Source organism: Streptomyces sp. NPDC033180, from assembly GCF_055577645.1.
Map to the genome: position 1 here is coordinate 112718 of NZ_JBVIPU010000006.1, position 55290 is coordinate 168007.

The 55290-nt window shown below is 70.0% G+C and carries 50 protein-coding genes and 3 pseudogenes (1 of these 53 running past the window's edge); 32 read left to right on the plus strand and 21 right to left on the minus strand.

Features of this window, described 5'->3' with window-relative positions; all coding sequences use genetic code 11:
* Nucleotides 1–109 precede the first annotated feature (109 nt).
* On the minus strand, nucleotides 110–1186 hold the full coding sequence (locus tag ACZ5WE_RS19020) for a methyltransferase (protein WP_467694651.1): 1077 nt from the start codon (nucleotides 1184–1186) through the stop codon (nucleotides 110–112).
* Between the two features lie 190 nt (nucleotides 1187–1376).
* On the opposite strand from ACZ5WE_RS19020, the gene ACZ5WE_RS19025 reads away from it, so the two are divergent.
* From ACZ5WE_RS19025 to ACZ5WE_RS19045, 5 genes are all read left to right on the plus strand, one after another.
* Nucleotides 1377–2369 (plus strand): GlxA family transcriptional regulator, encoded by a 993-nt coding sequence (locus ACZ5WE_RS19025; RefSeq protein ID WP_467694649.1) that lies wholly within the window; start codon nucleotides 1377–1379, stop codon nucleotides 2367–2369.
* A 148-nt stretch (nucleotides 2370–2517) separates the two neighbouring features.
* Nucleotides 2518–3147 carry an isochorismatase family protein gene (locus ACZ5WE_RS19030; protein WP_467694647.1) on the plus strand — a complete coding sequence of 210 codons (630 nt, stop codon included), beginning with the start codon at nucleotides 2518–2520 and terminating at the stop codon, nucleotides 3145–3147.
* A 116-nt stretch (nucleotides 3148–3263) separates the two neighbouring features.
* Entirely contained in the window at nucleotides 3264–3341 is a 78-nt protein-coding gene (locus ACZ5WE_RS19035; RefSeq protein WP_370443954.1) for a 50S ribosomal protein bL37, read from the plus strand.
* 156 nt (nucleotides 3342–3497) lie between these two features.
* Complete coding sequence (locus tag ACZ5WE_RS19040) at nucleotides 3498–3908, plus strand: VOC family protein (RefSeq protein WP_467694645.1); 411 nt, start codon at nucleotides 3498–3500, stop codon at nucleotides 3906–3908.
* A gap of 180 nt (nucleotides 3909–4088) precedes the next feature.
* Complete coding sequence (locus ACZ5WE_RS19045) at nucleotides 4089–6482, plus strand: ATP-binding cassette domain-containing protein (protein WP_467694644.1); 2394 nt, start codon at nucleotides 4089–4091, stop codon at nucleotides 6480–6482.
* Between the two features lie 445 nt (nucleotides 6483–6927).
* On the opposite strand, the gene ACZ5WE_RS19050 is transcribed toward ACZ5WE_RS19045, so the two are convergent.
* The gene (locus tag ACZ5WE_RS19050) at nucleotides 6928–7218 is read right to left on the minus strand and encodes a hypothetical protein (protein WP_467694642.1); all 291 of its coding nucleotides are present in this window, start codon (nucleotides 7216–7218) and stop codon (nucleotides 6928–6930) included.
* Nucleotides 7219–7659: 441 nt separating this feature from the next.
* Here ACZ5WE_RS19050 and ACZ5WE_RS19055 point away from each other — a divergent pair, with 441 nt between their 5' ends.
* On the plus strand, nucleotides 7660–9138 hold the full coding sequence (locus tag ACZ5WE_RS19055; RefSeq protein ID WP_467694641.1) for an esterase: 1479 nt from the start codon (nucleotides 7660–7662) through the stop codon (nucleotides 9136–9138).
* A gap of 204 nt (nucleotides 9139–9342) precedes the next feature.
* Here the strand turns inward: ACZ5WE_RS19055 and ACZ5WE_RS19060 are convergent, their stop codons facing one another.
* Together ACZ5WE_RS19060 and ACZ5WE_RS19065 are read right to left on the minus strand one after the other, a co-directional pair.
* Nucleotides 9343–9903 carry a GNAT family N-acetyltransferase gene (locus tag ACZ5WE_RS19060; protein WP_467694639.1) on the minus strand — a complete coding sequence of 187 codons (561 nt, stop codon included), beginning with the start codon at nucleotides 9901–9903 and terminating at the stop codon, nucleotides 9343–9345.
* Between the two features lie 93 nt (nucleotides 9904–9996).
* Nucleotides 9997–11316, minus strand: coding sequence for an aminotransferase class I/II-fold pyridoxal phosphate-dependent enzyme (locus ACZ5WE_RS19065; protein ID WP_467694638.1), 1320 nt, complete (start codon nucleotides 11314–11316; stop codon nucleotides 9997–9999).
* Nucleotides 11317–11440: 124 nt separating this feature from the next.
* Between ACZ5WE_RS19065 and ACZ5WE_RS19070 the strand changes: the two genes are divergently transcribed.
* Complete coding sequence (locus ACZ5WE_RS19070; RefSeq protein WP_467694636.1) at nucleotides 11441–12670, plus strand: MFS transporter; 1230 nt, start codon at nucleotides 11441–11443, stop codon at nucleotides 12668–12670.
* A 148-nt stretch (nucleotides 12671–12818) separates the two neighbouring features.
* Here ACZ5WE_RS19070 and ACZ5WE_RS19075 read toward each other — a convergent pair whose 3' ends face one another.
* The gene (locus ACZ5WE_RS19075) at nucleotides 12819–13886 is read right to left on the minus strand and encodes a YncE family protein (protein WP_467694635.1); all 1068 of its coding nucleotides are present in this window, start codon (nucleotides 13884–13886) and stop codon (nucleotides 12819–12821) included.
* 210 nt (nucleotides 13887–14096) lie between these two features.
* Here ACZ5WE_RS19075 and ACZ5WE_RS19080 point away from each other — a divergent pair, with 210 nt between their 5' ends.
* Nucleotides 14097–15599, plus strand: coding sequence for an alpha/beta hydrolase (locus ACZ5WE_RS19080; protein ID WP_467694633.1), 1503 nt, complete (start codon nucleotides 14097–14099; stop codon nucleotides 15597–15599).
* Between the two features lie 52 nt (nucleotides 15600–15651).
* Here ACZ5WE_RS19080 and ACZ5WE_RS19085 read toward each other — a convergent pair whose 3' ends face one another.
* The 4 genes from ACZ5WE_RS19085 to ACZ5WE_RS19100 form a co-directional block, all read right to left on the minus strand.
* Nucleotides 15652–16209: a DUF3291 domain-containing protein gene (locus tag ACZ5WE_RS19085; protein ID WP_467694632.1), complete on the minus strand. Its 558-nt coding sequence runs from the start codon at nucleotides 16207–16209 to the stop codon at nucleotides 15652–15654.
* Nucleotides 16210–16562: 353 nt separating this feature from the next.
* On the minus strand, nucleotides 16563–17510 hold the full coding sequence (locus tag ACZ5WE_RS19090; RefSeq protein ID WP_467694631.1) for an aminoglycoside phosphotransferase family protein: 948 nt from the start codon (nucleotides 17508–17510) through the stop codon (nucleotides 16563–16565).
* Nucleotides 17511–17536: 26 nt separating this feature from the next.
* On the minus strand, nucleotides 17537–18481 hold the full coding sequence (locus ACZ5WE_RS19095) for an aldo/keto reductase (RefSeq protein ID WP_467694629.1): 945 nt from the start codon (nucleotides 18479–18481) through the stop codon (nucleotides 17537–17539).
* A 51-nt stretch (nucleotides 18482–18532) separates the two neighbouring features.
* Entirely contained in the window at nucleotides 18533–19567 is a 1035-nt protein-coding gene (locus ACZ5WE_RS19100; RefSeq protein WP_467694628.1) for a LacI family DNA-binding transcriptional regulator, read from the minus strand.
* A 336-nt stretch (nucleotides 19568–19903) separates the two neighbouring features.
* Between ACZ5WE_RS19100 and ACZ5WE_RS19105 the strand changes: the two genes are divergently transcribed.
* The 9 genes and pseudogenes from ACZ5WE_RS19105 to ACZ5WE_RS19145 all read left to right on the plus strand — a co-directional run bounded on the left by ACZ5WE_RS19105 (nucleotide 19904) and on the right by ACZ5WE_RS19145 (nucleotide 31555).
* Complete coding sequence (locus ACZ5WE_RS19105) at nucleotides 19904–21175, plus strand: extracellular solute-binding protein (protein ID WP_467694626.1); 1272 nt, start codon at nucleotides 19904–19906, stop codon at nucleotides 21173–21175.
* Nucleotides 21176–22186, plus strand: a complete 1011-nt coding sequence (locus tag ACZ5WE_RS19110; protein WP_467694624.1) for a carbohydrate ABC transporter permease — start codon at nucleotides 21176–21178, stop codon at nucleotides 22184–22186. It abuts the gene before it with no gap.
* Nucleotides 22187–22191: 5 nt separating this feature from the next.
* The gene (locus tag ACZ5WE_RS19115) at nucleotides 22192–23094 is read left to right on the plus strand and encodes a sugar ABC transporter permease (RefSeq protein ID WP_467694821.1); all 903 of its coding nucleotides are present in this window, start codon (nucleotides 22192–22194) and stop codon (nucleotides 23092–23094) included.
* A gap of 128 nt (nucleotides 23095–23222) precedes the next feature.
* Nucleotides 23223–24872, plus strand: a complete 1650-nt coding sequence (locus ACZ5WE_RS19120) for a glycoside hydrolase family 13 protein (RefSeq protein ID WP_467694622.1) — start codon at nucleotides 23223–23225, stop codon at nucleotides 24870–24872.
* The gene (locus tag ACZ5WE_RS19125; RefSeq protein ID WP_467694620.1) at nucleotides 24860–25927 is read left to right on the plus strand and encodes a LacI family DNA-binding transcriptional regulator; all 1068 of its coding nucleotides are present in this window, start codon (nucleotides 24860–24862) and stop codon (nucleotides 25925–25927) included. Before ACZ5WE_RS19120 ends, ACZ5WE_RS19125 begins: the two co-directional genes overlap by 13 nt.
* Before the next feature lie 168 nt (nucleotides 25928–26095).
* A pseudogene (locus ACZ5WE_RS19130) lies at nucleotides 26096–27493 on the plus strand (alpha-amylase); the annotation flags it as partial.
* A gap of 94 nt (nucleotides 27494–27587) precedes the next feature.
* Nucleotides 27588–30293, plus strand: a complete 2706-nt coding sequence (gene pulA / locus ACZ5WE_RS19135) for a pullulanase-type alpha-1,6-glucosidase (protein ID WP_467694618.1) — start codon at nucleotides 27588–27590, stop codon at nucleotides 30291–30293.
* Nucleotides 30294–30530: 237 nt separating this feature from the next.
* Nucleotides 30531–30920 (plus strand): VOC family protein, encoded by a 390-nt coding sequence (locus ACZ5WE_RS19140; protein WP_467694617.1) that lies wholly within the window; start codon nucleotides 30531–30533, stop codon nucleotides 30918–30920.
* 77 nt (nucleotides 30921–30997) lie between these two features.
* Nucleotides 30998–31555, plus strand: coding sequence for a dihydrofolate reductase family protein (locus ACZ5WE_RS19145; protein ID WP_467694615.1), 558 nt, complete (start codon nucleotides 30998–31000; stop codon nucleotides 31553–31555).
* Here ACZ5WE_RS19145 and ACZ5WE_RS19150 read toward each other — a convergent pair.
* A complete protein-coding gene (locus ACZ5WE_RS19150) occupies nucleotides 31540–32472 on the minus strand; it encodes an MBL fold metallo-hydrolase (protein ID WP_467694613.1) in 933 nt (310 codons plus the stop codon). The genes ACZ5WE_RS19145 and ACZ5WE_RS19150 overlap by 16 nt on opposite strands.
* 267 nt (nucleotides 32473–32739) lie before the next feature.
* Here ACZ5WE_RS19150 and ACZ5WE_RS19155 point away from each other — a divergent pair, with 267 nt between their 5' ends.
* The 5 genes from ACZ5WE_RS19155 to ACZ5WE_RS19175 all read left to right on the plus strand — a co-directional run bounded on the left by ACZ5WE_RS19155 (nucleotide 32740) and on the right by ACZ5WE_RS19175 (nucleotide 36401).
* Nucleotides 32740–32949: a hypothetical protein gene (locus tag ACZ5WE_RS19155; protein WP_467694611.1), complete on the plus strand. Its 210-nt coding sequence runs from the start codon at nucleotides 32740–32742 to the stop codon at nucleotides 32947–32949.
* Nucleotides 32936–34306 carry an amidase gene (locus ACZ5WE_RS19160; protein ID WP_467694610.1) on the plus strand — a complete coding sequence of 457 codons (1371 nt, stop codon included), beginning with the start codon at nucleotides 32936–32938 and terminating at the stop codon, nucleotides 34304–34306. Before ACZ5WE_RS19155 ends, ACZ5WE_RS19160 begins: the two co-directional genes overlap by 14 nt.
* 17 nt (nucleotides 34307–34323) lie before the next feature.
* A complete protein-coding gene (locus tag ACZ5WE_RS19165; protein ID WP_467694608.1) occupies nucleotides 34324–34884 on the plus strand; it encodes a TetR/AcrR family transcriptional regulator in 561 nt (186 codons plus the stop codon).
* Nucleotides 34885–35091: 207 nt separating this feature from the next.
* Entirely contained in the window at nucleotides 35092–35973 is an 882-nt protein-coding gene (locus ACZ5WE_RS19170) for an MEDS domain-containing protein (RefSeq protein WP_467694607.1), read from the plus strand.
* On the plus strand, nucleotides 35973–36401 hold the full coding sequence (locus ACZ5WE_RS19175; RefSeq protein ID WP_467694605.1) for an ATP-binding protein: 429 nt from the start codon (nucleotides 35973–35975) through the stop codon (nucleotides 36399–36401). Before ACZ5WE_RS19170 ends, ACZ5WE_RS19175 begins: the two co-directional genes overlap by 1 nt.
* Before the next feature lie 7 nt (nucleotides 36402–36408).
* Here ACZ5WE_RS19175 and ACZ5WE_RS19180 read toward each other — a convergent pair whose 3' ends face one another.
* Entirely contained in the window at nucleotides 36409–37125 is a 717-nt protein-coding gene (locus tag ACZ5WE_RS19180; RefSeq protein WP_467694604.1) for a class I SAM-dependent methyltransferase, read from the minus strand.
* Nucleotides 37126–37210: 85 nt separating this feature from the next.
* On the opposite strand from ACZ5WE_RS19180, the gene ACZ5WE_RS19185 reads away from it, so the two are divergent.
* On the plus strand, nucleotides 37211–37831 hold the full coding sequence (locus ACZ5WE_RS19185; protein WP_467694602.1) for a helix-turn-helix domain-containing protein: 621 nt from the start codon (nucleotides 37211–37213) through the stop codon (nucleotides 37829–37831).
* An 18-nt stretch (nucleotides 37832–37849) separates the two neighbouring features.
* Here the strand turns inward: ACZ5WE_RS19185 and ACZ5WE_RS19190 are convergent, their stop codons facing one another.
* Nucleotides 37850–39907, minus strand: coding sequence for a phosphocholine-specific phospholipase C (locus ACZ5WE_RS19190; protein ID WP_467694600.1), 2058 nt, complete (start codon nucleotides 39905–39907; stop codon nucleotides 37850–37852).
* A 94-nt stretch (nucleotides 39908–40001) separates the two neighbouring features.
* Between ACZ5WE_RS19190 and ACZ5WE_RS19195 the strand changes: the two genes are divergently transcribed.
* The 3 genes from ACZ5WE_RS19195 (at nucleotide 40002) to ACZ5WE_RS19205 (ending at nucleotide 44440) form a co-directional block, all read left to right on the plus strand.
* Nucleotides 40002–41171, plus strand: coding sequence for a damage-control phosphatase ARMT1 family protein (locus ACZ5WE_RS19195; RefSeq protein ID WP_467694598.1), 1170 nt, complete (start codon nucleotides 40002–40004; stop codon nucleotides 41169–41171).
* Between the two features lie 313 nt (nucleotides 41172–41484).
* On the plus strand, nucleotides 41485–43167 hold the full coding sequence (locus ACZ5WE_RS19200) for an ABC-F family ATP-binding cassette domain-containing protein (RefSeq protein ID WP_467694596.1): 1683 nt from the start codon (nucleotides 41485–41487) through the stop codon (nucleotides 43165–43167).
* Between the two features lie 31 nt (nucleotides 43168–43198).
* A complete protein-coding gene (locus ACZ5WE_RS19205; RefSeq protein WP_467694594.1) occupies nucleotides 43199–44440 on the plus strand; it encodes a glycosyltransferase in 1242 nt (413 codons plus the stop codon).
* A 56-nt stretch (nucleotides 44441–44496) separates the two neighbouring features.
* Here the strand turns inward: ACZ5WE_RS19205 and ACZ5WE_RS19210 are convergent, their stop codons facing one another.
* The 5 genes from ACZ5WE_RS19210 to ACZ5WE_RS19230 all read right to left on the minus strand — a co-directional run bounded on the left by ACZ5WE_RS19210 (nucleotide 44497) and on the right by ACZ5WE_RS19230 (nucleotide 48850).
* Entirely contained in the window at nucleotides 44497–44952 is a 456-nt protein-coding gene (locus tag ACZ5WE_RS19210) for an RDD family protein (RefSeq protein ID WP_467694593.1), read from the minus strand.
* Between the two features lie 231 nt (nucleotides 44953–45183).
* The gene (locus ACZ5WE_RS19215) at nucleotides 45184–45744 is read right to left on the minus strand and encodes a DoxX family protein (protein ID WP_467694591.1); all 561 of its coding nucleotides are present in this window, start codon (nucleotides 45742–45744) and stop codon (nucleotides 45184–45186) included.
* A gap of 83 nt (nucleotides 45745–45827) precedes the next feature.
* On the minus strand, nucleotides 45828–46244 hold the full coding sequence (locus ACZ5WE_RS19220) for a hypothetical protein (protein ID WP_467694589.1): 417 nt from the start codon (nucleotides 46242–46244) through the stop codon (nucleotides 45828–45830).
* Between the two features lie 150 nt (nucleotides 46245–46394).
* Nucleotides 46395–47945 carry an alpha/beta hydrolase gene (locus tag ACZ5WE_RS19225; protein WP_467694588.1) on the minus strand — a complete coding sequence of 517 codons (1551 nt, stop codon included), beginning with the start codon at nucleotides 47943–47945 and terminating at the stop codon, nucleotides 46395–46397.
* Between the two features lie 71 nt (nucleotides 47946–48016).
* Nucleotides 48017–48850 (minus strand): AraC family transcriptional regulator, encoded by an 834-nt coding sequence (locus ACZ5WE_RS19230; RefSeq protein ID WP_467694586.1) that lies wholly within the window; start codon nucleotides 48848–48850, stop codon nucleotides 48017–48019.
* Between the two features lie 50 nt (nucleotides 48851–48900).
* Between ACZ5WE_RS19230 and ACZ5WE_RS19235 the strand changes: the two genes are divergently transcribed.
* The 4 genes from ACZ5WE_RS19235 to ACZ5WE_RS19250 all read left to right on the plus strand — a co-directional run bounded on the left by ACZ5WE_RS19235 (nucleotide 48901) and on the right by ACZ5WE_RS19250 (nucleotide 52741).
* The gene (locus ACZ5WE_RS19235) at nucleotides 48901–49290 is read left to right on the plus strand and encodes a cupin domain-containing protein (protein WP_467694584.1); all 390 of its coding nucleotides are present in this window, start codon (nucleotides 48901–48903) and stop codon (nucleotides 49288–49290) included.
* Nucleotides 49291–49504: 214 nt separating this feature from the next.
* Nucleotides 49505–50773, plus strand: a complete 1269-nt coding sequence (locus ACZ5WE_RS19240; protein WP_467694582.1) for an aspartate aminotransferase type Ic — start codon at nucleotides 49505–49507, stop codon at nucleotides 50771–50773.
* 154 nt (nucleotides 50774–50927) lie between these two features.
* Nucleotides 50928–51872 carry a hypothetical protein gene (locus ACZ5WE_RS19245; protein WP_467694580.1) on the plus strand — a complete coding sequence of 315 codons (945 nt, stop codon included), beginning with the start codon at nucleotides 50928–50930 and terminating at the stop codon, nucleotides 51870–51872.
* 116 nt (nucleotides 51873–51988) lie between these two features.
* On the plus strand, nucleotides 51989–52741 hold the full coding sequence (locus ACZ5WE_RS19250) for a type 1 glutamine amidotransferase (protein ID WP_467694578.1): 753 nt from the start codon (nucleotides 51989–51991) through the stop codon (nucleotides 52739–52741).
* Nucleotides 52742–52744: 3 nt separating this feature from the next.
* On the opposite strand, the gene ACZ5WE_RS19255 is transcribed toward ACZ5WE_RS19250, so the two are convergent.
* Nucleotides 52745–53302 carry a GNAT family N-acetyltransferase gene (locus tag ACZ5WE_RS19255; RefSeq protein WP_467694576.1) on the minus strand — a complete coding sequence of 186 codons (558 nt, stop codon included), beginning with the start codon at nucleotides 53300–53302 and terminating at the stop codon, nucleotides 52745–52747.
* Nucleotides 53303–53429: 127 nt separating this feature from the next.
* A complete protein-coding gene (locus tag ACZ5WE_RS19260) occupies nucleotides 53430–53747 on the minus strand; it encodes an ArsR/SmtB family transcription factor (RefSeq protein ID WP_467694575.1) in 318 nt (105 codons plus the stop codon).
* 124 nt (nucleotides 53748–53871) lie between these two features.
* Here ACZ5WE_RS19260 and ACZ5WE_RS19265 point away from each other — a divergent pair, with 124 nt between their 5' ends.
* Entirely contained in the window at nucleotides 53872–54192 is a 321-nt protein-coding gene (locus tag ACZ5WE_RS19265) for a putative quinol monooxygenase (RefSeq protein ID WP_467694573.1), read from the plus strand.
* Nucleotides 54193–54279: 87 nt separating this feature from the next.
* Here ACZ5WE_RS19265 and ACZ5WE_RS19270 read toward each other — a convergent pair.
* Nucleotides 54280–54444, minus strand: a pseudogene (locus ACZ5WE_RS19270) (IS5/IS1182 family transposase); the annotation flags it as partial.
* A 175-nt stretch (nucleotides 54445–54619) separates the two neighbouring features.
* On the minus strand, nucleotides 54620–54874 hold the full coding sequence (locus ACZ5WE_RS19275; protein WP_467694571.1) for a DUF6332 family protein: 255 nt from the start codon (nucleotides 54872–54874) through the stop codon (nucleotides 54620–54622).
* Between the two features lie 103 nt (nucleotides 54875–54977).
* Between ACZ5WE_RS19275 and ACZ5WE_RS19280 the strand changes: the two are divergent.
* A pseudogene (locus ACZ5WE_RS19280) lies at nucleotides 54978–55290 on the plus strand (GNAT family N-acetyltransferase) (it continues 34 nt past the right edge of the window).

Sequence of the window (55290 nt, forward strand, 5' to 3'; positions counted from 1 at the left end):
TCGGCGCAGTCGACCTTCTTCGACGCGGAGCCCTTCGAGCCGTCCCCACCGTCCGCACCGTCCCCACCGTTCGGTCCGTCCGCACCGTTCGGTCCGTTGTTGGCCGCTCTTATGCCGCTGTTGCCGCTGCTGCCTCGATGAGGCAGAACGGATCCGCCGGCGTCAGCGGGGCCACCGCGGTGAGGGACAGGCCCGCCTTGCGGCACAGGTCCTCGAAGTCGGGCCGGGTCCGTTCCCTGCCACCCACGTTCACCATCATGTTGAGGTCGGTGAGGTACGTGAGTCCGGCCGTTTCGGCGTCCACGACCTCGGGCAGGACCGGCTCCACGATCAGCACGCGTCCTGCGGGCGGCAGCACCTCGCGGCAATGGCTGAGGATCGCCACCGCCTGTTCGTCCGACCAGTCGTGCAGGATGCTCTTCATGAGGTAGACGTCGGAACCTTCGGGAACCGAGCGGAAGAAGTCTCCGGCAACCAAGGAGCATCGCGTCGTGAGCCCCTGGTGCTCCAGCTTCGCCGGTGCCTGGGCCAAGCCCTCCTCCGTGTCGTAGATGACGCCTGTCAGGGCCGGATACTCGCGGAGCACCGCGCTCAGCAAGGTGCCGTCTCCGCCTCCGACGTCGGTCACCGTGGTGAAGCGGCCGAAGTCGAAGGCGTGCGGCAGGACGGCGGCGGTTGCCCTGACGGCCTGGCTCATGGCCGCGTTGAACTCCGCCGACAGATCGGGGAATTCCCTGAGGTGGCTGAAGAAGTCCTTCCCGAAGACCGCGTCGAAAGCCACCTCCCCGGTGCGGACACTCTCGTCGAGGTGTTCCCACGCACGCAGCATCGTCGGCTCGGTGAACATCCGTACAAGTGAGGTGATCGAGTCGGGCCGCCCGGGGTTCAGGGTGGCGCCCGCGGCGGTCACCGAGAAGGAGCCCGCGGTGTGTTCGCGCAGCAGGCCAAGGCTCGCCAGGGCGCGCAGAAGCCTGGTCATGGGCTGCGGAAGCGCTCCGGCGTCGGCCGCGACTTCGGCTGCCGACCGCTCCTTGTCGCCGATCAGCTCCATCACCCGCAGCCGGAGGGCAGCGCGGACGGTCTGCGCGGCCAGGCTTCCGAACGCGAGCTGGGCGACCAGTTCGCGTACGTTCTCGGTGTCGTTCGTGGTGGCGTCGTCCGTTGTGGTGTCGTCGCTGGTGGTCATCGTTGCTTCTCCTCGGTATGAGGCGGCGGTTGTGCCGGTCCGTGCCCCTGACTATGACGACGCCGACAGCGGCCGTATTGGACGAATGTTCCGCCCTGCGCCGTCGCTCGCCCGAGCCGCCCACGGGCATGTCCGGATGTGACAGAGAACCGTCATTGCGGCCATCGGTGGGGGCGGTGAGGATGGGGTCATGCCCACTCCGCACCGTGTCGTCATCGCGGTCTTCCCCGATGTCGACCTCCTCGACGTCACCGGCCCGGCCGAGGTCTTCGCGCTGGCCAACCGGGAGACAGCGGGCCGCGCCGGCTACCAGGTCCGCCTCGCCGGGCCCGCCGCGGGCCAGGTCCGTACGTCGGCGGGTGTGCGGTTGGTGGCCGACCTGGGTTTCGACGAGGTGCGGGGGCAGGTGGACACCCTGCTCGTGCCCGGCGCTGTCGACATGACCGATGACGGCCCGCTCGCCCGCATCGACGCGGACGTCGTGGAGTGGGTGAAGGCCACAGCCCCGCACGCCCGCCGAGTGGCTTCGGTGTGTGTGGGCGCGCATGTGCTTGCCGCGGCCGGACTCCTCGACGGGAAGACGGCGACCACCCACTGGTCGACCGCCGCCCAGCTCGCCGCCGAGCACCCCGCCGTCACCGTCGACCCGGACCCCATCTTCGTACGCACCGACCGGGGCCGGTTGTGGACCGGGGCCGGGATCAGTGCCTGCCTGGATCTCGCCCTCGCGCTCGTGGCCGAGGACCAGGGCGAGGACGTGGCCCTGTCGGTGGCCCGGCAACTGGTGATGTACCTCAAGCGCCAGGGCGGTCAGAGCCAGTTCTCCGTGCCGCTCAGCCGCCCCGCGTCCGCCCGGCGCGACATCGACGAACTGCGTCTGTGGATCGCCGAGCACCTCGACGAGGACCTGTCGGCGGCGACGCTGGCGGCCCGGATGTGCCTGAGCGAGCGGCACTTCGCCCGGGTGTTCAAACAAGAGACGGGCACCAGCCCGGCGGACTACGTGGAAGCCGCCCGCGTAGAGGTAGCGCGCCGCCTGCTCGAGACGACCGACAGCCCGCTCGGCCAGGTCGCGACCGCCGCAGGGCTCGGCTCGGTGGAGACGTTGCACCGTGCGTTCAACCGGCAGCTCGCCACCACCCCGGCGGCCTACCGCCGCCGCTTCCGCATCCAGACCACCTGACGCAGGCGGCGTAGAGGCGAGCCCTGCGGCTTCGCCATGCCTCATGCCGCACCCGCCGCGCAGATCCACCGCGTAAGTCGACCGAGCAAACCCACCACGTAAATCCACCACGTAAATCCACAGCGCGACACGAAAGGCACCCCACCCCATGAGCACGTACACGCCTCAGCCCTCCACCACCCTGCGCGACGTGATCGGCCTGGACAACCAGCCGCCCCGGCTGAGCGAATCCGCACTGATCATGATCGACTTCCAGAACACCTACCGCACCGGCGTCATGGCCCTGGACGGCGCAGAGGAAGCCCTCGCGGCAGGCGCCCGCCTCCTGGAGCGGGCCCGTACGGCGGGCACCCCGGTCGTCCACATCCTCAACGACGGCGGCGAAGGCACCCCCTACGACATCCGCGCACAGATCGGGGCCATCAGCGAGGAGGTCGCCCCGGTGAGCGGCGAAGCGGTCGTGGTCAAGCAGTTCCCCAACTCCTTCCACGCCACCGAGCTGGAGAAGACGCTGACCGGACTGGGCTTCGCCCCGGGCAGCGGCACCCCCCTGGTCCTTGCCGGCTTCATGACCCACATGTGCGTCAACTACACCGCCCAGGGCGCCTTCAACCTCGGCTACCGGCCCACCGTCGTCGCCGAAGCCACCGCCACCCGCGCCCTCACCGCCCCGGACGGCACCGTCCTGCCCGCCGCCGCGCTCCTGAGCGCCGCCCTGACCACGGTCACCGATCTGTTCGGAACAGTTGTGCCCACCGTCGACGGGATCCCTGCCTGAGCGTGAGCCCCTTTCGTGTCATAGGACACGTCATTACCCGGTGTCGTCCTGGGTAGGGGGTGCATGATCGCCTGGGCTGACGCCCAGGAAGCAACACCGGAACCACGGAGGTATCCATGTCCTCGAAGCGACGTCGCAAGAAGAAGGCCCGCCGCAAGAACGGCGCGAACCACGGCAGCCGCCCCCAGTCCTGACGACGGGCGCGGTGATCGGGGGCGGCACCACCTGGTGCCGCCCCCGAAGCATGTCGTGACCTGACCTGACCTGACCTGACCTGACCACACCAGACAAGACCAGACCGGTCAGGAATCGAGAAGCACCCGCCCCGAGCCGCTCCTAGCGTGAACTCCATGGACGTCACCATTCACGCGAGCTTCCTCCCGCACAACGACCCGGACGCCTCCCTGGCCTTCTACCGGGACTCCCTCGGCTTCGAGGTCCGCCACGACATCGGGTACGACGGACTGCGCTGGATCACCGTCGGCCCCGCCGACCGGCCCGGCACATCCATCGTCCTGCAGCCACCGGCCACCGACCCCGGCATCACCGACACCGAGCGCCGGACCATCGACGAGATGATGGCCAAGGGGACCTACGCCTGCGTTCTCCTGGCCACCGCCGACCTGGACGGCACCTTCGCGAGGCTCCGGGCCACGGACGCCGAGATCGTCCGGGAGCCGACCGAGCAGCCCTACGGCATACGCGACTGCGCCGTCCGCGATCCCGCGGGCAATCTGCTCCGCATCCAGGAACTGCGCTGAGGGCGACGGCCCCGCAAACGCGCGCACCGTGCCAACGCCGTCAAGCGGAAGGACAGCGACCCGTTGCCTCAATCATGCCGACGAAGTAGAACCTGACGTATCGCTCGACGATCATCAGATCGAGCCAGGCGGCACCGACGGAGGCCGCGCAGGCGGCTCCGCCCGACAGATGGAGACACCATGAGCCCGGCCAAGAGAAAGACCGCGCAGTCGCCTGCGCTCCACGCTGCCGACAGCCACGACCTGATCCGTGTGCACGGCGCGCGCGTGAACAACCTCAAGGACGTCAGCATAGAGCTCCCCAAGCGACGCCTGACGGTGTTCACCGGCGTCTCCGGCTCGGGCAAGAGCTCGCTGGTGTTCAGCACGATCGCCGCGGAGTCACAGCGGATGATCAACGAGACGTACAGCGCCTTCGTGCAGGGCTTCATGCCGACGCCGGCCCGCCCCGAAGTCGACGTACTCGACGGTCTCACGACCGCGATCATCGTCGACCAGCAGCGGATGGGCGCCGACCCGCGCTCCACCGTGGGCACCGCCACCGACGCCAACGCGATGCTGCGCATCCTGTTCAGCCGGCTCGGCAAGCCGCAGATCGGCCCGCCGAGCGCGTACTCCTTCAACACCGCGTCGGTCCGGGCGAGCGGCGGGATCACCGTCGAGCGCGGCGCCGCCAAGACCAAGACCGTGAAGGCGACCTTCAACCGCACCGGCGGCATGTGCACGCGCTGCGAGGGCCGGGGCTCGGTCTCCGACATCGATCTCACCCAGCTCTACGACGACTCCAAGTCGCTCTCCGAGGGTGCGTTCACCATCCCCGGCTGGAAGTCGGACAGCCGGTGGACCGTGCAGGTCTACGCCCAGTCCGGCCTCGTCGACCCGGACAAGCCGATCCGCAAGTACACCAAGAAGGAACTGCGGGACTTCCTCTACGGGGAGCCCATGAAGGTCAAGGTCAACGGCGTCAACCTCACCTACGAAGGGCTGATCCCCAAGATCCAGAAGTCGTTCCTCGCCAAGGACAAGGAGGGGATGCAGCCGCACATCCGGGCCTTCGTGGAGCGGGCGGTCACCTTCACCACCTGCCCCGAGTGCGACGGCACCCGGCTGAGCGAGGGGGCCCGGTCCTCGAAGATCAAGAGGATCAGCATCGCCGACGCCTGCACGATGGAGATCCGCGACCTGGCCGAGTGGGTCCGCGGCCTCAAGGAGCCCTCGGTGGCGCCGCTGCTCACCGCGCTGCAGCAGACCCTCGACTCGTTCGTGGAGATCGGCCTCGGCTACCTCTCGCTCGACCGCCCCGCGGGCACGCTGTCGGGCGGCGAGGCGCAGCGCGTCAAGATGATCCGGCACCTCGGCTCCTCGCTCACCGACGTCACGTACGTCTTCGACGAGCCGACGATCGGTCTGCACCCCCATGACATCGAGCGGATGAACAAGCTCCTTCTGCGGCTGCGGGACAAGGGCAACACGGTGCTCGTCGTCGAGCACAAGCCGGAGGCCATCGCGATCGCCGACCACGTCGTCGACCTCGGCCCCGGCGCCGGTACGGCGGGCGGAGCGGTGTGCTTCGAGGGCACCGTCGACGGGCTGAGGCGCAGCGACACCGTCACCGGTCGCCACCTCGACGACCGTGCCGCGCTCAAGAAGACGGTGCGGGAGCCCTCCGGCACGCTGGAGATCCGCGACGCCACCCGTCACAACCTCCAAGGCGTCGACGTCGACGTCCCGCTCGGCGTGCTGTGCGTCGTCACCGGCGTCGCGGGCTCCGGCAAGAGCTCACTGATCCACGGCTCCGTCCCCGCGTCCGAGGGTGTGATCTCGGTCGACCAGGCGCCGATCAAGGGCTCGCGGCGCAGCAACCCGGCGACGTACACCGGACTGCTCGAACCGATCCGCAAGGCGTTCGCCAAGGCCAACGACGTGAAGCCGGCGTTGTTCAGCGCCAACTCCGAGGGTGCCTGTCCCACGTGCAACGGCGCGGGCGTCATCTACACCGACCTCGGGATCATGGCCAGTGTCGAGACCCTCTGTGAGGACTGCGAGGGGAAGCGGTTCCAGCCCGCGGTCCTCGAATACACCTTCGGTGGCCGCGACATCAGCGAGGTGCTCGCGATGTCGGTGACCGAGGCGGAGGCGTTCTTCGGTGAGGGCGAGGCGCGTACGCCTGCCGCGCACAAGATCCTTGAACGGCTCGCCGACGTGGGGCTCGGCTACCTCAGCCTCGGCCAGCCACTCACCACGCTGTCCGGCGGCGAGCGGCAGCGGCTCAAGCTGGCCACCCACATGGCAGAGAAGAGCGGCGTCTACATCCTCGACGAACCGACCACAGGGCTGCACCTCGCGGACGTCGAGCAACTGCTGGGCCTGCTGGACCGCCTCGTCGACTCCGGCAAGTCGGTCATCGTCATCGAGCACCACCAGGCGGTCATGGCGCACGCCGACTGGATCATCGACCTCGGCCCCGGTGCCGGTCACGACGGCGGCAAGATCGTCTTTGAGGGCACGCCGGCGGATCTCGTGGCCGAACGCTCCACGCTCACGGGCGAACACCTCGCGGCGTACGTCGGCTGATCAGCAGGATCGTCCCGGCGGAGAGCAGGGGCCGACACCGCCGCCCTTCTTCTCTCGTTTGGGTACGAATCCGCAGATTGCACGCAGACGTTCCATGGAGTCAGTAATCTGCGTCTGACGTTCCATTGAGCCCGTGGCATGCGTATGCCGCGGGCTCACTGCGGGACGCGGGTGAATTCCTGAAGGTGCGGGAGTGGAAAGGATCGTTGGACTGCGCATGAGCGATGCGGGGAACGGGATTCCTTCACCCCGGCCGCCTCGTGCCGGGACAAGAACCGGCGGCGGCGGGGAGGTTGCCTCGCCATCCCCGATCTACGACGCGCTGGTACGCGAATGGCAGGCCCGGAACCGGGAAGTGCCGCGTACGCCGGACCCGCACTCACGCTGGGAGCGCGTCGACCCGCAGGACTTGTTCCACCGGGGCTGATCGGCTGCCGTCGGCGCGTCACGTGAGCGGCGTCGCCGGATGGGTGTGAGTGCTGAGCCAACGACAGACCGCGAGGGCGACCGTGTCGTCGAGCGTGCTCAGCGCGTCGATGGCCTTGGCGTCGTCGGGGTGGGGAGGGATCGCGGCCGTGGTGAGCGTCGCGTGCAGGCTCAGACGGTGCCGGTCGCGGGGCGTGAGCAGGGCCGGGGCCGCCATGTCCAGACGCTGCGCCGGGTCGGGCGGGGGCAGCGGGAAGTCGGCCTCCGCATCCCAGTTGATGGTCGGCAGGATGGTGGCAGGTGAAGTCATGGCGGCTTCCTCACGACGTGCGGGCGATGCCTGTGTCGGACAGGAAGCGGTCGGGCGGCCCTCTGGTTGCACCGGCCCGGCCAAGACACCCGAACGCGCTAATCGACGGGGTCTCGGCGGAGAGGGCCGAACGCGCCGCCCGCGTCGGGCCGTTCCCCTCCGCCCCGGCTGACGACGACGGGCGGATTCGACGCGTACATCACCCGGTAGGTCACCCGGTTCTGGGGCACGCGCTGTCTCCCGTTCCGCGGCGGCGGCCCGACGGCGACCATGATCACAACGGCCGTGATCTCAGGGGAGGCTGCGCGTGCCGCATCCGATCAGGAGACCGCGTACAACCCTTGTGCCTCATCCGGTGTCGAACAGGGCGCCGGACAAGGAACGGGCCCTTTCCGGACACCCTCGCGCCTGCCCGGCCACCTTCCTTCATAGGAGCCGCTCGTGCGCAAGAACCGTTCGGCCGCCGTCGCCGCGGCCTCATTCCTCCTGCTCACCGGGGCGGGCATCGCTGCCGCTCCCTCCGCCGTCGCCGGCACCCCCGGGGGCACGCACGCCAACGACCGCAACAGTGACTTCAACGGCGACGGATACGAGGACGTGCTGGTCGGCGCCCCCGGGGCGACGGTCAGCGGCCAGAAGGGCGCCGGTCTCGTCACGGCTCAGTACGGCTCCTCCAGAGGCATGAACACCACCTCCGTCGCCAGATTCAGCCAGTCGACGGCAGGCGTCGCGGGCGCCGCGGAGCCGGGCGACGGCTTCGGGACGGCCGTCGCCACCGGTGACCTGGACGGCGACGGCTTCGACGACGCGATCGTCGGCATCCCCGGCGAGGACATCGGCGACACGGCGGACGCCGGTGGTGTCGCGATCCTGTGGGGCTCGAAGCAGGGCCTCAGCGGCGGATCCAGCGACTGGCTGGAAACCCAGGAGCCCACCAAGGGCGAGCAGTTCGGCCTGAGCCTCGCGGCGGCGCACCTCACCGGCGAGACGCCGGGCGATGTGCTCGCCGTACTGGACCGCGACGACCTGGAGCTCTTCGCGTACGACGCGGCACCGCAGGCCGACGGACAGGCCCCGCTGCGGCGTCAGGCCACCGAGCGTCTCTCCGCGGTGGCCGAGGAGCGCGACATCCTGCCGAAGTCGCTGACCACCGGTGATTACGACGACAACGGCTACGCCGATCTCATCGTGTCCGGCGTGACCGTGGGCGACGAGCCGGGGCACGGCTGGTCCGCGTACTTCAAGGGGAACGCCGACGGCCTCACGTACGACAGTGATCTGCGCGGCGGCCCCGCGGCGGCGTCCGGCGACATCAACCACGACGGCTACGACGATCTGGTCACCGGCGAGCCCAACTCCCCGGACGACGGCGGCGAGACGATGACCGGCGGCCTGGTGGGCGTCCGGTACGGCACCCCGGACGGCCTCAAGGACGAGGCCAAGTGGTGGACGCAGGACAGTGTGGACGTGCCCGGCACCGCTGAGCGCGGTGACGGCTGGGGTGCTGATCTGTCCGTGGCGGACACGAACGGCGACGGCTACGCGGACGTCGCGATCGGCGCTCCGGGCGAGGACATCGGCACGGTCGCGGACGCCGGAGCGGCATGGGTGCTGCGTGGCTCGCACGAGGGCCTGACGGGGATCGGCGCCAAGTCCTGGGACCAGAACTCCGCGGACATCCCCGGCGTGGCCGAGAAGGGCGACAAGTGGGGCGGCCAGGTGCGCCTGACGGACCCGAACCGCGACGGCCGCTTCGGTCTCCTGGCCGCCGCCCCCGGCGAGAACGCCGGCGACGGAGTGGTGTGGGTCCTGTCCGCGGGAGCGGGCGGCATCACCGCGTCCGGCTCCTGGACGTACGGCGGGGACTCGCTGGGCACACCGGGCAAGGGCGCGGCGTTCGGCGCGGCGATCGACGAGTAGCCGCGCGGTCGCCGGCGGCCCGCGAGGCCGCGGGCAGACCATCCGGACGCGGTCGTGAGCGGCCTCCGTACGATCAAGGCCATGTGCTCACGACTGCGTTCGGAGGCTGAACAGGCATGACGGGTAGTCGAGTTGTCGTCGTCACGGGCTGCGCCGCGGCGGATCTCCGGCTGAGCGCTCAGCAGCGCGGCCGCCTCGATCGGATCACGGCCACTCCTGCCGGACGAGCTCCGCAGGACGGTCGATCCGGTAGAGGTGGTGGGCGCGGTCGTCGATGGGGTTGTCGGGCTCCAGTGAGACATCGGCGACCCGCCGCAGGCCCGCCTTTTCCAGGATGCGCCAGGACGCGTGATTGCCCACGTGTACGGGCACGAGTACCGCGGTGGCCCGAGGGTGGTCGGTCCAGGTGGCCGCCAGGACCGCCTGGATCATGCGTGTGCCGAGGCCCCGGCCGACCCGCCGGGGGTCCCCGATGAGGTAGTCGATGGACATGGCGCCCGCGGGGACCTCCACCTGGTCGGCCAGCTCGCGCAGGTCCTCGAGGTAGTCGGCGAAGCGGTAGCGCTGGACGAGGCCGAACGGTTCACCGTCGAGCAGCATGAGCAGGTCCTCCGACGCCTCCTCGCCACGGGCCGCCGGGCCGAAGTCGCGCGCCACCGCCTCGGGCGAGGTCTCGTGGTTCCACCAGCGCGCGACGTGCGGCTGCTCCAGCCACTGCCGCAGCAGGGGGAAGTCCGGTTCGTCGAGTCGACGCCAGCTGATCATCGGGGCACCTCGGGGGAGACTTGAGGGAAAGTCAGGGAAGACTCGGGGGAGTGGAACGTGCCAACTGCGTCCATTGTCCCGCCTGCCGCCGACTCAACCCCCGTACGTGGCCTCGGACTCGCTGAGCACCGTGGCGAAGTCGGCGGCGAACCGGGCGGCTTCCGGCACCTCGAGCGTGGCCGTGGTGATCCGTACGGCGGTGGGTGTGGCGATGCGGAAGCGGGAGCCCGCGGCCACCCACCACCCCCGCGAGCGCAACCCGTTGACCACCGCGGACTCGTCCCGCACCGGCACGCACACGTTCAGCCCGCTCGCCCCGTGGGCGGCGACCCCACGCCGCGCGAGCTCCCCGATGAGCGCCTCGCGCCGCTCGGTGTACGCACGCTCGGCCCGCCCCACCAGTGCTCGCGCCGCGGGATCGGCCATCGTGCGCTCGACCGTCTCCTGCAGCAGGTGACTGACCCACCCCGAAGTGAGCAGCATCCGCCCCTCGTGCCGGGCCAGCGTGGCCGCGTCGCACGCCAGTGCCGCCCATCGCAGGTCGATGCCCAGATGCTTGGACACGGTCCGTACCTGTGCCCAGCGTTCGATCCCGCCGGCCGCCAGCGAGTGCGAAGGCGCCCCCGAGACCTCCGCATTGTGATCGTCCTCGATGACCAGTACGTCCGGGAAGCCGCCGAGCGCTTCGAGCAGGGCGTCGCGTCGCGCCGCTGAGAAGCAGCCGCCCAGCGGGTTCTGCCCCCGCGGGCTGCACACCACCGCCCTGGCCCCCGCCCTCAGCGCACCGCGCAGCGCCTGGGGCCCGATCCCCTCGTCGTCCACCGCGACCGGCACCATGCGCAGGCCCAACGCGGGTATCAGGTCGAGGAGATGGTGGAAGCCGGGGTCCTCGACGGCCACGGTGTCGCCCGGCTTCAGCTCCGCGGAGAGCAGCCGTGCCATGCAGTCGAGCGCTCCGTGCGCGAAGGTCACCCGGCTCTCCGGAATCCCGTCCCGCGCGAACCACTCGCGGGTCAGTTCCTCAAGCCCCGCGCGGCGTGGCGAACCGCGGTGCGAACCGCCGAGTGGGACCACTCGCTCGGGCGGCAGCAGCACCGGCATCAGCGCCGGGTCAGGATGCCCGCCCGCCAGATCACGCACCCCTTGCGGCACCTTGGGCGGGCGGCGTGCCCCGACCGACGGGGCCTGCGCGACCACTGTTCCGCCACGCCCCCGCGTCACCACGATCCCGCGCTGCCGGAGCTCCTTGTAGGCCGTCGCCACCGTACCCGCGCTGATCCCGAGCTCGTCGGCGAGCCTGCGCACCGGGGGCAGCGCGTCACCCGGGCCCAAACCGCCTTCGGCCACGGCCTGTTCGACGGAGGAGGTGATGCCCTTGGCGGTCGTACCACTGATCGCATATTGTGCTGACACGTAATCAAATATGTACCAGTACAAAGTAATTCGTCAAGTCGCAAGCCAAGGGGGAGTGGTGAGCCTCAGTCGCAGGCGGGCCGCGCTGTACGCACGCATACCAGGGGGCATCGACGGTCGTCGCATGCTCTGGATCGCCTTGATCAACAAAGCGGGAACCGGACTGTGGATGGGGGCGGCCGCCCTCTACTTCACCCTGGTCACCGGGCTCTCCGTCGCCGAGGTCGGCGTGCTCATGGGCGTCTCGGGGGCCGTGGGCATCGCGGGAGCGCCGCTCGCGGGCCACCTGGCCGACCGGTTCCCTGTCACCCGCGTCATCATCGGCGCTCAACTCCAGCAGGCCATTGCCCTGTTGGCGTTGCTCACGACGGACAACTTCTCCCTGCTCCTGCTGTACTCGGCCGTGAACAGCCTGGCCGACCGGGGCGCCAATGTCCTCACCAAGCTGTACGCCGCCCGTATCGCGGGCCCCGACCGCACCAAGTACCAAGCCGTCCAGCGCACCGTGTCCAACGCGGGCTGGGCCATCGGCGGGCTTACCGGTGCGCTCGCCCTCGCCGTCGGCACCACCCACGCCTACCAGGCCCTGCTCGTCGGCAACGTGATCAGCTTCCTCGTCGCGGCGTTCCTCACCCTGCGCTGTGCGGAGCCGCCTTCCCCGTCCCGGGTGGTCACCGACTCCACGGCGCCCGCACGCTCCGCCCCGCCGTCGAGCCCCTGGCGTGATCGCCCCTATCTGCTCTTCACCGCCACCGAGGCGGCGCTCTTCCTCGACGACGCCGTGCTCCAGGTCGGCCTGCCCCTGTGGATCGTCCACGCGACGGACGCCCCGCACGGCCTCGCGCCGCTGCTCATGGTCCTCAACTGTGTGCTCGTCGTCTGCTGCCAGGTCCCGCTGTCCCGCTTCGGGAGCACACCGGACGCGGCCCGCGGCCTGCTCGTGCCCCTGACCGCCTGCTTCGTCGTCGGCTGCGCCGCGATGACCGCCTCCGTGGCAGGCAGTACCTGGGTGGCCGTCGCCGCCATGACAGTCGCGGCGATCGCCTTCACCTTCGCGGAGATACTGCACGCCATCACGTCCTGGGAACTCTCCATCGCGCTCGCCCCCGACGACGCCCAGGGCGCCTACCTCGGCGTGCACGGACTGTCCTCGTCCGCCCAGCGCAGCGGGGGGCCTCTCCTGGTCACCGCTGTGATCGCCGCCGGCCCTCTGGCGTGGCCGCTGCTCGGCGCGGGCGTGATCGCGACGGTCGCGGCGCAGAGCCGTCTCGTGCGCGAGAGGCTGCTCCGGTCGAGCGGGGCGGCGGTTGCACCCGGCGCGTTGCGTGGACGCGGTCAGCGGCTCGGGTCGTAGCCCGACGCCGAGCCGTGGGTCCGACGACGGACTTCCGCCCGCCACGACGACGTCCCGCCGGCCACGTCTGGGTGGCGGGCGGGACGCGGGGAGGTGCCGAGTGCCTGGAGCCTCGGTGGCTTCAGCGGCCTTGGCGGCTTCAGTGGCTTCAGCGGCCGATGCGGATGCGGTGCGCCTGGTCCTGGCCCTCGGGGCCGGTGCCGGACTTGTCGACCACGAACGCCGTACCGCCCGTCACGTGCACGTGGTTGGGGTTGGCGCCGGTGGCGAGGGTCTCGACCACGGCACCCTTGGCGGGGTCGACGACCGTGACCGTGCCGGGGGTCCGGTTGGCGACCAGGACGTTGCCCGAACGCCGGTCGGTGGCGACGGACAGGGCGCCCGCGCCGGTCGGCACGGACTTCGTCACGGCGCCCTTTTGGAGGTCGACGACCGAGAGGCCGCCGGCGGCCTGGTCGGCGGTGTAGGCGGTGCGGCCGTCCTTGGAGAGCGCGATGGAGATCGGGCCGTCACCGGTGGGGATGAGGCGGGGGCTCTCGCTTTTGCGGGTGATCTCGATGATCCGGTCGCCGTTGAGGTCGGCGGCGTACGCGGCGCCGGTCCGCGCGTTCACGGCGAGGCCGGTCGGGCTCGATCCCTCGACCGTGACGCGCTTCTTCTCCTTGAAGGTGCGGGTGTCGAAGGCGACGACCGTTCCGTCGCCGAAGCTGCTCGCCCACGCCGTGTTGTGCTTGGCGTCCACGACGACCTCACGGGCGTGGTTCACGCCGGGCAGCGAGACGAGGTGCTTACCGGTGTGCTGGTCGTACACGGCGACGGAGTTGTCGCGGGTGTTCGTCGTCCAGACGGTGTTGTGCTCGTCGTCCACGGCGATCCCGTAGACGGCCTCGACGGCGCCGGTCTCGGCGTTGGTGACCGGAGGCGTGTAGCCGGCCTTCACCTTCAGGGTGCGCGGGTCGACCTTCAGCAGGGTGGAGGTGGTGACGGGTGGCCTGCCCACCGCGGAGGTGGCCCACAGCACGTTGTTCCGCTCGGAGTACGCCGACTGGTAGAGACCCTTCACGAGTGGCGCGGACTCGACGGTCGAGCCGGCCGCTTTGCCGGAGTTCTGACCGGGCTGCGCGGACGCGGTACCGGTCAGGGCCAGCGAGCTGCCCGCGGCGAGGGCCACGGCGACTGCGGCAGTACGGCGGATGCGGCAAGTGAGTGAGGTCATGCTGCGTCAATCTCCTTGACTGAGGCGCCTCCGAGAGAGGCGATCACTCGATAACTTAGCTTAGGCTAACCTAAGTCGCATGCCTCTCGTGGTGTGGCGCCCGCCACATCTGACCCTATGCCCACTAGGGGAAGCATGGGGGTAAACCCCTGTATCCATACGCCAGTTGGGAGGATGGGCCACACGGGCGGGATCGGCGAGGCTCTTCCCATGACGAAGATCAAGCGAAACGCGGCCCTGCTCGCCGCCTCCGCGGCCGTCCTCAGCCTCACCGCCCCGCTGGCCGCGACGGCCTCGACTCCCTCCGCCGCCAGGGCTCCTTCCGCCGCCGGGCCCCTGGACTGGAAGCCGTGCGAGGGCGAGGGCCTCGACCCCCGCCAGGAGTGCGCGACCGTCGACGTCCCGATGGACTACGCCGATCCCGCGGGCAAGCAGATCGGCATCGCCGTCTCCCGCATCCCCAGCGAGAACCCCGACGCACGCCGCGGCGCCCTGCTCCTGATCCCCGGCGGGCCCGGGGGCCTCGGCCGCGACACGCCTTCGGGCAAGGGCCAGAAGCTGCCGCAAACGGTCCGGGACACCTACGACCTGATCGGCTTCGACCCCCGTGGCCTCGGCCGCTCCACCCCGGTCAGCTGCGGACTCGGCCACGCCGACCTCGCCGTGTCGAGACTGCGTCCCTGGCCCGCCCCCGACGGGTCCATCACGGAGAACATGACCGCCGCGCAGCGAGTGTCGGACGCCTGCGCACGCAACGGCGGAGACCTCATCCGCCACCTCAGCACCGCCAATGAGGCCCGCGACATCGATCGCATCCGGAAGGCACTCGGTGAGCGGAAGGTCTCCGCGTTGGGTGTCTCGTACGGCACGTACGTCGGGGCTGTCTACAGTCGGCTCTTCCCGCACCGCACCGACCGCGTCGTCCTCGACAGCAACGACGACCCCGACCCCACGCGGGTGTCCCGTGCCTGGCTCGCGGGCCACGAGCAGGGAGTCGAGGACACCTTCCCGGAGTTCGCCAAGTGGGCCTCCGCGCCCGGCAATCCGTATCGCCTGGCCCGGACGGCGGCCGACGTACGTCCGCTCGTCCTGCGCCTGGCTTCCGGACTCGACCGCGAGCCGATCCCGTGGCCCGACGCCAACCCCGAGGAGCTCAACGGCAACGTCCTGCGCCAGACGCTGCTCAACGCCCTCGACGACCCCGACGACTTCGACGACCTCGCGAAGCTGATCCTGGCCGCACGCAAGGGCACGGTTCCGCCCGCGCCGCAGGCACCGCCGGAGCCGGCGATGCAGCAGGCCGTCGCGGTCGGCACCGCGGTCCTGTGCAACGACGTCGCGTGGCCCGAGTCGGCGGACGGATACGCGAAGGAAGTGGCCGAGAGCCGTTCCAAGTACCCCCTCTTGGCGGGGATGCCGCGCAACGCGATGCCGTGCGCCGCCTGGCCCTTCCGGCCGAAGGAGGCCCCGGTGCGGATCACCGACAGCGGCCCGTCCAACATCCTCCTCATCCAGAACGAGCGCGACCCGGTGACCCCGCTCAGCGGCGCCCTCAACCTCCGCAAGGCGCTGGGCAAGCGAGCCACGATGGTGACGGTGAACTCAACCGGCCACGACGCCTACCTCGCCAACGGCAACGAGTGCGGCGACCGGACCGTCTCCCACTACTTGGCGACGGGGGAGCGGCCGGAGCGGGACACATACTGCGGCTAGGCCGGAGACCGGGTGAGGGCGGTCGTCGGGAGAGGCGACCGCCCTCTCCTGGTCAGCGAACCTGGTCGCTCTTCGGCCCGATGCCCTTGCTCCTGGTCGGAGTTCCGTCCGGGGCGAACGGGTCGTGGAAGGTGAAGGCGTGCGGGGCGGAGCCGTGGTCGTGGAGGTGCTCCAGCCTGGTCACCCCGTCCCGCCAGGTGGGTATCACGCCGTCGGAGACCCACCAGGACACGTAATTCGGGTGCTCTGCCCTCTCGAACCAGTCGTAACGCCTGTTCAGGGCCTCACGGTGCAGACCGGTGTAGACGGCGTCGAAGGCGGGACGCAGGTCGGTCCAGCGCGAGAGGGTCGTGGCCAGGGCGGTGGTTTCCACCGTACGGCCCTTCCCGTACCAGGCCGGTACGGCGAACTCTCCCCATGCACCCCAGTCCGCATCGAAGAACTCGCCCTGGGCACCGTCCACCGCTTCGGCATGCGCGAGGTATCCGGGCTGCTGACTGATCTGCCGGTAGACGGCCTCACCAATGTCGTAGAACTCGCGCGTGAGAGGTGTGGGATCGGCGAGAGGTGACTGCAGGACGCCGAAGGTGTACAGAGCAAGATGGGGCATGCGTCTCTCCCTGGTTGGGGCTGCCTGGTGTGGACCCGGTTCGGTGGCCTGCGCACGGGGGCGAGGGTTCGTGGGGCGTGACCAACTCATCCCGTCGCGGGTGGCTCAGCCTGAAAAACCCCTGTGCGACCGTGGGCGACCGCCGAGGACCAGGTGAAGGTAGCTGCCTCCGCGGGCCATGTCGAAGTTGCGTTTCCCCTGTCCAAGTGGCTTCTCGTACAAGTCCTCGCGGGAGCTGGGGCGGTGGGGGTGCCTGCCGTCGTGGACGTCGGCAGGTTCGCTTGCCGCCAGGAAGGAAAGCGTTGCTCGGGACAGCGCAAGGGTGGACGGGCCACCGGGCCCGGCGGCGTACGTCAGGCCAGCAGCTCCGCTGTGTCCAGGAACGGTCGGCCCAGCTCCTCCGCGCCGAAGTCGAGGACGTAGAGACCGGTGGACACCCGCTCGAGGTAGCCCCACTCCCAGACCGCCCGTTCTTCCATTCCGGTCCGGTCCGCGAGCAGCGCGCAGTACGAGCGGATCAGTCCGCGGGCCGCGGCCTCGTCCCTGCCTCTCAACTCCACGCACCAGTCGCGGAGTACGACCCCCAGGTCGTACGTGGGATCCGCGAGGAAACCGTCGGGATCCACGAAGGCGAATCCGGCCTCGGCCCCGGCCCGAGGCGCGGCGACCCGCAGGGCGTTACCGGGGTGCGGGTCGCCGTGCACGACGACGCAACGGGCGGGATCGTGAGCGGCGGCGCGACGTCCGGCGTACGTCAGCGCCCGGGTCACCACCCGCTCGGAGCAGGGCCGGCCGAGGCTCTCCCACAGCCGTGCGACCATCTCGCCCAGGGCGCCGGCCTTCTCCCGCGCCGGATCGACGGTCAGTTCCGCGGCGCGGGGCACCCGCCAGGCGCTCCGGAGCATGGCGCACAGCGTCTCGATCTGCTGCGGGGGAGTGAGTCCGATCCGGTCCAGCGAAGGGCCGAGCGCTTCCTGGAGCATCGCGTGCCGGTCCAGGTCGTGGGCCAGGAGCCTCACATACCCCCGGCCCTCCGCGAGGCGCAGGGTTCGCACCTGGCTCGCGAAGTCCGGTGCGGGAAGGGAGACTTTGAGCACTGCGGCCCGGCCGTCGGGGGTCCGGGCCCGTGCCACGTAGGAGGTGGTTCCGCCGGGCAGCGAGGGGCCGGCCCGGATCGACCAGCGCTGCTCAAGATCGCTGACGAGGGCGGGCAGTTCGGCCAGCCACCGCTCGCCGATGCCTCCGAGGCTCTGGGCCTTCCGGCGTACGAGAGGCTGGACTTCGACGGCGGGCTCGGTCACGGCGTCGATTATGGCCGCGGGGGCGCCTAAGGCAGCGGAGCGCCCCGGGCGGTGATCCACAGGTCGTACCACTCCTCGTGGGTGAGTTCGGGTTCGCGGTGCACCGCGTCCCGGCAGGCGAGGATGCGGTCGGGTCGGCTGGTGCCGATGACGGGGGCGATCCGCGCAGGATGCCGCTGGAGCCACCACAGGAGGATCGTCTCCGGGGTCGTCCGCTTGCGCGCCGCGAGGTCGGCGACGAGCCGCGAGGTCGGCGTCTCGCCGCCGCCGGTGAAACGGCCCCGGGCCAGGGCTCCCCAGGCCTGCAGCTGGATGCCGTTGGCGGTGCAGTACTCGAGCGTTCCGTGCGGGAAGCCGCTGTCGGCGGCGGCCGGGGTGTTCACCAGGACCCCGGCCTCGATCCAGTCGCGGCTCTCCAGGCTCATCTCCAGCTGGTTGGCGACCAGCGGGACGTCGAGATGCGCCCGCAGGTGCGCGATCTGCGCGGCGCTCATGTTCGACACGCCGAACCGGCGCACCAGCCCCTGCCCGTGCAGCGAGGCCAGCGCCTTCGCGATCTCCTCCGGACCCGTCAGCGGATCGGGCCGGTGCAGGAGCAGTACGTCGATCACCTCGGTACGCAGCCGGGTCAGGCTCTCCTCGACCCGCTGGACGATGGTCGGTCCCCGCAGGTCGTACAGGCCGGGCCGGACGCCGTCGGTCAGGCGGATGCCGCACTTGGTCTGCAGGACGATGCGCTCGCGCAGCCCGGAAGCCCTGGCCAGCACCTCACCGAAGACCGACTCGGACTTGCCGTGCCGGTAGATGTCGGCCTGGTCGAACACCGTGATGCCCGCCTCGAGGGCCGCCTCCACGGCGGCCTCGGCCGCGGCGATGTCCGCGGCGGTGTACGGCGTGGTGTCCCAGGTGCCGCCGAGTCCCATGCACCCGTACAGCACACGACCGGTGGCCACGTCGGTCCGCGATGCCATGTCTCTTCCTCCGTGTCGCTCCGTGTCGCTCTGTTTCTCTGTGTGGACGGCCTAGGTGTCGCGGCGCTCCGGCCGGCCGGATGCGGTCGAGCCGCGGACGACGAGCTCCGGCATGAAGAGGAACTCACTGTGCGGGGCGGGGGTTTTGCCGATCTCCTCCAGGAGGGTGCGGACCGAGGCCTGCCCCATCGCCTGGACCGGCTGACGGATGGTCGTCAGCGGGGGATCGGTGAACGCGATGAGCGGGGAGTCGTCGTAGCCGACCACCGAGATGTCCCGCGGCACGTCCAAGTCCCGTTCCCGGGCGGCCCGGACGGCGCCGAGCGCCATCATGTCGCTGGCGCACACGATCGCGGTGCAGCCCCGGCCGATCAGCGTGCCCGCGGCGGCCTGGCCGCCCTCCAGTGTGTAGAGGGAGTGCTCGATGAGTTCCTCGGAGTCGGCCGGCGACATCCCGAGGCGTTCGCGCATGCCGATCTGGAAGCCCTCGATCTTGCGCAGTACGGGCACGAAGCGCTTGGGGCCCACCGCGAGCCCGATGCGGGTGTGGCCCAGTGAGGCGAGGTGTGTGACGGCGAGCCGGGCCGCGGCGCGGTCGTCCGTGGAGACGAAGGGGGCCTGCACCTTGGGGGAGAAGCCGTTGACGAGGACGAAGGGCACACCCTTGCCGCGCAGCACCTCGTACCGCTCCATGTCGGCGGTGGTGTCTGCGTGCAGACCGGAGACGAAGATGATCCCGGAGACGCCGCGGCCCACCAGCATGTCGGTGAGCTCGTCCTCGGTGGAGCCGCCGGGTGTCTGGGTGGCGAGGACCGGCGTGTAGCCCTGGCGGGTCAGGGCCTGGGCGATGACCTGGGCGAGGGCGGGGAAGATCGGGTTGTCCAGCTCGGGCGTGATCAGGCCGACGAGTCCGGCGCTGCTGCGCCGGCGCAGAGGCGAGGGACGTTCGAAGCCGAGCGTGTCCAGGGCGGCGAGGACGGATTCACGGGTGGCCGCCGCCACACCGGGCTTGCCGTTGAGGACGCGGCTGACGGTGGCTTCGCTCACCCCCGCCTGCGCTGCGATGTCGACGAGCCGTGCGGTCATGCGGGGACTGTACCGGTGATCCGCCGGATTGCACACCGACGGTGAAAGCTTGCAGAAAGCGCCGGCCCTGCAAGGAGCTTGCGGGGCTTCATGGACGGAGTGACGGAGGTCCACTGGCACTTCAGGGGCGTGTCGAGCGCAGCAAGGGCAACCGTAAGGACACACAGGGGTAACGATCAGCAGAGCTTGCAGAAATTTCTCGCAAGGTCTTTCGGGCGCTTTTCAATCCTGTTACGTTCCCTGGCAACCCGGCGCCGCGTCGAGTGCGGCTCGTAGGAGGCAGCTCTGTTGGGGGTCTCGCCTTCCCTTGTTCCGGGATCAGTTGAAGGAGTTCACATGCGGCGTGGCATAGCGGCCACCGCAATCGTCGCGGCCCTGGCCCTGACAGCGGCGGCGTGCGGTGGCGATGACAGTGACAGCGGTAAGAAGGGTTCGGGCAAGCTGTCCGGAACCGTCACTTTCTGGGACACCTCGAACGACGCGGAGAAGGGGACCTACGAGAAGCTCGCCAAGGGCTTCGAGAAGCTCCACCCGGACGTCAAGGTCAACTACGTGAGCGTCGCGTTCGGCGAGGCCAACGCCAAGTTCAAGAACGCCGCGGGCGGCAACTCCGGTGCCCCCGACGTGATGCGCACCGAGGTCGCCTGGGTCGCCGACTTCGCCAACCTGGGCTACCTCGCCCCGCTCGAGGGCACCCCCGCCCTCGACAAGGCGGACGACTACCTCCCGCAGGCCGCGGCCAGCACCAAGTTCAAGGGCAAGACCTACGCAGCCCCGCAGACCATCGACACCCTGGCGCTCTTCTACAACAAGAAGATGCTCAAGGAGGCCGGTGTCGAGGCCCCCAAGACCTTCGACGAGGTGAAGACAGCCGCGAAGAAGATCAGGTCGAAGTCCGGCAAGACCGGCCTCTACCTGCGCGGCGACGACCCGTACTACTACCTCCCGTACCTCTACGGCGAGGGCGGCGACCTCCTCGACACCAAGAACAAGAAGATCACCGTCGACGACCCCCAGGGCGCCGCGGCCTTCGAGGTCATGAAGGACCTGGTCGACTCCAAGGCGGCCACCACCGACGCGAGCGACGGCTACAACAACCAGCTGAACGCCTTCAAGGACGGCGACGTCGCGATGGCCCTCGACGGGCCCTGGTCCATCGAAGGAGCCATGCAGGGCAAGGAGTTCAAGGGCGACAAGGGCAACCTCGGCATCGCCCCGGTGCCCGGCGGCAGCGACCGGCAGGCCTCCCCGCAGGGCGGCTGGAACCTCGCGGCCTACGCGGGGTCCAAGAACCTCGACGCGAGCTACGAGTTCATCAAGTACATGAGCTCGGCGAAGGTGCAGCAGCAGACCACCGAGAAGCTGAGTCTGCTGCCCACCCGCACCTCGGTGTACGACGTGAAGTCCGTCAAGGACAACCAGATGGTGCAGTTCTTCAAGCCGGCCGTGGACAAGTCCGTCGAGCGGCCGTGGATCCCGCAGGCCAACGCCCTTTTCGAGCCCATCCGGCTGCAGATGGAGAAGGTGCTCAGCGGCAGGACCTCGCCCGAGAACGGGGCGAAGGGTGTCGGCGACGCCTACCGCAAGCTGCTGAAGGACTACAAGTAGATGGCTGTTGACAGCAGCCAGTCACTGGCCAAGGCCGCGGACGCCCAGGGCGTCCGCGGCCGCGGCCCGCGGACCGGCAAGACCCCCGGACGGCTGCGCAGGTCGCTGTCCACCCACTGGTACGCCTGGGCCATGGTCGCCCCCGTGGTGGCCGTGATCGGCGTGATCATCGGCTACCCGCTGGTGCGCGGCCTCTACCTGTCGACGACCGACGCCAACGAGGCGAACGTCGAGCGCACCATCGGCGTCAACCACATCCCGGCGACCTACGAGTCCGTCGGCCTGGACAACTACACCGCGGTATTCAACGACGGTGTCTTCTGGGACCGGCTGACCTGGACGATCATCTGGACCGTCTCCTGTGTCGCGATCTCCTTCGCCCTCGGCCTCGCGCTGGCGAACATGCTCAACCGCAAGCTGGCGGGGCGCTCCCTCTACCGGATGGCGCTGATCCTGCCGTGGGCGGTGCCCGCCTTCGTCTCCGTGTTCACCTGGCGGCTGCTCTTCAACGAGAAGAACGGCATCCTCAACAAGATCCTCGCCGGCGGCGGTATCGACGCGATCCCGTGGCTGAACGACCCCACCTGGGCCAAGCTCTCGGTGATCACGGTCAACGTCTGGCTCGGCGTCCCCTTCATGCTGGTCGCCATGCTCGGCGGACTCCAGTCCATCCCCGGCGAGCTCTACGAGGCCGCGGAGATGGACGGCGCGAACGCCTGGCAGCGCTTCAGGCACATCACGCTGCCGGGTCTGCGGACCGTCAGCAGCACCGTGATCCTGATCAGCGGCATCTGGACCTTCAACATGTTCCCGGTGATCTTCCTGCTCACCCGGGGCGGTCCGGGAGACGCCACCGAGATCCTGGTGACGTACGCCTACCGGCTCTCGTTCGTCGTGAGTCCGCGTGACTTCGCGGGATCCGCGGCCTGGGGCGTCATCATTCTGCTGCTCCTATCGCTCTTCGCGGTCGTCTACCGCCGCGCGCTCCGCAAGCAGGGAGAAGTGTGGTGACCACCATGACCGACCCGAAGAGGCCGTCGTCCTCGTCCGACTCGTCCGACTCGTCCGCGCGCCGGCCCAAGAAGCTCAGAGAGCGCGGCGAACGCGGCCCGCTGGCCTCGGTCGCGCTCCACGTGGGCCTGCTCGTCGCATCCGCCACCGCGATACTCCCGCCGTTGTGGCTGCTGATCACCTCGTTCAAGCCGACGAGCGAGGCGTTCTCCACCGACCTGGTCAAGGACTTCACGTTCCGCAACTACGACCACGTCGTCAACGACACCGAGTTCCTGAGCTGGCTCGCCAACTCGCTGCTCGTCGTGGGACTGACCACGGTGATCGGTGTCTTCATCGCCGCGACCACCGGCTACGCCGTCAGCCGCTTCAGGTTCCCCGGCATGCGGCCGCTGATGTGGCTCCTGCTGATCACGCAGATGTTCCCCGTCGCGGTGCTCATCGTGCCGCTCTACAACCTCCTGGCGAGCCTGGGCCTGCTCAACCAGCCCATCGGCCTGGTCGTCACCTATCTGACGATCGCCGTGCCGTTCTGCGCCTGGATGATGAAGGGGTACTTCGACACCATCCCGGTGGAGATCGACGAAGCGGGGCGCGTGGACGGGCTCAACCCGTTCGGCATCTTCTGGCGGCTCATCGTGCCGCTGGCCAAGCCCGGTCTCGCCGTCACCGGCTTCTACAGCTTCATCACCGGCTGGGCCGAAGTCGCCTACGCCTCCGCCTTCATGACCGGCGAGGAGAACCTCACCCTGGCGGGCGGCCTGCAGACCTTCGTCAACCAGTACACCAGCGACTGGGGCTCGCTGACCGCCTCGGCCGTGATCGTCGCGGTGCCCGCGGCGGTGATCTTCGGCTTCGTGCAGCGCCACCTCGTCTCCGGTCTCACGGCCGGCGCGACGAAGTCCTGATGCGAAGCCCTGACACACGCAGCCCTGACACGAAGCCCTGATCCGGCACACACGCACGGCACACACGCACGGCACACACATACGGCACACACCCCCCTCGCACTCGACCTCTCGATCTCAGGGAAGACATGACCCAGCATCTCGCTGCCCCTGCAGCCCCCGCCTCCGGCACCCACGCGGACTGGTGGCGTGGCGCGGTGATCTACCAGGTCTACCCGCGCAGTTTCGCCGACGGCAACGGTGACGGAATGGGCGACCTGGACGGCATCCGCGCTCGCCTTCCCTACCTCAGGGACCTCGGCGTCGACGCGGTCTGGCTCAGCCCCTTCTACTCCTCGCCGCAGGCCGACGCCGGCTACGACGTCGCCGACTACCGTGCGATCGACCCGATGTTCGGCAGCCTCCTCGACGCCGACGCCCTGCTGCGGGACGCCCACGACCTGGGCCTGCGCGTCATCGTCGACCTGGTGCCCAACCACTCGTCCGACCAGCACGACTGGTTCCAGCGCGCCCTGCGCGAGGGCCCCGGCTCACCCCTGCGCGAGCGCTACCACTTCAGGACCGGCAAGGGCGCGAACGGTGAACTCCCGCCCAACGACTGGGAGTCCGTCTTCGGCGGCCCGGCCTGGACGCGGACAGCGGACGGCGAGTGGTACCTGCACCTCTTCGCCCCCGAGCAGCCCGACTTCAACTGGGAACACCCCGCCGTGCACGACGAGTTCCGCTCGATCCTGCGCTTCTGGCTCGACATGGGCGTCGACGGCTTCCGCGTCGACGTCGCCCACGGCCTGGTCAAGGCCGAAGGGCTGCCCGACATCGGCCGCAGCGACCAGCTCAAGCTGCTCGGCAATGACGTCATGCCGTTCTTCGACCAGGACGGCGTACACGAGATCTACCGCAGCTGGCGCAAGGTCCTCACCGAGTACGCGGGCGAGAAGATCCTCGTCGCCGAGGCCTGGACCCCCACCGTCGAGCGTGCCGCCGCGTACGTGCGCCAGGACGAGATGCACCAGGCCTTCAACTTCCAGTACCTGGGAACCCATTGGGACGCCGCCGAGCTGCGCGAGGTCATCGACGCGTCGCTGGCCGCGATGCGCCCCGTCGGTGCCCCGGCCACGTGGGTGCTCTCCAACCACGACGTCACCCGTCACGCCACGCGGTTCGCCAACCCGCCCGGACTCGGCACCCAGCTGCGCACCGCGGGCGACCGCGCGCTCGGCCTGCGCCGCGCCCGCGCCGCGACCCTGTTGATGCTGGCACTGCCCGGCTCCGCCTACGTCTACCAGGGCGAGGAACTGGGCCTGCCGGACGTCACCGAGCTGCCCGACGAGGTGCGCCAGGACCCCTCGTTCGTCCGGGCGAGCGGACAGGACGGCTTCCGCGACGGCTGCCGGGTGCCGATCCCCTGGACCACCGACGGCTCCAGTTACGGGTTCGGCGAGGGCGGCAGCTGGCTCCCGCAGCCCGCGGGGTGGGGCGAGCTCAGCGTCCAGGCGCAGACCGGCGATCCCGCGTCCACCCTGGAGCTGTACCGCAGCGCGCTCACCCTGCGCCGCGAGCAGCCGGGACTCGGCGCCGGCGACTCGCTGGAGTGGCTGGAGGCGCCGGAGGGAGTTCTCGCCTTCCGCCGGGAGGGCTTCGTGTGCACGGCGAACACCACCGGCGCGGCGGTGCGCATCCCGGCCCCCGGACGCATCCTCCTGTCCAACGCCGAGGTGGAGACGGCGGACGGCAAGGTCGAGCTGCCCGCCGACACCACCGTCTGGTGGGCGGCGTGACCCTCTCCCTGCCGCGGGACGCCGAACGGGGAGACCGGGGCGTTCCGCGGCTCGCGGACATCGCTGCCCAGTCCGGCGTGAGCGAGGCCACCGCGAGCCGGGTGCTCAACGGCAAGCCGGGGGTGGCCGCGGGCACCCGGCGCCGGGTGCTCGCCGCCCTGGACGTCCTGGGCTACGAGCGGCCGATGCGGCTCAAGCGGCACAGCGCGGGTCTGGTCGGCCTGGTCATACCCGAGCTCAGCAACCCGATCTTCCCCGCCTTCGCACAGGTCGTGGAGCAGGTCCTGTCCGGGCACGGCTACACGCCGATGCTGTGCACCCAGATGCCGGACGGGGCCAGCGAGGACGAGCTGGTCGAGCAGTTGGAGGAGCGCCGGGTCAGCGGCATCGTCTTCCTCTCCGGACTGCACGCCGACACCACGGCCGACCCGACCCGGTACCTTGAACTGGCGGCCCGCGGTGTGCCGTTCGTCCTGATCAACGGCTACAACGAGCACATCCCGGTGTCCTTCGTCTCGCCCGACGACCGCGCGGCGGTACGGATGGCGGTGCGGCACCTCGTCGACCTGGGCCACGAGCGGATCGGTCTGGCCATCGGTCCGACCCGCTACGTCCCCTCGCTGCGCAAGGCGGAGGGGTTCACGGCGGCGCTGCACGCACTGCTCGGCCTGGAACAGGGGGAGGCCGAACAGCTCGTGCAGCGCACGCTGTTCACGGTCGAGGGCGGGCACGCGGCGGCCAGTGCCCTGCTCGACCAGGGGTGCACGGCGATGGTCTGCGGCAGCGACATGATGGCGCTCGGCGCTGTCCGCGCGGCGCGCGAGCGAGGCCTCTCGGTGCCCGGCGACGTCTCCGTGGTCGGCTTCGACGACTCGCCGCTGATCGCCTTCACGGACCCGCCGCTGACCACGGTGCGCCAGCCGGTACAGGCGATGGCGAGCGCCGCGGTGGGCGCTCTGCTGGAGGAGCTGCACGGAAACCCCGTGCAGCACACGGAGTTCGTCTTCCAGCCCGAGCTCGTGGTGCGCGGCTCGACGGCTCAGGCGCGGCGCTGAGTGTGCACGGAGGGTTGACCGGGGTTCTTGAGGGTCGTACGGTCTCGACCGAAAACGGCGTTGGAATGTTTCTGCAACATCCTTCAACGGCCTGACGGGCACGGCGCGTTGCCGGACAAGGTCACACCTCACTCATGCAGTCACACCCCACTCATGCAGGAGGCCCACATGGCCGGCCGAAAGACCAGAGTTCGCAGACCCATAGCCGCCGCCCTCGCCCTGGTCGCGGGCGCCGCGGGCAGCGTCGTCGCCGGAGCCCCGCAGGCGCAGGCCACTCCGCCCGGCGCCAAGGACGTCACCGCCGTGCTCTTCGAGTGGAAGTACGACTCGGTGGCCAAGGCGTGCACGCAGCAGCTCGGCCCCGACGGCTACGGCTATGTACAGGTCTCCCCGCCCCAGGAACGCATCCAGGGCGAGGCGTGGTGGGCCGCCTACCAGCCGGTCAGCTACAAGATCGGCAGCCGCCTCGGCGACCGGACCGCGTTCGAGAACATGGTCGACACCTGCCACGGGGCCGGAGTGAAGGTCGTCGCCGACGCGGTGATCAACCACATGACGAACGCCTCCGGCACCGGCTCAGCGGGCTCCGCCTTCACCAAGTACGACTACCCGGGCACGTATTCGGGCGCGGACATGGACAACTGCCGCTCGGACATCAGCAACTACCAGGACCGCTGGAACGTCCAGAACTGCGAACTGGGCGGACTCGCCGATCTCGACACCGGTGAGGAGTACGTACGGGGGCGGATCGCGGCCTACCTGAACGACCTGCTCTCACTCGGCGTCGACGGCTTCCGGGTCGACGCGGCCAAGCACATCCCCGTGGGCGACCTGAAGAACATCAAGGCGCGGCTCAGCAACCCGGGTGTCTACCTGAAGCAGGAGACGATCCACGGGGCGGGCGAGGCGGTCTCACCCAGCGAGTACACCGCCACCGGCGACGCCCAGGAGTTCCGCTACGGCTGGGACCTGAAGCGGGTGTTCAACAACGAGAAGCTCGCCTATCTGAAGAACTTCGGCGAGGGCTGGGGCTACATGCCCAGTGGCTCGGCCGCCGTCTTCGTCGCCAACCACGACACCGAACGGCACGGCCAGACCCTCAACTACAAGGACGGCGCGAACTACACCCTCGCGCACGTCTTCATGCTGGCCCTGCCCTACGGCGCACCTGACGTGCACTCCGGCTACGAGTTCAGCAGCACTGACGCGGGTTCGCCGGGCGGCGGCCAGGTGAACGCCTGCTACAGCGACGGCTGGAAGTGCCAGCACGCCTGGCCCGAGATCAAGAGCATGGTCAAGTTCCGCAACACCGCTCGCGGGACGGGCATGACCAACTGGTGGGACAACGGCAACGACGCCATCGCGTTCGGCCGCGGCGACAAGGCGTACGTGGTCATCAACCACGAGGGCTCCTCGGTCGACCGGACCTTCCAGACCTCCCTGGCCGCAGGCAGCTACTGCGACGTCCAGAGCGGCAGGAGCGTCACCGTCAACGGCTCGGGTCAGTTCACGGCCTCCGTGGCGCCGAACACCGCGCTTGCCCTCCACACCGGGGCAAGGAGCTGCTGACCGCCGTGCAGTGCCGCTGACCTCTGCTTCTCCTGCCGCCCTGCGTTCACTTTCCGCACCCTGCCCCGCAATTCACAAGGAGAAGCTCCCCTTGACCGGCTCCCCCCGCCGCACCCTCGTGACCACGGCCCTCGCCCTGCTCGCCGCGGTCGCACCCATCACGCCCTCGGCCATCGCCGCGCCCCGAGCACCGGCGGCCGTCGACGCGCCGGCCGCGCTCGACCTGTCCACGTCCCGAGCACAGTGGATCGACAAGAACACCGTCGCCTGGGACGGCCAAGGCGGCTCCGCCACCCAGGAGTTGGTGTACGCCCGCGATGGCCGACTGACCGTCGAGGACGGCGAACTCGCCGGCGAGGGACGGCGGATCCGCCTCACCCCGGCCCCCGGCGGCCTGACCGACGCGCAGCGCAAGAAGTACCCGCACCTGAAGGCCTACGCGGCCTTCACCGTCGACCCGCGCGACCGCGACCGGGTCCGCCACGCCCTCACCGGCCAGCTCGTCGCCACCCGCAGCAGCGCCGATGGCACCCTCCTCGCCGCCACCGGAGTACAGACACAAGGCATCCTCGACGACCTCTACAGCGCCACCGCCACCGAGGCGGCCCTCGGCCCGCGCTTCCGCGACGGCCGCCCCACGCTCGCCCTGTGGGCTCCCACCGCCCAGTCCGTCAGCCTCGAACTCGACGGCAAGCGCGTGGCGATGCGGCGCGACGACGCCAGTGGAGTGTGGTCCGTCGCCGGGGGCCGCGGCTGGTCGGGCAAGCAGTACCGGTACGTCGTGAAGGTGTGGGCGCCCAGCGTCCAGAAGGTCGTCACCAACAAGGTCACCGACCCCTACTCCACGGCGCTCACCGCCGACTCGCGGCGCAGCGTCGCCGTCGACCTCGACGACCCGAAGCTCGCGCCCAAGGGCTGGGAGCGGCTGCAGAAGCCGAAGGCCACGCCACTGCGCGACGCGCAGATCCAGGAGCTGCACATCCGCGACTTCTCCGTCGAGGACCGCACCGCGCGCCACCCCGGCCAGTACCTCGCCTTCACCGACACGGCGTCCGACGGCATGCGGCACCTGCGCAAGCTGGCCGAGTCGGGGACTTCCTACGTCCACCTGCTGCCCGCCTTCGACATCGGCACCATCCCCGAGCGCGCCGCCGACCGGGCCACGCCCGACTGCGATCTGACGGCGCCCGCCCCGGACTCCGACGAGCAGCAGGCCTGCGTCACCAAGACCGCGGCCAAGGACGCCTACAACTGGGGTTACGACCCCCTGCACTACACGGTGCCGGAGGGCAGCTACGCCAGCGACCCTGCCGGGGCCCGCCGCACGGTCGAGTTCCGGCAGATGGTCCAGGGCCTCAACGGCTCCGGCCTGCGCACCGTCATGGACGTCGTCTACAACCACACGGTCGCGAGCGGCCAGGCCGACAAGTCCGTACTCGACAAGATCGTGCCCGGCTACTACCAGCGGCTGCTCCCCGACGGCACGGTCGCGACCTCCACCTGCTGTGCCAACACCGCGCCCGAGAACGCGATGATGGGCAGACTCGTGGTCGACTCACTGGTCACGTGGGCCAAGGAGTACAAGGTCGACGGCTTCCGCTTCGACCTGATGGGACACCACCCCAAGGCGAACATCCTGGCCGTGCGCAAGGCCCTGGACGCGCTGACCCTCAAGAAGGACGGCGTCGACGGGAAGAAGATCGTCCTCTACGGCGAGGGCTGGAACTTCGGCGAGATCGCCGATGACGCCCGCTTCGTCCAGGCCACCCAGAAGAACATGGCGGGCACGGGCATCGCCACCTTCTCCGACCGTGGCCGCGACGCGGTGCGCGGCGGCGGTCCGTTCGACGAGGACCCCGGCGTCCAGGGCTTCGCCAGCGGCCTGTTCACCGACCCCAACGCCTCGAAGGCGAACGGCACCCCGGCCGAGCAGAAGGCCCGGCTCCTGCACTACCAGGACCTGCTGAAGGTGGCCCTCACGGGCAACCTCTCCGCCTACACCTTCACGGACTCCTCCGGCCGCAGGGTCAAGGGCTCCGAAGTCGACTACAACGGCGCACCGGCCGGCTACGCCGCGGCCCCCGGCGACGCCCTCTCCTACGCCGACGCCCACGACAACGAGTCGCTGTACGACGCCCTCGCCTTCAAGCTGCCCGCGGACACCACGGCCGCCGAGCGCTCCCGTATGCAGGTGCTCGCGATGGCGACCGCGACCCTGGCCCAGGGCCCTTCCCTCTCCCAGGCGGGCAGCGACCTGCTGCGCTCGAAGTCCCTGGACCGCAACTCCTACGACAGCGGTGACTGGTTCAACGCCCTGCACTGGGACTGCAAGGACGGCAACGGCTTCGGACGCGGTCTGCCTCCGGCCGCCGACAACAAGGGCAAGTGGCCTTACGGGAAGCCCCTGTTGACGTCCGCGACGCTGACCCCGGGCTGCGCCGAGATCAGGGGAACCTCGGCCGCCTACCAGGACCTGGTGAAGCTGCGCGCGACCGAGCCCGCGTTCTCCCTTGACACGCCCGACCAGGTTCAGTCCCGCCTTGCCTTCCCGCTCTCGGGGACCTCCGCGGAGACCCCCGGGGTCATCACCATGACGCTGGGGAACCTGGCGGTCGTCTTCAACGCGACCCCGAAGGCCCAGCAGCAGAGCGTCACACCCCTGAAGGGCACCGCATACTCCCTCCACCCCGCCCAGGCGAAGGGCTCGGACGAGGTGGTCAAGTCCGCGTCATACGAGCGGAGTTCAGCCACCTTCCACGTCCCCGCTCGAAGCGTCGCGGTCTTCGAGCGGGGGTGAATGTCTGTCCCCCTCATCTACGTGGCGCGCTGATAGTCGAGGAACGAGGTCAGCGACGCGTGGTCGCCGGCTGCCTTGGAGGGCGCTGTGCGCTGGTGGCCGGTCACCCGTCGATCATGTCAAGTGGTCGATGGAGTTGCCCGTGGACGGAAGGCACGGCCCAGTCGGGAACCCGAAAGATAGCGTGGGCGCTTCAGTGGAGTCAGTCCAAGCGCTACTTGGCGGGGAGATCCTGACGTGGCCAGTAAGTTCACCGAGCTCGCGATCGACTGTGTCGATCCCGACGCTCTCGCCCGGTTCTGGTGCGCTGTGCTCGACTACGAGGTGCAGGAAGCGGAGGACGGGTTCATCTCCATCGGCTCCCCTCTGGTGCCTGAAGGCGGGAAGCGTGTCGGACCGGTGCCACCGACGCTCGGATTCGCGCGGGTGCCCGAGGGCAAGGCCATCAAGAACCGGCTCCACATCGACGTCAACCCGACCGACCGGGAGCAGGAAGAAGAGGTCGGTCGCCTGCTCGGCCTGGGTGCTCGGCACGCCGACGTCGGCCAGACAGGCGACGAGAGCTGGGTCATCCTCGCCGATCCCGAGGGGAACGAGTTCTGCGTCCTCGCGAGCCGTCGCCCTTGATCGGGGGCGATGGCCGCGAAGATGGTCCGCGACCGTATGAGGCCGCAGACCGGCGCGCGCGTACTCGAAGGAGACGCATGGCAAAGCTCATCTACTCGATGGTCACCTCGCTCGACGGTTACGCCGAGGCGGCGGAGGGCGACCTCGGCCGCGGGGCCGAGGACCAAGAGGTGCATACGTTCATCAACGATCTCTTCCGCCCCGTCGGGACGTACCTCTACGGCCGACGGATGTACGAGACGATGGTCTACTGGGAGACCGCGCACACCGAGCCCGACCAGCCGCCGCACATCCTGCAGTACGCCCGCGACTGGCAGGCCGCGGAGAAGATCGTGTACTCCACGACGCTCGATTCGGTGGCCGGCGCCAAAACCAGGATCGAGCGGAGCTTCGACCCGGACGCGGTGCGCAGGCTCAAGGCCGAGGCCGATCACGACCTCACCGTCGACGGCCCGAACCTCGCGGCCCAGGCGATCGCGGCCGGCCTGGTGGACGAGTACCACCTGTTCATCACCACGAGCGTGGTCGGCGGCGGCAAGCGGTTCTTCCCCGACGGCGTGCGCCTTGATCTCGAGCTGGTCGAGGAGCGTGCCTTCGACAGCGGACTGGTCTACGCGCGCTACCGGACCCGCTGAGAGGGCGCCGGTACGAGCCGGTAGGAGTCGCCCTCCGGGATCACGTGGCCCGCTGTAGGGGGCGGGAAGTGGCTGCCCAGGAGCAGAGTCCGGGTGCCGGAGAGCGAGTTGAGGAGCTCGCGGCGTGTCCTGGTCGCGGCTGCGGGGTCGATGTCCACGCAGCTGCCCAGGTCGGGGTGGACCAGCTGGACGGGGTGGTGGATGCAGTCGCCGGTGATGAGCGCGCTCTCGCCGTGACTGCTCAGTTCCACCGCCACCTGGCCCGGCGTGTGGCCCGGGGTGGGGCGCAGGCGGATGCCCGGTGCGATGTCCGCGATGCGGGAGCCCCCGTGAGGAACGTCGACCAGGTCCAGTAGGCCTGCCTCTTTGATGGGGTGCACGGAGTCGCGGAACATCCGGCGCCTCGCCTCGTCCATGTCGACGCCGGCCCAGTAGTCCCATTCGGTGCGGGTCGTGAGGTAACGGGCGTTGGGGAAAGTGGGCACCCAATCGCCGCCGACCGACCGGGTGTTCCAGCCGACGTGGTCGGTGTGCAGGTGGGTGAGGATGACGAGATCCACCGACTCGGGTGCGAAGCCGGCCTCCGTCAGCCGCGTCAGGTAGTCACTGTTCAGGTTGTCCCACGCCGGGTTGGCCCGCTGCTTGCCATTGCCTATGCCGGTGTCCACAAGGACGCGCAGCCCGTTGACCTCGACCGCGAAGCTGTGGCTCGCAAGCCGCAGGACGCGCTGTTCGTCCGCGAAGTCCGGTTGGAGCCAGGGGACTTGGGTCACGATCTCCGGAGTTGCTCCGGGCAGCAGCCAGGGGCCCGTCCGCGGTGGCAGGCGCACTTCGTCGACACGGCGGACGGTGAGGTCTCCCACCGTCCAGGCCGGGGCGCCGGGAAGGGGAGCGGCGGGGTGGGTGGTCGCGGGCATGCGGGGCTCCTTTGGCCGGTCGGCCTCTGCACGGTCGGCGTTGGGTCGGTCGGCCTCTGCTCGATCGGCGTTGGGTCGGTCGGCGTTTGCTTGGTCCGTCGGCGGGCTGGGCGCTCGCCGGGCTCTCTCGCAGCTAAAAGCAATGCGTTTGCGTTAAGGGAGCGTAGGGCCTATCGTCTCGCTAAAGCAAACCGTTAGCGTTTGAGTGTCGCTGTGGTGCGGCGGGCCGGTGCCCCCGACGCGGCGCCACGAGTCGAGAGGGCACATATGAACACCGCTGACCTCACCCCGCAGGAGGCCGCCCGATGGGCGCTGCGGGCGGGCCTGCCGCTGGCGAGTGACCGCCACGAAGTGGTGGCGACCACCGCCGGACACATCCAGTCCGTCATCGCCACGCTGCGCGAACTGGACTTCGGTCAGACGCCGCCCGCCATGTCCTACACGGCCGGACAGGAGGACATCGATGCAGCCGTTTGAGCTGTCGCTCGCCGACGCCGCCCGGGCCATCGCCGCGGGGGAGCTCTCCCCGGTCGAGCTGACCGATTCGGTGCTCGATCGCATCGGGGCGGTGGAAGCGCACCTCCAGGCCTACGTCACCGTCGCCGCGGACTCGGCCCGCGAAGCGGCGGCCCGGGCCGAGCGCGAGATCACCTCGGGGAGGTCGCGCGGTCCGTTGCACGGCATACCCATGGGCCTGAAGGACCTGATCGACGTCGAGGGCATGCCCACCACGGCGAGCTCGCGCGTCAGTGCCGGCCATGGCGCCGCCGAACGCGACAGCGCCGTCGCCGCACGCCTGTCCGAGGCCGGTGCGGTACTGCTGGGGAAGACCCACACCCACGAGTTCGCCTACGGGCTCATCACCCCCCAGACACGCAACGCCCGGGACGCCGGCCGCGTCGCGGGCGGGTCGAGCGGCGGCTCGGCCGTCGCCGTCGCGGCCTCGGCGGCCACCTTCGCGCTGGGGACCGACACCGGCGGATCGATCCGGGTGCCCGCGGCGCTCAACGGCGTGGTCGGCCTCAAGCCGACGTACGACCTGATCCCCCGCCGCGGTGTGACCTCCCTGTCCTGGTCCCTGGACCATGTCGGTCCTCTCACTCGCACGGTGCGGGACGCCGCACTCGTCCTCGCCGCGATGGTGGGACGGGACGGGCCCGACCCCGCCTCCTCGGTATCGGAAGGTGACCTCTCAGGACTGCGGGTCGGAGTGCCGCGCAACTACTACTTCGAGCGGATCAGCCCGGAGGTGGAGGAGAACGTGCGCCGGGCCATCAAGCAGCTCCAGGAGCTGGGGGCCGAACTCATCGACGTGGAGATCCCGTTGACGCGCTACATCCAGGCCACCCAGTGGGGGTTGATGGTCCCGGAGGCGACTGCGTACCACGAGCGAACGCTTCGCTCGGTGCCCGACCTGTATACGGCGGATGTCCGCGTCCTGCTGGAGGCGGGTGAGTTCGTGTCCGCCGGCGACTACCTCAGGGCCCAGCGCGCGAGGGCGCTGATGCGCGAGGCCTGGGCGCGGTTGTTCGGCCGCGTCGATGTGATCGCGGCACCCGCGGTGCCGATGACGGCCGCCAAGGCCGGCCAGGAGAGCGTGGAGTGGGCGGACGGCACGGTGGAGTCCGTCTCCGACAGCTACGTCCGTCTCTCCGCGCCCGCCAACATCACGGGGGTGCCGGCACTGACCCTGCCCGTGGGCCAGGACCGCGCGGGCCTGCCGATCGGCATGCAACTGATGGGGCGCCCCCTCGACGAAGCGACCGTGCTGCGGGTCGGGCGTGCCTACGAGGTGACCAGCGGGGCCCAGCTAGAAGCAATGGATTCGCATTAAGGGATTAGAGTGGAGTCATGAGTCCCAAGCCCATGGTCCGGCCCGGAGGGCGCAGCGCCCGTGTCCAGGAATCGGTCCACGAGGCGGTCCGCCTGCTGCAGGCCGAGCTGGGGCGCGAGGCGCTGACCGTTCCGCTCGTCGCGGCTCGCGCGGGAGTGACGCCGTCGACCGTCTACCGACGGTGGGGGGACCTGCAGGAGCTCCTGTCCGACGTCGCGGTCGAACACCTGCGCCCGGAGGAGCCGCCGGCCGACCTCGGCAGCCTGCGCGCGGACCTCGGGGCGTGGGCCGAGCAGTTCGTCGACGAGATGTCCTCACCGCCGGGGCGCGCGTACATCAGGGACGCCCTCCTCGGGGACCCGAAGGGGACCAACGCCGGCCAGTGCTCCGCCTTCGCCGCGGAGCATATCGACGTCGTCCTGGCCCGTGCGTCGGAGAGGGGCGAGCCCGCCCCGGACGTGGAGCGGGTCATCGACCGGGTCGTGGCGCCGATGATGTATCGCATCCTCTTCCGCCCCGGCGGGCTGGACGCCGCTTACGCGCGCGCACTCGTGGATCACGCCCTCTCGGTTTCGTGAATCCGACGGCAGGCGACGCGTCGGACGGCATTCGGCGAACAGAACCGGCACGGAACCGATCATCTTCACGCACTCTCGATCGCCAGAGAGGGCTGCGGTGTCAGACAGAGGTCGCTATCTGCGGAGACGTGTCGCCGTGCGGTACGGACCGCTAGCGTGTGGCCCGCACTTGTTCCCGTCGGGCCACCTCGGCCCCGGAGGTGAGAGATGGCGGATACCGGCTCTGCGTCGGTCGGTACGATCCCGGTCCAGCATCTCCGGGCGGGAGACCACGCCTTCGTCAGCTATGCCGACGACGACGCGGGCCGGGACGTGGTGTCCGCCTTCGCGTGGGCGGGGCTCGTGAAGCGCGAGAAGGTGATGGTCTTCGCCGCTCCGCACATGGACGACGAACAGGTGTGGACTCGGCTGGACGCGCCGGGTGCCCTGCTGGGATCCGCCCGGGAGAACGGGCAGTTGGTGCTCAGCAGCATGCGTGCCCTCATCCACCCCCAGGACGGCTTCACCGCCCACCGGCAGTGGGAGCGCATCACGGAGGAGACCGACCGGGCCCTGGCCGAGGGCTACACCGGTCTGCGCACCTATATCGACATGCACTGGGTGGGTGCGCTGGGCGCCGACGTCGAGGTGATGATGCACCGCGAATCCCACGCTCAGCATCTGTTCACCGACCGCCCTTACACCGAGATCTGTGCCTACGACACCCGCTGGTTCACTCCTGATGTCGTGGCGGCCATGCACGAGGCGCACCCCTGTCGGCTGCTGCCCCGCCTGGGCGCTCTGCACGCCGAACAGGGGGCGGGCACGGTGCAGTTGGCCGGGGAGGCGGACCTCGCCACTCGGGAGCAGTTCATCGGCGCCGTGCGCGAGGGCCTCAGGCGCAGCCAGGAGTCACAGCAGCCGCTGATGGTGGACCTGTCCGGTCTCGTGTTCCTCGGCGTCGCCTGCGCCGTGGACCTGCTGAGGCTGGTGCTGGAACATCCGCACGGCCCGGTCCGCGTGCACTGTCCACCGACACCGGCCCGCATACTGCGCCGAGCCGGCGCCGATCAGGTGCCCCACATGGTGATCAGCGAGGTGGCCCGCTGATGACGACCACGCCGGACCCGCACGAGGTCACTCCCGTCACCCTGCTGGAGTCGCGTTTCACGCAGGACGATCTGCCCCGGCTGCGGATGCTCGTCGAGCAGTACGCCGACCACCAAGGACTCACCGAACCACGGCGCAGCGACTTCATCGTGGCCCTGGACGCGGTGGCGGTGAACGCGGTCGAGCACGCGGGCGGTAGCGGCACGTTGGTCCTGCAGCGCAGCAACGGCCAGTTGGCCTGCCACATCCACGACGGGGGCCCCGGCTTCAGCGCCGACGTCATCCCTGAGCTGGCTCCCGGCCTCGACGGCCACGCGGGCGGCCGAGGTCTGTGGCTCGCCGCCCTGCTCACCGACGAGCTCACCATTTCCGGGGGGCCGAGCGGCAGCATGGTGACCCTGACCGTGCGACTCCCCAGACCTCACTGAGGCAGCGTCACCGGCTGAACCGGCGGCGTCGCAGTTTGACGGTGTAGTTGGTCCGTGTGGAGGGCTCTCCGTCCGGGGTCGTCAGTGCGTGCTCGTGGGTGTCGCAGACGAGTACGTCCCACTGCCCGGCCGGCAGGTCGAGAGAGGCCAGGACCTTCTCGGGGCTGGGGAAGTCCACGCCGGGGTGTGGTGCGGTCTCCCAGGCGGGGAAGCCCATGTGGCCGACGATCAGGAGGGTGCCGCCCTCGGTGACGGCCGCGGCGGCGCCGCGCAGGATCTGCTCGCGCGGCATCTCGTGGAGGGAGTGCAGGAACTGGGCGGAGACGAGATCGTAGCCGCCGGTGGGGAAGGAAGCGCCCAGGTCGTGGTGCTGCCAGTCGACGCGGTCGGCGACCTGGGCCTCGGCTGCGTGCTCGGCCGCACGGCCGAGAGCGACGCGGGAGATGTCGGTGGCGGTGACGCGCCAGCCCTGCCGCGCGAGCCAGATCGCGTCGCCTCCCTCTCCGCAGCCCAGGTCAAGGGCGCTCCCGGGGGCGAGCCCCTCGGTCTCGCGGACGAGTGCGGCGTTCGGTTCGCCGCTCCACAGACGGCCGCGCTGGTTGTAGCGCTCGTCCCAGAACGCTTCGGCCGAATCGGCGGCGGAAGTGGCGGAAGTGGCGGAAGCGGCGGAAGTGGCGGAAGCGGTGTGTGTGCCGTCGGTGTGGTCGGTCGTGTGGTCGCTCATGTGTGGGCTCCTTCTGCTCTGCGGCAACCCTGCGCGTGGCCCCGGCAGCTTGACAAAGATATTTGCCGCACCGGCAAATGGAGTGATGAGCGACGACGCCGAACTCACGGATGTGCTGACCGCCGTCGGGCCGCGCCTGCGGTCCCTGCGGAAGGCGCGGGGCGCCACCCTGGCCCGGCTGAGCGAGGAGACGGGGATCTCCCTGAGCACGCTCTCACGGCTCGAAGCAGGGCAGCGCGAGCCGACCCTGAAGCTCCTGCTTCCGCTGGCCAAGGCGTACGGCGTACCACTCGACGAACTGGTCGGCGCACCCCAGACGGGCGACCCCCGCATCCACCCGCGGCCGTTCATGCGCCACGGGAACACCTGGGTGCCCCTGACCCGCTACCTCGGCGGAATGCACGCCTACAAGCAGGTCATGCCGGTCGCCAGGAACGGCAACCGGCCGGCCAAGCGCCCCGAGCAGGGCATGCACGAGGGGTACGAATGGCTCTACGTACTCTCCGGCCGCCTGCTGCTGGCCCTGGGCGACCACGACCTGGTGCTCGGCGCCGGCGAAGCCGCCGAGTTCGACACCCGCACCCCGCACGGCTTCGCCAACGCCGGTGACATCCCCGTCGAGTTCCTCGCCCTGTACGGGGCCCAGGGCGAGCGTATGCACGTACGCGTCAGGCCGGGCAGCGGCGAGGGAGACGACGGGGGATAGTCGGCGAGGGTGGCGGGATCAGGCGGTGCGGAGCGCCGGGTCGCTGGTGCCGGGCTCGCCCGTCTCGACGTGTCCGGCCAGCCTGCGCAGATAGGCGCTGTCGCTGTCGGACCGCACGCGCAGGTCGTACCAGCGCTTGCTGTGGCCGAGGTCCACCCAGCGGGTCTTGCGGCCGCCCGCCGCGACGGTGAGCTCGGTGCTCTTGTCGCCGTAGGCGTTGGTGATGGTGAGGTGGCAGGCGGTCCTGGCGGGGTTGGTGAACGTGAGCTCGACGCGACCGCTGCTCTCGTCGTGACGGCCGGTGACTTCCGGCCCCGGGGTCGCGGCGGTGCCTTCGTATGTGCGCAGATAGCCGTTGGGGCCGTGCACCGTCAGCTCGTACGCCCCGTCCGACGAGCCGGTGCTCCACGTGTCGGAGATCTTCTTGCCCGCCGATGCGGTGTACGTCCAGGGCCCGTCGTCGCGGTTGCCGGACGTGACCAGGAAGCAGGCACCGGTCTCGTCACCCGGCGTGAAGGTGAGCTTGACGGTGCCGTCGGAGGGCTTGACGGCCGCGGCGACCAGCGGCGTGTAGGGCAGGGGCCGGGTGGGCCTTGCGCCTTTCTCCTGCTTGGGCAGGGCGGGAGAGGCCGGCGGCGAGTGCTGGTAGCTGCCGTGCCGTTCCTGGTCCGGCGGCTCGTAGGCGTCGGTGCTCGGCAGGTCCGCGCGTTCGGTGTGCTTGAGGCTGAAGTCGAAGGCCGAGGTGAGGTCGCCGCAGATGGCGCGGCGCCAGGGGGAGATGTGTGGTTCGTGGACGCCGAAGCGGCGCTCCATGAACTGGATGACGGAGGTGTGGTCGAAGACCTCGGAGCAGACGTAGCCGCCGGTGGACCACGGGGAGACGACGAGGGTGGGGACCCGCATGCCGAGCCCGTAAGGGCCCGCGCTGTAGTCGCTGTCGCCGGGGAAGAAGTCGAGCTCGGTGTCGACGGTGGACGCGCCCCAGGAGGAGTCGGCCGGCGGGTAGGGCGGCGGCACGTGGTCGAAGTAGCCGTCGTTCTCGTCGTACGTGATGAACAGCGCGGTCCTGCTCCATACCTCGGGGTCGGAGGTCAGTGCGTCCAGGACCTGCGAGATGTACCAAGCTCCGTAATTCGCGGGCCAGTTGGGGTGCTCGCAGAATGCTTCCGGGGCGGCGATCCAGGATATCTTCGGGAGTTTCCCGGCCTTGACGTCGGCGCGGAGGTCATCGAGGAGATCGCCGCTCTCCTTGACCTTCGTTCCCTTCCTCGCCTTTTCGTAAAGGGGGTCACCGGGCTTGGAGTTGCGGTACTTGTTGAAGAACATCAGCGAGTTGTCGCCGTAGTTTCCGCGGTAGGCGTCCTCCAGGACGCCCCAGAGCCCGTCCTCGGTGAGTCCGTCACCGATGTCCTGATAGATCTTCCACGACACCCCGGCCTTCTCCAGGCGCTCGGGATAGGTGGTCCAGTCGTAGCCGACTTCTTCGTTGCCGAGGACCGGCCCGCCGCCCTTGCCGTCGTTCCCGGCATGCCCGGAGTAGAGGTAGTAGCGGTTGGGGTCGGTCGCCCCCATGAACGACGAGTGGTAGGAGTCGCAGACCGTGAAGGCGTCGGCCAGCGCGTAGTGGAAGGGAATGTCCTCCCTGGTCAGGTGTGCCATCGTCCCGGAGGACTTGGCCGCTATCCAGTCGTCGTACTTGCCCTTGTTCCACGCCTGATGGCCACTTTCCCAGTCGTGGTCGAGGCCGGCGATGAACTGCATTCCCAGGTCGTCGGCGTCCGGGTGATAGGGCAGGACTTCCTCGCCGTCGCCGGACTGGTGCCATACGGACTTTCCGCTCTCCAGGACCAGCGGACGGGGGTCACCGAAACCCCGGACGCCGCCCAGCGTGCCGAAGTAGTGGTCGAAGGAGCGGTTCTCCTGCATGAGGACCACGATGTGCTCGACGTCGTCGATCGATCCCGACCGGGCGGAGGCGGGGATGTCGGCGGCGCGCATGATGCTGGCGGACAGAGCCGCGACGCCGGCGGTGCCACCCGCTGCCTGGAGGAAGCGTCGACGGTTGAATGCGGGCATGAAGATGTACCTCTGAAACGTGGGGGATAGAGGGCCGGTCACCGTAGACCGGCCCGCCCTCCGCGTTCAAATAGTGAGAAGAAAAGGTGAAGGAATGAACGAAGCGGCCGACGCACCCGTCATCCTGAGCAACGCACCCGGCTCCTTCCCCAGAAGCGTGCTCGCCGAGCGGCATCCCGCCCTCATCAAAAAGGTCCGCGACGCCTTCCCTTACGGCCCGCGGCAGCATCGCGCCCTCGACGCCCTCCTCACGCAGGCCACGGAGGGGGTGATCGAACCTCTGGGGTCCGAGGCGCACGACCGTCAGCTGTGGGAGGAGTGGGGGCGCGAGTACGTCGGTCTGTCCTGGTTCGACGTGCCCTTCCTGTGGGCCGAGAGCTATTTCTACCGCCAACTCCTCACGGCCGTCGGGTACTTCGAGGCCGGCCCCTGGCAGGGAATCGATCCGTTCCGCCCCTTCAAACAGGCCGAACTCCACACCGGAGAGGCCGACGAGGAACTGGCCGCGCTCGACCGCCTGGCCCCGCGGCCCGTCGACGAACAGCGCCAGGCGCTGCTCCTCGGCTCCCTGTGGGGCAACCGCGCGGACCTGGGCTTCGCCGTGGGCGGCGGCGGGAGCGGGGCCGTCGACTCGCGGCTCGTCGCCGACGACTCCGCGCTGCTGTGGTCCCTGCTGCCCGAGGGCGGCGCGGCCACGCTGTGCCTGGTCGCGGACAACGCCGGACGCGAGCTGCTGCCCGACCTCATCCTCATCGACCACCTCCTGCGGCAGCGTCGCGCCGACCGGGTCCTGCTGCACGTCAAGCCCTACCCGTACTACGTCTCGGACGCCATGACCGCCGACGTGCTCGACTGCCTGCGCCGTCTCACCGGCACGCGGGGCGTCGCGGCAGAGGTGGGCGAACGCCTGTGGACGGCCATGGGTGACGGCCGGCTGACCGTCCGCAGCCACACCTTCTCCTGCGCCCCGCTGCCGTATGTGCGGATGCCCGACGATCTGCGCCAGGAATTCGCCGAGGCCGACGTGACCGTCATGAAGGGCGACCTGAACTACCGGCGCCTGGTCGACGACCGGCTGTGGCCCGCCACCACGCCTTTCGAGGAGCGGACCGCGTACTTCCCCGGCCCGGTGGCCGCCCTGCGGACACTGAAGTCCGACGTGATCGTGGGACTCGACGAGCGGACCGAGGCGACGCTCGTCGCCGAACACGGCCAGGGATGGCGCACCAGCGGCACCCACGCCCTGATCCAGGCACGGCGGTGACCTCACGAGATGACTTGGGACTTTGCCAATTCCGCTCAGGGTCGTTATCGTCTCGAACGGTCCTGTTGTCTCCGATAGAGGTGGACGTTGCGCATCTGAGGTTCGCGAACATCGCGCCGTACGGCCTTCGCCGTACGCCCGTCACGCCGCAGCCGGCCTTGCCGTGCCGCCCGTGACCCCGCGTGGATGCGACCTCGGTGCATGAGCCGTCCCTCGATCTCCCGGACCGCCGCACCCCCCTCTCGGTCGGTCGCCGCGTGGTGCTCGCATACGACGCCCCCTGCCCACCGCGCCTGCGACTGCGAGATTCCTCATGTCCGTACCCACCCCACCCAGCGCCTCCCTGACCTGCTCCGCCCTGTCGTTCCAGTGGCCGGACGGCACGACCGTCTTCGACGGGCTCTCCGTCAGCTTCGGTCGGGGCCGCACCGGGCTCGTCGGCACCAACGGCACAGGCAAATCCACCCTGTTGCGCCTGCTGGCCGGTCAACTGCGCCCCTCTCAGGGGTCGGTGACCGTCGGCGGCAGCCTGGCCTGTCTGCCGCAGAACATCACTCTCGACACGACCCTGCGCGTCGACCGGGTCCTGGGCATCGCCGAGCGGCGTGACGCGCTGCGTGCCATCGAATCCGGTGACGTGCGCGAGGAGCACTTCGAGACGATCGGCGACGACTGGGACGTGGAGGAGCGCGCTCTGGCCCAGCTGGGATCGCTCGGCCTCGGCAACGTCGAACTCGACCGGACCGTAGGCCAGTTGTCCGGTGGGGAGACCGTGCTGCTGCGGCTTGCGGCGCTGCTCCTGGAACGCCCGGACGCCCTCCTGCTCGACGAACCGACCAACAACCTCGACCTGTTCGCGCGCCGCAGACTCTATGAGGCCGTCGACTCCTGGCGCTCCGGCGTCCTGGTCGTGGTCAGCCACGACCTCGACCTGCTCGAACGCGTCGACCGTATCGCCGAACTGCGCGCCGGGTCGGTGAGCTGGTACGGCGGCGGCTGGTCCGCCTACGAGGAAGCGCTGGCCACCGAGCAGGAAGCGGCAGGACGGATGCTGCGGGCCGCCGAGGCCGACGTACGCCGCCAGAAGCGGGAACTGGAGGAGACCCAGGTCAAGGTGGCCCGCCGCCAGCGGCACAGCAAGAAGATGGACGCCCAGCGGCGTGCCCCGCGCATCGTGGCGGGAGAGAAGAAGCGCTCCGCGCAGGAGTCGGGAGACAAGCTCAGGGGCCTGCACGAGGAGCGGCTGGGCGAGGCGCGCGAGCGGCGCGAGGAGGCCGCGGACGCGATCCGCAACGACGCCGAGATCCGCGTCAGTCTCCCGCACACCGCCGTGCCCGCGGGCCGCACGGTGCTGACCGCGCGCGAACTGCGTCCCCGCTTCGGCAAGCTGGGGGAGGGCAGCCTGCATGTTCAGGGGCCCGAACGGATCGCCCTTGTCGGGCGCAACGGCGCCGGCAAGACGACGCTGCTGCGCACCCTCACCGGGGAGTTGCCCCCACTGTCCGGCGAGGTCAGGACCTCGGTGCCGTTGCGGTTCCTGCCGCAGCGCCTGGATGTCCTCGACGACGCTCTGAGCGTCGCGGCGAACGTCTCCCGGCTGGCTCCCGGGCTCACCGACAACCACATCCGTTCCCAGCTGGCGCGCTTCCTCTTCAAGGGGGCGCGTGCCGAACAACTGGCGGGCACCCTCTCGGGCGGCGAGCGCTTCCGCGCCGCGCTCGCGGCGATGATGCTCGCCGCCCCGGCCCCTCAACTCCTGATGCTCGACGAGCCGACCAACAACCTGGACCTGGCCAGCGTGCGCCAACTGACCGGCGCACTCGAGTCGTACGAAGGCGCCCTCCTGATCGCCAGCCACGACCTAAAATTCCTGGAGTCGGTCGGCATCACGCGCTGGGTGCTCGTCGCGGAGGAACTGCAGGAGACCACCGCGGAGGAGGTCCGTGACCTCCTGGCAGCGCGAGGCCGTGGGGATGCCGGAGAATCCTCGGCCTAGGCCATAACCTGCGAAAACGGGGAGTCGTCAAGTGCGTGTGTTGTTGTCTACGTATGGGTCGCGCGGGGACGTCGAACCGCTGGTGGGGCTCGCGGAGCGGTTGCGGGAGCTCGGCGCGGAGGTGCGGGTGTGCGCGCCGCCGGACGAGGACTTCGCGCAGCGGCTGGCGGCTGTCGGTGTGCCGCTGGTGCCGGTGGGCCGGTCGGCGCGCGCGCTGACGACCGAGGCACCGCAGCCGCCCTCCCTGCCGCAGCGCGCGGCCGAATTGATCGCGAGCCAGTTCGAGGCGGTGCCCGCGGCAGCCGAGGGGTGCGACGTGCTGGTGGCGACCGGCGTGATGCCGGCCGCGGCCGGCGCGCGGTCCGTGGCCGAGAAACTGGGCATCCCCTCCGTCTCAGTGACTTTCCAGCAGATCACCCTGCCGTCGCCGCACCACTCGCCGCTGGCGTATCAGGGCCGGCCTTTCCCGCCGGAGGTGACGGACAACCGGGTGCTGTGGGAGCTGGACGCCGAGAGCATCAACGCGCTGTTCGGCGAGGCGCTCAACACCAACCGGGCGTCGGCCGGCCTGCCCCCGGTGGAAAACGTCCGTGACTACGTCATCGGCGACGAGCCGTGGCTGGCGACGGACCCGATCCTGGACCCGTGGCAGGAGACACCGGACTTCGACGTCGTGCAGACCGGCGCCTGGATCATGCCCGACGAACGACCGCTCCCCGCCGAGCTGTTGGCATACCTGGACGCCGGTGAACCACCGGTGTACGTGGGCTTCGGGAGCATGCCGATGGGTGCGGCGAAGGACGCGGCCCAGGTGGCCGTCGAGGCGGTCCGCGCGCAGGGGCTCCGCGTCCTCCTCTCCCGTGGCTGGGCGGAGCTGGCTCTGATCGACGACCGGGACGACTGTTTCGCCGTCGGCGAGGCCAATCACCAGGCCCTGTTCGACCGGGTGGCCGCCGTCGTGCACCATGGCGGAGCGGGCACCACGACAACCGCCAGCCGCGCCGGCGTGCCCCAAGTGGTGGTACCCCAGGCGACGGATCAACCGTACTGGGCGGCCCGCGTGGCCGAGTTGGGCATCGGCGCGGCACACGACGGCCCGACCCCGACCTTCGAGTTCCTGTCCACCGCGCTCACCACAGCCCTGGCCCCCGGGACCCGCGCGCGGGCGAGGGCCGTGGCCGCCACGATCCGGACCGACGGGACGGAGGTGGCCGCGAAGCTGCTGCTCGACATGGCCGGGCGGGGCAAGGGGGTCAACGGTCGGCACGAGTGACGGATTTCTACCGGTTTCTACCGAGGGGCGGGCGCCTGACCTTCGCCGCTGCCCCATCAGGAGCGGGTCGCCCGGCGCCGCACACGCACCCCCACCGCGTCCTGCTGCTCCACACCGCTGTCCGTCGCCAGATGGATCGGGACGAAGACGACCATCCAGTAGAAGCCGAACAGCCAACGCCCGATGAGCCGCACAAGGCCGGGGCGGCGGTCGTCGGAGGCGCGGACCACTCGCAGACCCGTGATCAGTTTCCCGATGCCGGCCCCGGCGGCCCGCGTGAGCAGGACGTGGTTGACGAAGGAGACCCCGACGGCCACGCCGAGCGCCGGCCCCCACACCGTCGGGGACAGCGGCCGGAGTCCGACGACTCCCGCGCTCACCGTCACACCAGCCGCGGCGCCGGCTGCGAGGCCGCACACCAGAGCGAGGAGCGCGTCGATGACAGCCCCGGTCACTCTGCGCGCCTGAGTGGGCGCCATGACACGGGTGGGGGTGTCCTGCTGACTGACCACGGCTCTGCTTCCCGACCTGTTCCCTGTGCACTGTCCGAAGGGGCCGGTCACCGCCGGGCCCGGGCTGCACGCTACTTTCCGAGATCACGCGACCGTCCAGGGGCCCCGGCAGCCACGGCCTCTGCTTCCCCGACTCAACCCCACCGGCCCGGACCCGAGGCCGATCGCCCTTCGGCGAGAGCCCGTTGATCGGATCCGTCCCGGCGGGGTCGTACGAGGGGGGTGGTGCGGTCAGTCGTGCAGCACCACCAGGACGACGGCGGCCGAGACGGCGCCGAGTGCCACGGCGGCGATGCCGTGGGAGAGCCGGTGGGTGCGCGGGACGGGCAGGAGGTGGTCGACGGCGAACCTGCCGGGGCCGGCGAGAGCCAGGCTCACGGCAGCGGTGAGCAGGACCAGGTCGTACTCGATGCCCGCGGGGTTGAAGAAGCCGTTGCCCCACTTCATGGCGATGGCATTGAGCATGATCCCGAGGATGCCCGCCCCGGCGAGCGGGGTGAGCAGGCCGATGGCGAGACCGAGGCCGCAGAGCGTCTCGGTCAGACCGGCGACCGTGGCCATGGTCTTCGGGGCGGAGTAGCCGTCGCTCGCGAAGAACCCCGCGGTGCTGTCGAGGCCCGCCCCGTTGAACCAGCCGAAGAGCTTCTGGCTGCCGTGGACGGCCATGGTCAGACCGACCGCGCAGCGCAGCAGAAAGAGGCCGATGTCACCGCCGTACTGCGCGGGGGCGAGCGGGGAGTTGGTGCCGCGGAGAGCGGTCGTGTGGGTGTTGGTGGAAGTGGAAAGGGGCATGCGGATCTCTCCTGTCGATCGATGAAGGTGATGCGGTGATGCCGACCGGTCCTGTCGGCGGGGTACGGGTGGAGAGATCCCGTCTACGTTCTGATGACCTGGGTTCTGTAGAGGTCTACGGCCGTCGCGTCCGGGGGAGAGGCGCCGGGCGGTGCGGGCACCTCGTCCCACGGCTCGTACGACGCGGGCGTCGCCACGAAGCCTGGCGAACTGGTCCGCTCGGAAGCCGGTAGCGCCCCGCGCGGGGCCCTGTTCTCGCCCTCGTGACAGCCACGGCCGCCGTCGCGGGCCCGGTCACGGCCGCTGTCACGGCTGTCGGTCGCGCGCTCGGCGTAGGGGCCGAAGGCCACTGCGGTCGCGCCGTGCCCCTCGGTGGCCGTCGCGACGCCGGTGCCCGACGGCCCATCGGTCCCGAGCAGGGCGAAGAGGAAGAGGAAGGCCATGGCGAGCAGAGCCGTGCGCACCGCACCGCCCTGGAGTCGCATCTCCCTCGTGGCCATGTCCGACCGATAGTAGGCCAGAGTCCGCGGCGGGCACAGAAGGAGACGGAGACACCTGCCGAGTGGGCCGTCGCGGATGCCGGCCGAGGCGTCGCGCCGCGGAAGGCACGGGTTGGCAGCCAACCCGTCGATCGATGGCCGGCGGGCGGTCTACCGTCGCGGGCACGTGGTGTCGCGGGCGGGAAGGTCGCCGGTGCGCAGGTAGTTGTTGACCGCGCGGTCGGCGCAGGGGACGGGGCGCAGTCCTTCGAGGGCACGGCCGTACACGCCGTGGGAGCGGATGTCCGCGGTGATCAGACGCGAGCCGGTCAGCTTGCGGTGCAGGGCCAGGGCCCCGTCGTAGGGGACGTTGTTGTCGTGGCGGGCCTGGAGCATCAGCACGGGTACGTCGTTGGCGATGGCCGTGCCCGGCTCGCGGGGCTCACCGGCCCAGAACGCGCACGGGGCGATCATGCCGTTCACGTAGGGGCCGAACACCGGCTGGTCGGCGCGGCTGCGCACGCTGTTCTTCCAGTACGTCTCCGGGTCCTTCGGCCAGCCGCCGGCAGGCCAGCCGCCGTCGCCGCACATGAAGAGCGCCCCGCCCACCATGCTGTCGGCGAGGTCGGGCGAAGCGAGCAGCTCCAGCATCGCGGCGAGCTCGGGGCCCGGCTCGACCGGCTTCCCCGCCGCGGCGGCGACCAGGTCACGGACGATCGCGGCCAGCGTCGGATCGTTCTCCGTGTGCTGGATCGGCTGCTTCAACAGCAGCCGCAGGACGGGGGCGTTGAGGCGCTGCCCTCCGACACTGACCGGCTGACGCTCGGCCTGCCCGAGGAGCCGCTCGACGCGCATCCGTACGTCGGAGGCCGTGCGGCCCAGCCGGTATGTGGAGTGGTGGCGGGCGGTCCAGGCGGCCCACTCGTCCAGTGCCTCCTCGGCCGGTTCGCCGGAGCTCTGGAACAGTTCGTACTGGGTGGCCGCCGGGTCCGTCGAGGAGTCGATGACCATGCGGTCGGTGCGGCGGGGGAACATCTGGGTGTAGACGGCGCCCAGGTCGGCGCCGTAGGAGATGCCGTAGTAGGAGAGTTTCCGCTCGCCGAGGACGGCCCTGATCACGTCCATGTCCCGGGCCACGTTGCGGGAGGACGCGTGCGGCAGCAGTTCCGCGTTGTCGCCGTGCTCCGAGCAGCGCCGCGCTGTGTCCCGGGCGGACCGCACCGATGCCTCGAAGTCCGCGCGGGGCGATGTCGAGGGGCCGGGAGGGGGCGGCGGCTCGGCCGGAGCGCAGCTGATCGGGGAGCTCTCGCCGAGGAACCGCGGGTCGAACCCGATGAGGTCGTAGCCGTCCGCCACCCGCTTCAACGCGGGACGCAACGCGAGGGTGTTGGCGAGGCCGCTGCCGCCGGGGCCACCGGGATTGGACAGCAGGATGCCGCGGCGGTGGGACGAGGGTTTGGCCTTGACGCGCGAGACCGCGATCTGGAGGGTGCGGCCGCCGGGAGCGGAGTAGTCGAGGGGAACGGTCACCTTCGCGCACTGTGCCCCCGCGGCGTTCAGCTCCACCTGTGCCTTCGAGCAGGGCTCCCATTTCAGCCGCTGCTGCCCGTAGGCCGAGATCGGGCGAGCGTCCCGCGAAGGGGTTGCCGTCGTCGGCACGGCTCCGGCGAGCAGCCCGGCCAGGCACAGGCCCATCGCGAGTGAGGGGGTGACGCCGCGCATCGTGCTCCTTGGGATCGACTGACGCAGAAACGGACGGAGTCGACGCTAGGAGCACGGGCGGTGACAGAACATCAGGTCACCCGGTCGATGCCTGCGGGGGTTAGCCCCCGCCCATAGCGTCCGGGGGTCGTACCCACGTGGCGTGTGAAGTGCCGGTTCAGATGGGCCTGGTCGTGGAAACCCACGGTGATCGCGACCTCGGCGGGGCGTTGGCCGTCGAGCAGCAGGCGGCGTGCCCGGTCGATGCGCTTGCCGGTGAGGTAAGTGTGCGGCGGCAGGCCGTAGGCCTGCCTGAAGCAGCGGATCAGGTGGGTGGGATGCGCGTGCAGCACGGTGGCGGCCTCCTGCAACGGGAGACCGGTGGCTGTCCGGGAGTCGAGGAGTTCACGCAGCCTGACGGCGAGACGGCCGGCCTCGCGGCCGGGTGTGCGGGGCACCAGCGCATCGAGGTGGACGTGGAGTCGCTCGCGGATGAAGGACAGGCGCGACTCGGCTTCGAAATCGTCTCCCGGGTGGCCGAGGGAGGCGTGGAGTTGGTGGATGCGATGGCGCAGCAGGGCGTCTTCGAGGACCGGACCGTCCACCGCGCCGCCGACCAGCCGCCGGGGGAGCACGGAGTCATCGAGGTAGAGCACGCGCTTCCGGAAGCCCGATTCGGTGACCGTCCGCCCGTCGTGGGGCACGCCCGGGGGCAGTAGGAGGACGTTGGTGGTGCTGGTCGCGTCATGGCGGCGGCGGTCGAGCGCGAAGTCGACCGCCCCGTCATCGAGGATCATCAGATCCCAGGTGTCGTGAGTGTGAGCCGGGTACGAGTGGTCGGTGAAGTGCGCGTGAAACACCTCGGCGATCCCCGGAACCGACGGCCGCCAGGCGCTGATGGACGTGCGGGGCCGCTGTTCGTTCATGCCAGGAACGTACAAGACCTGCCGCATCCGGTCGCGGCAGGCTCATGGCCATGAGGATCGAAAACCGCACGTCCAGGAAGCCCGTCCCCGTCAACATCGCCGACAAGCTCGCGGGGTTCAGCGAGTTGTGGTCGCAGAAGACCGTGGCCGCCCTCAACGACTACGAGGTCAAGCTGGCCAAGTTGCACGGAGAGTTCGTCTGGCACAGCCACCAGGACACCGACGAACTGTTCCTGGTGATCAGCGGACAGCTGACCATCCAGCTCAGGGACGGCGACGTGACCCTGGCACCGGGCGAGCTGTTCGTGGTCCCCCGCGGCGTCGAGCACTGCCCGGTGGCGGACGAGGAAACCGCCATCCTGCTCTTCGAGCCCGCGGGGACACTGAACACCGGCGACGCCGGCGGCCCGATGACCAAGGCCACCGAGCTCGTCTCCTGATCTTGACCCCGTCGGTGCGGGGGTTGATCAGGTCGCGTGTGTGAGGGCGGCCACAGCATGGACCGCGACGGTCTCCTCGCAGGGTGACGAGCGCCACCTGCCGGGTCATGGGCAGGCCATCGCTTTGTATCCTCGGCAGGCAGTGCCGATACCCCCGTCGCAGGCCCGGGCAGCTCACAGGCCCGGGCGGCGCCGACAACGTAAGGACACACCCATGACCACCGAGCTGAGCCCCGACGCCGTGACCGGGCTCCTTGAGCGGGCCCGCCAGGACTACCAGGACCTCGCAGGACGCGGGCTCTCGCTCGACCTCACGCGCGGCAAGCCGGCGCCGGAGCAGCTCGACCTCTCCGAGGACCTGCTGAGCCTGCCGGGTGGGCGGCACACCTCCGCCGACGGCACGGACGTACGCAATTACGGCGGTCTGCAGGGTCTGGTGGAGCTTCGGGAGATCTTCGCGGACGTGCTCCAGGTACCGGCCGGGCAGCTCCTCGCGCTCGGCAACTCCAGCCTCGAGCTGATGCACGACTGTCTCGTGCACGCCCTGCTGAGCGTGGTGCCGGGGGCCGAGTCGCGCTGGGTGGACCAGGAGCGGATCGCGTTCCTGTGTCCGACTCCGGGCTACGACCGGCACTTCGCGCTCTGTGAGCGGTTCGGGATCGACATGATCCCGGTGCCGATGACCGCCGAGGGCCCGGACATGGACGTCGTGGAGCGGCTCGTCGCCGAGAACCCGGCGATCAAGGGCATCTGGTGCGTCCCGAAGTACAGCAACCCCGACGGCGTCTGCTACAGCGACGAGACCGTCGCCCGCCTCGCCTCGATGCAGGCCGCCGCGCCCGACTTCCGGATCTTCTGGGACAACGCGTACGCCGCCCACCACCTCACCGAACAGCCCGTCGAGATCGCCGACCTGCTCAGCGCCTGCGCGGACGCCGGTAACGCGGACCGCGTCCTCGTCTTCGGCTCCACCTCGAAGATCACCGCCGCGGGTGCGGGCGTCGCCTTCTTCGGCTCATCGCCCGCGAACCTGAAGTGGCTGCTCGCCAACAACGCCAAGCGGTCCATCGGCCCGGACAAGATCAACCAGCTGCGCCACGTCATGTTCCTGCGGGACGCCGAGGGAGTGCGCGCCCACATGGAGCGCCAGCGCGCCCTGCTCCAGCCGAAGTTCGAGGCGGTGGCCCGCATCCTGGAGGCGGAGCTCGGCGGCACCGGCCTCGCCCGCTGGACCGACCCCAAGGGCGGCTACTTCGTCACGCTCGAAGTGACCGACGGCTGCGCCAAGGAGGTCGTACGCCGTGCTGCCGAGGCAGGCATCGTGCTGACCCCCGCCGGCGCCACCCACCCCTACGGCGACGACCCGCGCGACGCCACCATCCGCATCGCGCCCAGCTACCCGAGCCTCGCCGAGCTCGAGCAGGCCATCGCGGGACTCGCCGTGTGTGTACGGCTCGTGGGGTACGAGCAGCGGGTCGCCTAGCTCCGAGGACACTCACGGGCAGAGCCTGAAGCCCCGAAGCGGGAACGCGTGCCATCGCGTTCCCGCTTCCGGCTCTCAGCCCTGGTGACACCCACCCGGTTTCGGCCAGTAAACTGCGCGCGCTCAGAAGCGTCGCAGGAGGCGAGGGGGAACCGTGGCACACGGGGGATTTCAGGGCTGGGGACCGGGGAACGGCCAGCCTCAGGGCGGCGGCCCGCATCCGTACGGACCTCAGGGAGGCGGCCCGCATCCGTACGGACCGCCGCAACCCGGGCCGTACCCGCCTCCCCACCCGCAGCCGTATCCGTACCCGCCGCAGCCCGTCCGGCGGCGGCGTTCGGGGTGCGCGCTCTTCTTCGTCTCGCCGCTCATCCCGTTCATCCGCTCCGCCCGCCGCCGCGCCGAGGCGATTTTCAACCAGCCCGGCGCGGGCCGCGTCGCGGACCCGCTCGTGACGAAGGTGCAGCTGGGGCGCGCGATCGCCGGCGCGGCCGCGAGCTTCCTCCTCGTCTACACCTATGGCGCGGACGACGGCTGGAGCGGGGTCGCCAACGACGGTGTCGTGAAGCTGATCCTCGCCCCGCTGCTGCTCATCTTCACCGGGCCGCTGGTCGTCCTGGGCTTCATCCGCTACGCCCCCGCCGCGCAACGCCGCGTGCTCCGCTCCCGGCTGCGGGCGCCCCTCAAGGCCGTGGCCTGGTACGTCGGCATCCTGGTCGGTGTCGTGCTCGTGCTGGCGGGCAGCGCCCTGGTGCTCAAGCAGAACTACGGCACGCTCGTGAACGGCCTCATCGCGCTCGCTCTCCTCATCGGTCTCGTCTGGCTGCTGCCGTTCCTCCTCTTCGCCTCCGCCTACGCCGCCCGCTACGCCTTCAACACGTCCAACGTGCACGCCGCCCTCCCGGCCGCGCTCACCGTCGTACTCGTCTGGGAGCTGATGCTCTTCAGCGTCGCGCTCGAAGGCGGGCTGCCGCAGGGGCCGCCGGCCGCACAGTGGTGCGCGGTCCTCGGCGGCCCGGTGTCCGTGACCCTCGTGGCCCTGTGGGAACTGCATCGCATGCGTACCCGCCACGGCGTCCGTATCCGCACCTACGGATGAGGTGACCCGAGTGCGGTCGTGGGACGGCCGCCACCTGCCTGACCAGGCCCTGACCTGCCACGTTACGGTGTGAGCCGTCCCGTTTTCCGATTCCTCGCCCCGCAGGAGACCCCCGCATGCCCGCGCGCACCGTCCTGATCCTTCAGCATGTCGAGGTCGAGAAGCCCGGCCTGATCCTGGACGCGCTGGAAGGCAGCGGTCTCGCCCTCGCTATCCGGAATCTGATCGACACTCCGGGCGCCTCGGCCCGCGATCTGCCGCCGGTGTCCGAGTTGGCGGGACTCGTCGTGATGGGCGGTCCCATGAACGCCGACGACCTGGCGGCACATCCGACGTTGAAGCTCGAGCGTGACCTTCTGGCCGACGCGCTGCACGCCGGGGTCCCGACACTGGGAGTGTGTCTGGGCGCCCAACTCCTCGCGCGCGCCCAGGACATGACCGTGCGGACCGGCGCCGCTCTCGGCCGGGGGAGCGAGATCGGATGGGCTCCGCTGCACGACGTGGACCGCGACGATCCGGTCGTCGGACCGCTGGCCGACGCTCCCGCCGTGCTCCACTGGCACGGCGACCGCATCGTTCCCGCCGAGGCCACTCGCGTCCTTGCCAGGACCAACACCACCGAGTGCCAGGCGTTCCGTGCCGGGCCGGCCGCCTGGGGGCTCCAGTTCCACCTGGAGGTCACCCCGGCGCTCCTGGACGACTGGCTCGCCGAGCCGTCCTTCGTCACCGAGGCCGTGGAGGTCCTCGGAGCCGATGCCGAGGACCGGCTGCGGGCCGATGCCCGTGCCGTGGCCGCGGAGCTGCGTCCGTCGGCCGAGCGGAGCCTGGCGCATCTGCGGCGCCTCTTCGTGGAGCGCGCCGGCCGCTAGGAGCTAGCGCTCGTCGAGAACCATCTCGCGCTCCACCTTGGAGGGGTCGCCCTTCATCGGTACGGTCTCCCCGGAGCGCACGAATCCGTACCGCCGGTAGAAGCTCTCGGCCCGCGCGTTGTCCTCGTGGACGTACAGGCGTACCCGCGCCACATCCGGCACCGACCACGCCCACCCGACGGCCGCCTCGAAGAGCGCGTCGATCACTCCGCTCCCGCGGTACTCGGGGCGCACGAAAACGCCGGCGAGGTGCGCCTGGCGCTGCTGAATCGGCCCGCCGAACACGGCGTCGCTGCCCGCGTCCTCGATGAGCACGGTCACTGAGCCGCTCCAGATCCCGTCCCGGTCCTCGGCCACGAACTGGCGCACCCGCGTCCCATCGGCTGCCCTCTCGGCCCGCTCCTGCCAGAAGGAGTCCGGCTCCGCGGCGGCCTTCTCGTACGTGTCGAGAAAGGCGATCGGAGCCACCGGGTCCCGCAGTGACGAGAGCCGCAGCTCTTTCACCTTGGGCCACTCATCGGCACGTATCGGACGGACGGAATCGCGGGAGGCCTGGTTCATGCTGCCGCACCCTACGTGGACTTCGCCCGGGGCGCCGCGGCATTTACGCAGGTCCACGGTCCACGGCTCAGCGTCCACGTTGTGTGGTCCGCGGCAGGCGTCGACGGGGCGTCGAGGCTCGCGCGGCTCACTCCTCCGGCTCGGCTGTCACCACCCCCAGGAGTCCGGGAAACCGCTGCTCCAGATCTGCCCGGCGCAGAGTGGCCATCCGGCTGTTGCCGCGGGCGACCTGCTGGATCAGCCCGGCCTCGCGCAGCGCGCGGAAGTGGTGCGTGACGGTCGCCTTGGAGACCGGCAGCGCGAACGAACTGCACGTGCGCGCCGTGCCGTCGGGCGCGGCGGCCAGCTCGCGCACCACGCGGCGGCGCAACGGGTCCGCCAGCGCGGCGAGCACCGGGCCGAGCCGCATCTCCTCGACGCTCGGGTGACCTTCGTCGTCGGGCATACCGGACGTCTCCCTTCAGGTACGGCTTGCATCGTACCTATGGGCCCGCTAGCGTCCGTCCGGCACCCAGGTACGAGATCCATCGTACCTACCCGTTGGGGCATCTATCGAGGAGAGAACTCTCATGGACCAGCCGTTCACACTCGTCGGCACCGCCCGTCCCAAGCCCGAACGCGCTGCCGAGCTGAAAGAGCTCCTGCTCTCGTTCGTCGAGCCGACGCGGCAGGAACCGGGCTGCCTGGAGTACCACTTCCACGAGGACCGGGACGAACCCGGCGTCTTCGTCTTCTACGAGGCCTGGCGCTCCCGGATCGACCTGGACGCCCACCTGGCTCTCCCGCACATGCGGGCCTTCTGGGAGCAACGGATGGACTATCTGGAGTCCGACCTCGACGTCCGTTTCCTGACGATGCACAGTCCGTACTGGTCCGCGGTCGAGGCCTGAGCAAGTGTTCTGGTCCCGGGCAGTCGGCAGTCCGCCCACAAGCAACACACTTCGAAAATCGCTTGTGCTGCCTACTTGGAGGTCATCTCATTTGGCGAGTCTGCGGTAGCAGACGAGGGTGCGGGCGATGCTGGTGAAGGCAGGGAAGTGCTCTGCCTTGCGTTCGTAGCGACGGTGGAGCCGTCGGCAGCCGACGAGCCAGGCCATGGTCCGTTCGATGGTCCACCGGTGCCGTCCGAGCCACTGCGAGGTAACACGATCGCCACCAGCACCTCGCGGTCACCGTGGCGACGTCGGCCACCACCCTGCGGTCGCGATGGCGCTTCCGGAACCACGCGCTGAAACAACTGCCACAACTCATCCGGCACCAACCGCTCATCGATCCCCACGCCGGGAGGCTACTGACCGCAAGGGGGAAGGGCCGTAGTCAGCGGCCCATCCGGCGCTGCTTGTCGAACCGAAGCAGCACCCGTGCCAGACGCCACACTCCGGCCACCGCTCCGAGCAGTGCGCCCCCTGCCAACATGCCTCTCTCTGCCGAGCCAGAGAGGTCCAGGGCCAGGGCGAGAGTCCAGGCGACGGCGAAGATCACCCCAGCCAGCACGGCGGCAGTCACCAGGGCGAAAACGATCTCGACCGTCATTGCGTCCTTTTCCCACCGCGACTCACGCCCCATGTCCATGCTGCAAGTCTCACATCGCGGTCAAGTCACCGCGCCTGCGCCTGGCCGCTGACTCTCACGGGCGGCTCGATCGCCAATTGAGATGAATTCTTAGAGTGCGGGCATGCCAGTTTCGCCACACCTACAAGAGATCACCCCTGACAACTTCGAGACCGCGATCAATCTGAGGGTCCGTCCCGACCAGGAACATCTGGTGGCACCCGTAGTGAAGTCACTCGCCGAGGCATACGTCCACCCCGGCACATCGCGGATGGAAAGCAGGGCCGGGGCTACGGGCGCTTCGCAGTGGAGTCCGTAGCCGCCGAGATCCGGCGCAGAGGTGGCACGCACCTGACTACCACCTGGCATCTCGGACCGGATGGCCCCGCGGGTTTCTACCTGGCGCTCGGCTTCCGACCAACTGGCGAGACCAGCGG

Bases quoted from the DNA above. Each gene is read 5' to 3' on its own strand.
- ACZ5WE_RS19160 (WP_467694610.1), top strand. From the start codon at position 32,936: ATGCAGCCGTTTGAGCTGTCGCTCGCCGACGCCGCCCGGGCCATCGCC.
- ACZ5WE_RS19085 (WP_467694632.1), bottom strand. From the start codon at position 16,209: ATGCCCCATCTTGCTCTGTACACCTTCGGCGTCCTGCAGTCACCTCTC.
- ACZ5WE_RS19110 (WP_467694624.1), top strand. From the start codon at position 21,176: ATGGCTGTTGACAGCAGCCAGTCACTGGCCAAGGCCGCGGACGCCCAG.
- ACZ5WE_RS19195 (WP_467694598.1), top strand. From the start codon at position 40,002: ATGAACGAAGCGGCCGACGCACCCGTCATCCTGAGCAACGCACCCGGC.
- ACZ5WE_RS19075 (WP_467694635.1), bottom strand. From the start codon at position 13,886: ATGACCTCACTCACTTGCCGCATCCGCCGTACTGCCGCAGTCGCCGTG.
- ACZ5WE_RS19095 (WP_467694629.1), bottom strand. From the start codon at position 18,481: ATGGCATCGCGGACCGACGTGGCCACCGGTCGTGTGCTGTACGGGTGC.
- ACZ5WE_RS19025 (WP_467694649.1), top strand. From the start codon at position 1,377: ATGCCCACTCCGCACCGTGTCGTCATCGCGGTCTTCCCCGATGTCGAC.
- ACZ5WE_RS19230 (WP_467694586.1), bottom strand. From the start codon at position 48,850: ATGAACGAACAGCGGCCCCGCACGTCCATCAGCGCCTGGCGGCCGTCG.
- ACZ5WE_RS19040 (WP_467694645.1), top strand. From the start codon at position 3,498: ATGGACGTCACCATTCACGCGAGCTTCCTCCCGCACAACGACCCGGAC.
- ACZ5WE_RS19150 (WP_467694613.1), bottom strand. From the start codon at position 32,472: ATGCCCGCGACCACCCACCCCGCCGCTCCCCTTCCCGGCGCCCCGGCC.
- ACZ5WE_RS19220 (WP_467694589.1), bottom strand. From the start codon at position 46,244: ATGGCCACGAGGGAGATGCGACTCCAGGGCGGTGCGGTGCGCACGGCT.
- ACZ5WE_RS19120 (WP_467694622.1), top strand. From the start codon at position 23,223: ATGACCCAGCATCTCGCTGCCCCTGCAGCCCCCGCCTCCGGCACCCAC.
- ACZ5WE_RS19080 (WP_467694633.1), top strand. From the start codon at position 14,097: ATGACGAAGATCAAGCGAAACGCGGCCCTGCTCGCCGCCTCCGCGGCC.
- ACZ5WE_RS19050 (WP_467694642.1), bottom strand. From the start codon at position 7,218: ATGACTTCACCTGCCACCATCCTGCCGACCATCAACTGGGATGCGGAG.
- ACZ5WE_RS19170 (WP_467694607.1), top strand. From the start codon at position 35,092: ATGGCGGATACCGGCTCTGCGTCGGTCGGTACGATCCCGGTCCAGCAT.
- ACZ5WE_RS19190 (WP_467694600.1), bottom strand. From the start codon at position 39,907: ATGCCCGCATTCAACCGTCGACGCTTCCTCCAGGCAGCGGGTGGCACC.
- ACZ5WE_RS19060 (WP_467694639.1), bottom strand. From the start codon at position 9,903: ATGATCAGCTGGCGTCGACTCGACGAACCGGACTTCCCCCTGCTGCGG.
- ACZ5WE_RS19105 (WP_467694626.1), top strand. From the start codon at position 19,904: ATGCGGCGTGGCATAGCGGCCACCGCAATCGTCGCGGCCCTGGCCCTG.
- ACZ5WE_RS19115 (WP_467694821.1), top strand. From the start codon at position 22,192: ATGACCGACCCGAAGAGGCCGTCGTCCTCGTCCGACTCGTCCGACTCG.
- ACZ5WE_RS19185 (WP_467694602.1), top strand. From the start codon at position 37,211: ATGAGCGACGACGCCGAACTCACGGATGTGCTGACCGCCGTCGGGCCG.
- ACZ5WE_RS19165 (WP_467694608.1), top strand. From the start codon at position 34,324: ATGAGTCCCAAGCCCATGGTCCGGCCCGGAGGGCGCAGCGCCCGTGTC.
- ACZ5WE_RS19255 (WP_467694576.1), bottom strand. From the start codon at position 53,302: ATGAACCAGGCCTCCCGCGATTCCGTCCGTCCGATACGTGCCGATGAG.
- ACZ5WE_RS19215 (WP_467694591.1), bottom strand. From the start codon at position 45,744: ATGCCCCTTTCCACTTCCACCAACACCCACACGACCGCTCTCCGCGGC.
- ACZ5WE_RS19265 (WP_467694573.1), top strand. From the start codon at position 53,872: ATGGACCAGCCGTTCACACTCGTCGGCACCGCCCGTCCCAAGCCCGAA.
- ACZ5WE_RS19100 (WP_467694628.1), bottom strand. From the start codon at position 19,567: ATGACCGCACGGCTCGTCGACATCGCAGCGCAGGCGGGGGTGAGCGAA.
- ACZ5WE_RS19235 (WP_467694584.1), top strand. From the start codon at position 48,901: ATGAGGATCGAAAACCGCACGTCCAGGAAGCCCGTCCCCGTCAACATC.
- ACZ5WE_RS19175 (WP_467694605.1), top strand. From the start codon at position 35,973: ATGACGACCACGCCGGACCCGCACGAGGTCACTCCCGTCACCCTGCTG.
- ACZ5WE_RS19020 (WP_467694651.1), bottom strand. From the start codon at position 1,186: ATGACCACCAGCGACGACACCACAACGGACGACGCCACCACGAACGAC.
- ACZ5WE_RS19200 (WP_467694596.1), top strand. From the start codon at position 41,485: ATGTCCGTACCCACCCCACCCAGCGCCTCCCTGACCTGCTCCGCCCTG.
- ACZ5WE_RS19145 (WP_467694615.1), top strand. From the start codon at position 30,998: ATGGCAAAGCTCATCTACTCGATGGTCACCTCGCTCGACGGTTACGCC.
- ACZ5WE_RS19180 (WP_467694604.1), bottom strand. From the start codon at position 37,125: ATGAGCGACCACACGACCGACCACACCGACGGCACACACACCGCTTCC.
- ACZ5WE_RS19240 (WP_467694582.1), top strand. From the start codon at position 49,505: ATGACCACCGAGCTGAGCCCCGACGCCGTGACCGGGCTCCTTGAGCGG.
- ACZ5WE_RS19275 (WP_467694571.1), bottom strand. From the start codon at position 54,874: ATGGACATGGGGCGTGAGTCGCGGTGGGAAAAGGACGCAATGACGGTC.
- ACZ5WE_RS19260 (WP_467694575.1), bottom strand. From the start codon at position 53,747: ATGCCCGACGACGAAGGTCACCCGAGCGTCGAGGAGATGCGGCTCGGC.
- ACZ5WE_RS19030 (WP_467694647.1), top strand. From the start codon at position 2,518: ATGAGCACGTACACGCCTCAGCCCTCCACCACCCTGCGCGACGTGATC.
- ACZ5WE_RS19070 (WP_467694636.1), top strand. From the start codon at position 11,441: ATGCTCTGGATCGCCTTGATCAACAAAGCGGGAACCGGACTGTGGATG.
- ACZ5WE_RS19225 (WP_467694588.1), bottom strand. From the start codon at position 47,945: ATGCGCGGCGTCACCCCCTCACTCGCGATGGGCCTGTGCCTGGCCGGG.
- ACZ5WE_RS19250 (WP_467694578.1), top strand. From the start codon at position 51,989: ATGCCCGCGCGCACCGTCCTGATCCTTCAGCATGTCGAGGTCGAGAAG.
- ACZ5WE_RS19155 (WP_467694611.1), top strand. From the start codon at position 32,740: ATGAACACCGCTGACCTCACCCCGCAGGAGGCCGCCCGATGGGCGCTG.
- ACZ5WE_RS19035 (WP_370443954.1), top strand. From the start codon at position 3,264: ATGTCCTCGAAGCGACGTCGCAAGAAGAAGGCCCGCCGCAAGAACGGC.
- ACZ5WE_RS19045 (WP_467694644.1), top strand. From the start codon at position 4,089: ATGAGCCCGGCCAAGAGAAAGACCGCGCAGTCGCCTGCGCTCCACGCT.